This is a genomic window from Paenibacillus sp. NRS-1781 (assembly GCF_050467745.1).
GTDB classification, from domain to species: domain Bacteria; phylum Bacillota; class Bacilli; order Paenibacillales; family Paenibacillaceae; genus Paenibacillus; species Paenibacillus terrae_A.
On record NZ_JBITPI010000043.1, the window covers coordinates 1 to 57,671 of the forward strand.

Genomic DNA, 57,671 nt, shown 5'->3' on the forward strand with positions numbered 1-57,671 from the left:
TTAATCAACAGACGTGATATAAAGCTTATTAATTGGTTGATATATCTTCCTAGGCCAGTTTTCTCAAACTACAACGTGAACCCTAAGAAACAACGTAAAAAAGCTCCAGACCTTAGGCCCAGAGCTTTCTTTGTTTAGGTCAGTTATTATTTTGCGTCCGAAGGCAATGAACTGGCTGCGCCCCAAATTTCCACATTAACTTTGTTTGTACCACCCCGGAACTGAATTGTATATCGTCCAGAACGCAAACCGTCCGAAAATCCCGCATCAGTACTTCTCCAAACTGTTTCACTGTTTTTGCTGATTGTCTTGCTGTCAACATACACTTTACCAGAATCGTTGTGCTGTACAGTAAAATCAACCGGGGCATTAGCATAATTTCTAATGCGCAATTTAACATGCCCAAAACCCTTAGGAACCTCGAAGCTACCCGGTGCAGTTGCACTTCCCCCTACAGTAAAGTTAAAAGAATTCCCCACGCTCTGAGGAGTTATGACATGGTCACCAGTAGTTGTTGTACCAGTATCTCGGGTCGCCTTAGTGGATGTGTTCGCCGAAATCTTATCAGGATGAGGTACTGCTGCATCATTTTGTGCTGCATAAATGTTAGGTGTACCTACAACAAAAAGCAGTAAAGCAGCAATAATAACCGCTATTTTTTTCATAATATTTCCTCCTGGTCATATATTTACATTATAATGATAACATTCACATCTGTTTTACAGGCGTTTTATCACACTCATAAAGGAGAGAGAACATGTATTCCCTGAGTGGCACCATTGCTTTAATATCAAGCATGTCTATGTTTTGGCTTTTATACTATTTAAGAGTCACCCATTCCGCAGGATTTAATGATGCTTTTTACTTATTTCCACTGATCTTAATTGTTCTTTGTATTTATTTTTATTGGAAGGATCATGATGAAAAAAGTAGGTCATCCAGAGAAATAGAACAACGGGTATAGCTCAGATCTGAGCGTTTTTCACAGAAAAAAGGAAGAACCCTAAAGGATTCTTCCTTATAAGACTAATACTTTTTCAGGAGAGCAGATGAAGGTTGGGGCTTTCTTTGCTTCGTTACAGTAGCCGTTAAGCTATCTGATATCCGCAGGCCGTGAACCGGCAATTCCATTGAATTCCGCATTAACGTTATAATCGCCACCACGCCATTGAAGAGTGTAGCTTCCTGAACGCAAACCGTCTGTGTAACCTTCATCAGTACTTCTCCAAGTAATTGAACTGCCAGGCGAGATTCTTGTTCCAGAGATGTACTCTTTACCTGAATCATTGTGCAATAAACTTACTCTAACTGGATAACTAGAGTTATTTTTCAGAGTAAGTTTAACATGGCCATATCCTCTAGGAACATCAAAGGAACTTTGGACCGTTGCACCTCCTTGTACTCTACTGCCGAAAGTATTTCCGACGTTTTGAGGAGTTACTACATGGTCACCCGTAGTTGTTGCACCAGCATCTTGGGTCGCTGTAGTGGATGTATTCGCAGAATCAGTTGCTTCTGAATCTGCAAAAATTGCACTTGATATGGCAGCAGCCCCTAGTAAACTAACAGATAAGGCTGATGCAATCAATAATTTGTTCTTCTTCATAGATTATTTCTCCTTATATTAGATAAAACGAAGCAACCTTCGCTTGTCGCGTTTTACTTAAAAATAAATCTTTGTATTACGCTACTACCAAATTTTTCGTATTAGCTAATATCTTTCGGGTATTGACCTGACACACCCCATGTTGAGACACGCACAACGTCGCCGCCAGCTCTCCATTGTATTTCATAATTTCCTGAGCGTAGCCCTTGTGAAAAAGAATCTAAGCTTTTCCAGGACAATTCACCGCCAGCGCCCACTCTCTTAGTAATGTATTGTTTTCGACTATCCGTATGCACTGGCTAAAAGTAATGGTTGAATTACCTTTGTTTTTCAAATAAATTTTAAGATGCCCGTATCCACGATCTAATACAAAACGTGATACCGGGTCCTTTCTGTCAAACGTGTCATTAAAAACATCTCTTCCTTTTTGAGGAGTTATGACATGGTCACCAGTAGTTGTTGTACCAGTATCTCGGGTCGCCTTAGTGGATGTATTCGCCGAAATCTTATCAGGATGAGGTACTGCTGCAACAAAAAGCAGTAAAGCAGCAATAATAATCGCTATTTTTTTCATGATATTCCCTTCTGGTCATATATTTACATTATAATGATAACATTCACATCTGTTTTACAGGCGTTTTATCACATTTCATAAAGGAGAGAGATACATGTATTCCCTAAGCGGTACCATTGCTTTAATATCAAGCATGTCTATGTTTTGGCTTTTATACTATTTAAGAGTCACCCATTCCGCAGGATTTAATGATGCTTTTTACTTATTTCCACTGATCTTAATTGTTCTTTGTATTTATTTTTATTGGAAGGATCATGATGAAAAAAGTAGGTCGTCCAGAGAAATAGAACAACGGGTATAGCTCAGATCTGAGCGTTTAGATTTTCACAGAAGAAGGGAAGAGTCGTCACGTGAGCATGGTTTCACTAAAAGTTTGCAACACGGCTTCTTTTTTACCAGCTTTGGTCTCCCGTGTTGGCCAAAATATTAAGTCATGACTTAATGTATCTTTCAGGTATATGAGATCAATCAATAGCAAGGTTCCATCTTTTTTCTTGCAGATGATCCTCTCTTGCGTTTCCTCATCTGTTGACTGACCATAAACTACTTCATTTTGACTGAAGTTTTTTTTACAAACAATCCATCCTTCGTTTTGATTCTGTCAGGATGACTGGGAGGGGTAAGAGAAGTGATGAATATTGATAATCTCCAAAAGTTGATGTGCGCAACCTTTTGGATTATAATAATCATGTTTATATTTTTTGGATTTATTACATAAAATTATAAAGGGTGATGACAATGAATAGGGCCGCGATAGGAACAATATTTTGTTTTATATCTGCTATATTGTATTCTTCTTACTTTCTTAGTGCATCAATTATAGGAGCCGGAACGTTAAATCCTAATTATAATGTAACGTTTGATTCTCTAAAAGTTTTTGCCGTAATAGCTTTGATTATTGGAGTAGCTTACTTAGCTGTAAGTGAATATGAATATTTTAATAAAAAGAAGAAGGACTAGTCCTTCTTCTTTTACATTATCAATTAATTACTATAGCTTAGTTTCTACTACAGTGATTACACCTTGTACTTTACCACCCGCAAGTTTAACAGGGGTTTTGATTGTAACATTACGAATGCGCTCTAATACCGTATCCACATAATTATAACCAACTAGGTCTCCTGTAACTACTTTATAAAAAGGGGTAAATTGTAGTTTCGCTTGATATCCAGGCTTAACAGTTAGAGAACTAGTATAAGTATAGGAGTCAGTAGTTGACCATCCACCTCCTAGAACTGAAGTTACTGCGTCATTCCATTTAGTGGAAACGGTCATATTCGCACTCCACGTATAACTTTTTGACCAACCTACCGTTTGGGTTACTGTGGTAGTTTTGCTTTTATTTTTAATATAGTCAGTTACATCGCTTTTCATAGCTACTTGTAATTGTTGAGGATAATATACGGACTGGATTAATTTACGCTTAGAAACAAAGTCAAGGCCAGTATCAGCCATTGGACTAATCCTATTTCCGCCATCATAAACTTGAGCTGTGACTGTCTGTGGCTGTTCTTGAGAAAGAAGTTTTTGATACTCATTTAACGAAATTTCTTCCAAACCACTATCTGTAGTTAAGTAGGCTTTAACTACTTCGGGCTGTGAAGTAGCTGACTCACTAACAGCAATATTAGAATTAGTTACCTCAGCATTTGCAACAGATACAACTGGAACAGAAAATAGAGCTACCGATAGAGCAATCAACGCAAAACTTTTCTTTTTCAAAGAAATCCCTCCAAATAATATTATTTTATAGAAACTTTTTTTGCATAGAAACTCACAAAAAAAGTGACTAACAATGCTAATAAACATGTGAGTATGTAATCTTATGTAATCGAGCAAAAAATAGAGTGAAGAAAATTGCATGTGAAAAAAATTTCAAACATATTGCATTATTATTATATTCTTTTATCAATGGTAATTATTTCACACGATTTCTGTTTTTCTACGCAAATGTTCAATAATCCCCTATAAATGAATCCCCTCTCCTAGATAGCTAACCTCACAAAGCTTTTAACAAGCTTGCATTGCCATTTCCTTTAGGTCAAAGGATAGGTTTTATTGGTCATTGGTTGGTTTTTGAAATTAATATATGCATTAACTCTTACCTTATCACCCCAAAATTTATTACATTTTATGACATGTTATTGTATTTTTCTTTTAAAAAAGCCATTATATAGAATGATTATACTAGTTAGATGAGAGGAGGAATAGTTTTGCATAAACGGCATCTGTTTTATTTACTTGAACGAAACCAGGCGTCATGCTAAGGCAAGAAAAACAATGTAGCTGATGTGGCTTTGAAAGCATGAGGATGTTTGGTTATATCGGTTGGGTCAGCTTCTTGGTCTGAAACATACGGTTGTACTGATTAATCAGTTCATCCAACAACATAGACTGTTCAAGCACACAGGCATGTCCGAAACCATACTGTTTGTACAGATCATGCAATCGTTGCCGGGCATCTTCCAACTGTTGATTTAACGTTTCATCTGTATTCATATCGCATTCCCTCCTAATGTATCTCATTTTAGGATGGAATGTGGAAATATGAATTGCTATTTTACCAATCAAAAATCAGAAAAATATAGCGAAAAAAGACCAGCGGATAGGCTGGTCAATGGTAATGAAAAAGTGCTTGGATCAAGCTCCACCAACGTGTTCCTGCGGTTTGAATATGCCCAAGGTAGGGTCTTTAGCCTGAACTGGTAGTACGAGTACCAGTACAAAGCTAATTGCTGCCAAGAGCAAAGCCATCTTTTTGATCATTTTCTTTCCACACCTCCTGGTAAGTAGAATGATACTGAGCCAATATTTCAGGAGCGGCATATGCCCTGAAGCAGTCAAATAAACCTGCACAATTGGCAATAAGTAGTACATGATTAATTGTACCAGCTTTTTCTAATGCGTTTATTAAACATTTGAAACCATATGAATATCTACCTTTATTTAGGCTGTATTTAGCCATCTTGTACCAAAAACGTGCATACTGCTGCGGTAAGAATTGTTGTGTGTACATATCCGTAGATGAAACTTCCTGATATGCAGTAATTTGGGGTTCAAAGCGTCGAAGGATATGATCCACATCAATATGATAACGATTGGCTGCTTCAATGACGTTTAAGAGTTCGTTGAAAATATATTTTTCGCCTGCCATATACTCTACATAATTCGGCAGGACACTCACATCTCCTGACATCAGCTTGTTCACATACGTATTAATTTTCGCCCATCGCTGAAACTGACCCAACCAATGGAGTGTATCAGGATCACTTTCCTTAACCCAGCTTAGATCAGCATAACCTTGAAGGTGTACTAATGCCTGCTCATGATCTCCCTTGGCATCACAGGCATTAGCACACATCAATTCGGCGTAGGCTATGTATACAAAAAGCGGCCTACTTAGCTTCTTTTGTGGTTCTTTTTCCTTGCGCCCAGAGTTATGAACCAAATCATATTGAACCTGTCCTAATTGTCCCATCTGCTTTGCATACTTATACACCTTGTCCCACTGGCTCAATGCTCTGTACACATTCGCTAAATCTTTCAGCGCATCCAGTTGGTCGGCTTCATGCAAACGATGGACAAACGATTCAAATTTGGCGGCGGCGTCCATATTGCGATTCTGATCCTTTCCGATCGCAAGGGTGAACAGGCGATATTGGCAGATCGCAAGTCGTTCCGAATGCTGCTGTTTTTCGCCCTCAGCGACATTCTCGTATAGGTAAGCCGCTGCTTCCCGATAATCTTGTTTAAAACAATCCTCTGCTAATGCAAAAAGATAAGGAAGATAGCCCAGATTATCCAGCAGCACACTTACTACTTTTTGCAAACAGTCTACGCGCTGAAACTGCACACATCGGTACAAGAACGGGCTAATTCTTTTCCAGTTCAGCGGTGCATCTATCACACTTTCTTCAATATATCTTTCATAGAAATGGTCTGCTGGTAAATTCATTCCTAACGTAATGCGATCCAGCTGGTGCACCGAAATGGTACGATTACCCGTTATAATACCGCTCACCGTACCCGGATTCATGCCAGCAATATGTCCAAACCCGGTCATGCTCAAGCCTGCTTGTTTGAGGTATCTTTCTAATTCTGCTTTAATCTTGGGTGTGATTTCCATGAATAACCACCCTTTCAGCGTGAACTTTAATATGATACACATTTTTTTAAAAAATATATTCTGGAAACTTATAATATGATAAAATTTTTCACTACTCCTGATGGTACCACATTTTGGAATAACAATAAATACTTCTATTTTATTGCTTTTTATCTTGGTAATAGGAGGTCTTTTGGCAATGCCTCATGTAAAAATGACAAGAATCTTAGACCCTACAGGGCGCTTGGTCATTCCCAAGGCAATCCTGTATACATGCGATATTTTTCACGGTCATTCTATTGAATTTTTTGCAGATGAAAAGACGGGTACGCTATTACTACAAAGATACTACGGGCAGTCTTGTCATTTTTGTCTCTCTACCAAAGAATTAAGTCACTTCAAAGGCTTTCTCATATGTAAAAATTGCAGCTATATGCTCAAGACTGTATCTATGCGTGTACAAGTCTTTCAACCCAAAGAGATCATGGCCCATCTTCTCTTAGATCTATATGAAAGCCATCCATATGCTACACAACAGCAATATGCTGGCATGTTGGGTATCTCAGAAGCTCGCATAAGCCAGCTCATACAACAAGTGTTCGATCAGGCAAGTGCCCAACTGGAGGAATGAGCTTGGCCAAGACAGATGAAGAAGGAGGGGATCATGATGAAGAACACAGGTATGACTCGATCTTTAGATCAATTAGGCCGAATTGTTATTCCTAAAGAAATGCGGATGTCTATGGGTATCCATATTGGCGATCCTTTAGAATTTTATATGGATATTGAAACTGGTTTTTTAAGTATACGAAAGTATACCGGGGTTGCCTGTAACCTATGTAATGCTGATGAAGATCTGACCTATTTTAGAAACTCACTTTTATGTAAAAACTGTATACAAGAGCTAAAAGGAAATATAGGCGTTAGTCGCACTCCTGCTCCAATGGTTAAGAAACCTGCGTACAAAGGAAAGCGAGTCAACCAATCATCACAGCAATTAGCTGAGCGTCTAAGAAAAATGGTACATGAACATCCCCATGCCAAGCAGGGAGAATATGCACAATGGCTTGGCGTGTCACAAGGCCGTATATCACAGCTTAAAAAACTGTTGTAGCTTGATTAACCCACCAAAAATCCGTATACTAACAAAAAAGCAAACGACATTACGCCCGTGAAGAGCATCCAACTCGGAGGCGTTTACGCCAAGGAACATACATGAGTGTACGATATGAACATGTATTCCTAAGTAAACCGGACACCCGCCCGTTATAGCGGAGCAAAGTGGATTGGAGAGTCATGACATCTGTCATGCTGTCCGGTCAATTTGGGTGGCACCGCGAGATTAGAGCGCTCCTCGTCCCATGTGGATGAGGGCGCTTTTTGTATTTTTATCCGAAAAGGAGTGCGGTGTCATGTTGGATATCAAGTGGATCAGAGAACATCAGGAACAGGTTCAGGCAGCAGCAAATGGAAAAGGAATACAGGTTTCGGTTGCAGAGCTGCTCACCCTGGATAACCGGAGAAAGCAGTTGCTTCAGGAAGTGGAGCAGCTCCGCCAGGCACGGAATCAGTGTAGTCAGGATATTGGCGCACTCATTCATGCCGGGAAGAGCGATCAGGCGGAAGAAGCCAAGCGGCGGGTCAAAGAAATTAACAAACAGTTAGACCGTCTGGAAGCACCACAGCGGGAAGTGGAGGAGCAGTTTCAACAGCTCATGCTTCTGGTTCCTAATATCGTTTCACCCGATACACCACTGGGTAGATCGGATGAGGATAATGTAGAACTAGAGCGGATCGGTACGGTCCCCGATTGGGGATTTGAGCCACGCGATCATATGGCGCTCGGTCAGCTTCACAGCCTGATCGACGTTACCCGTGGCGTCAAAACAGCTGGAACCCGTAACTACTACCTGACTGGAGCCGGAGTCTCGTTGCACCGGGCAGTACAGCAGCTTGCTGTGGATCTGCTGACCGAACGGGGCTTCCAGCTGCTGGATGTTCCGCTGATGGTACGCACCGAGGCGATGCACAGCACCGGCTTCTTCCCGCTCGGGGTGGATCAGACATACCGTATCGCAGGAGAGGATCAATGGCTCGTCGGTACCTCGGAGGTTCCGCTTGTCTCGTATTACAGCGGTGAAATCGTGGACGTTACGGACCCCATCCGGTTGGCAGCCGTGTCGGTATGCTTCCGTAATGAGGTCGGCTCGGCTGGTAGAGATGTACACGGACTGTATCGTGTTCACCAGTTCGCCAAGGTCGAGCAGGTGGTGATCTGCGAAGCCAGTCTGGACGCTTCGGAGCAGATGTTTCTGGAGATTACGCACAATGCGGAAGACCTGCTTCAACTGCTGGAGCTGCCTTATCGCAAAATGGCCGTCTGTACAGGCGACATGGCGCAAAAAACGTACAAGCAGGTGGATATTGAGACATGGATGCCCAGCCGACAGGCTTACGGCGAGACGCATTCGTCGTCCCAATTGCTTGATTTTCAGGCGCGGCGTTCCAACATTCGCTACCGGGATGCGAGCGGCAAGCTGCAATATGCCTACACGCTCAACAATACGGCAGTTGCCTCGCCCCGGATTTTGATCCCGCTGCTGGAGAATCATCAGCAGGAAGACGGTTCGATCCGTATTCCAGAGGCTTTACGCCGATACATGCCGCAGCAAGCAGCGTTTCTGCGACCTTCCGGTCAGGACCGAACAATCTGACGATTACCGACATTTATGTAACACGAAATAACTGAATAAGGATAATCAAAACAGGGCGAAGGAATCCAACCTTCGCCCTGTTGCTGTGAACATTCATAAATATTAAATATATCAAATGGTCTTCTCTGCATTGGATCAAACCACAATGGAGTAAGATACAGTGAACTTACACTGCTAAAAACCCTACAACGAGATATAGAAAATAGATTATTGGGTAGAAACATTCCGTCTCTCTCATAATCGTATAATAACTATATTTTTACTTTTTACAATTAAATAACCTTTTATATATGAGTGATGCTAAAAAACCATTTAATACGAACACTGGTGTCAGGCCAAGCCAGAACAAATCACAATACATAAATAATTCGATGGAAATATCATTTAATGTATTGATCGAATTTCGTTGACTATAAACCATGTATAATCTATAATTTACATATTCGATGTACAATTAAATATTTGAGGTGTGTGAATTTATGAAGGCAATCCTTAGCATGATCCCCCAGTTGATACGTGCATCTTTTGAAAATGACATGCGAACAGTTGAAGCCGCTGCCCTCACTTTAATCCGAAAATTAAAAAAAGAAGAGCCCGCAGCTGCCGAAGAAATAGCAAAGGCACTTTCCTATTATGGGGTAGGCGCTTCCGTATCACGATCAGTTGGTATTGATCCACCTCCAACTGATCGTGATACTTTTATGTCTTTGGCTCGAGTGGAAGAACCCATTGCAAATGAACCTAAAGTCGTTTTGAGCGAAGAAAACTCCCGGCATATCGATGCTTTTATCCGAGAGCGATCCTTAGCTAACAAATTGCTGGCGGCTGGTATTAAGCCCCCAACTAGTCTTTTGCTCTATGGCCCTCCTGGAGTAGGAAAGACTTATCTAACTTCTTTGCTCTCTCACAAATTGAATCTCCCGCTAATTACCTTAGACTTGGCATCTTCAATATCAAGTTACTTAGGAAAAACTGGGCAAAATCTAAAAAAAGTGATTGAATACGCCCAAAGTTCTCCCTCTATTCTATTTCTTGATGAGTTTGACGCTGTAGCTAAACGCAGAGACGATCCCGGAGATTTAGGCGAGTTAAAAAGAATAGTTAACGTTCTTCTAAAAGAGTTGGAAGACTGGCCAAGTCATTCAATTGTTGTAGCCGCTACAAACCATGCAGATTTGTTGGATAAGGCCATTTGGAGAAGATTTGATGCGGCCTTGGAAATAGGACTACCTGACCTGAAGGCAAGAAAAACGCTTTGGTTACATTACTTAGGAAATTATATGGAAACGCTTGATGAGAAGTTCTCTTATGTTCTTGCAGAAGTGACATATGGAAGAAGTGCAGCAGATATTTCCCAATTATCAGAAAGAATCATCAGACAAATTATTGTTGATGACAGTGAACCCATAGTCGCGATTATCAATCATTTAAAAACAGTTAGCGAAGATAGCAAGTTTAATAGCTTATTTGCAAAAGCCGCTAAGGAATCACTCGGAAAAAAAGTTACTCAAAAAACCATTGCCTCTTGGCTTGGTATCAGCCCTTCAACATTAAGTCATCACTTAAAAGTCAATAAGGAGGAATAAGACATGCCTGATGAAGATCAACGCTTTTTACCCATAATTGGTTATGGTGAGAACCTTATAGAACCGGTAAAACCTGCAAATGGATATGGTGAAACTAGTTTTCCTAGGACTTATTCTGAAGCTCGCCAACGAGCTAAAGAACAAATTTTAAATTTGAGGAAAAATATTGATAACATCCCTTCAGAAAAACGGGTAGAAGAAATTGTTGTTACATTTAGATTGAATCATAAATTTCTCGCTAAATCATACACTCCCAACACTTTATTTAAAGATATAGATGTTGAGAACATTGGTTCTAGAAGATGGTTTTATTCTGAAGAGGATAACGCAGATGAATCCAATTATAGCAAGATGCATTTTGTACGTGCCACCCCTGCTAATCTTGACAGACTAGAAGAGATTTTAGATCAAAATGAGGCTGTAACAAAAGAGGCGTTTAGAAAGGATTTACAGAAAATCGAAGATATTTCTTTACTCTCCCCAGAAGAAGTGATTGTTGGGTTTGAAGAAAATTGGGAACACGGTAAAGTTGAAATGGTCCTGCATCCATTTGAAAGCGAGACTGATGTTGCCATAGAAAAATTCAAAAGAATTCTTGCAGAGCATGGCGTCCCCCCGGAATCATTAAGAATAAAAAATTATACTAACGGCCCTACATTTATAAGTGGGAATCTTAATAAAAAAGCATTAGATGCGATTAATGATTTTAATCCCTTAAGAACAGCGCATCCTATACGGATAAGTTCTTTTCCTGAGATGCGAACAATAAGTGTTGAGCCGTATGCACCTGAGCCTGCGAGGGGTAACACAAGATCGTCTATAAAGGTTGGGATATTCGATGGTGGTGTAGACCCAACTAACCCATTACTAGTAGATCATGTTCACGATAATAATGTCTTGGATACCGAGCCAATAAATGAGGGGATAGCACACGGTACAGCAGTAGCTGGATGTATCCTCTATGGACCTTTGAATCCATATGGACGGGGTTCTCAAGTACCTCAGCCACTCGTGTCAGTTGAAAGCTTTCGTGTGCTACCATTAAATGATCCTAATGATTACGAACTGTATGAGGCAATCGATATAATCGAAAGCATCGTGCCTGCCAGGCATGATATAGATGTCTATAATCTATCTTTTGGGCCTCACGGACCTATCTTGGACGATGACATTTCCAGATTCACCTATGTACTTGATGACTTAGCCTGGAATTATAGAAAACTTTTTGTTGTCGCAGTTGGTAATGGCGGGGACCTAGAGAAGCCTTTTAACCGCATTCAAGCTCCTTCCGATATAGTGAACGGGCTTGGAGTGGGAGCATTCTCATATGATTTTTCTAGCGGAGAGATTATCAGAGCTTCTTACAGCTCGATCGGACAAGGACGAGAAGGTTGTAAGGTTAAACCAGACATCTCTAGTTTTGGCGGAGATGAGAACAGGCCAATTCATCTAGTTTCTAGTATTCACGGTCAAAAACATCTCAGTATGGGGACAAGCTTTTCAGCTCCAATCATTTCTGGAATGGCAGGAGAAATTTTAGGGCGCTGTGATAGATTCGATCCGTTAGTTGCACGAGCGCTACTAATTCATTCTGCTAACAACCCTAATGGGATATGCAATGAATTTGGCTACGGATTTATCGATCAATCTGTGGAACAGATTATGAACTGTTCTGATAAACTTGTCACCCTTGTCTACAGTAGTTCAATCCTCCCAGCGAATTTTGCAAAACTTCCGATTCCTTATCCTATAAACGCCAGAGATGCGGGAATGGTTGATGTTAAATACACAATTGCTGTCTTAGCTAAGGCAAACCCACTACATGTCGAAGATTATACTGAATCAGCAATAGAAGATACATTTTATCCTCATGATAAAAAATACCGTTTTACTTTAAACAAGAAGCCTTTGACCAGGCACATACACGAAGATGAAGATGAAATACAACGTCTTTTAGAACAAGGGTATCAAAAAAGCCTGCTTCCTGTATCCAGAAGTCCTCATAGTTATCAAACTGAGCAAGCAAGACGCGGGGAACTGAAATGGGACACTGTCGTTCAACGCTGGGATAGAATGAGGGCAACTTCATTAGAAAATCCATTTTTGGTCCTTCACGGAATGGGGCGTAACAGCGGGAATGATAGAATGGATTATGCTGTTATTGCAACAATATCTGCCCCCAAATATGTAGGAAGTTTGTATGAAGACATCCTTAATGAGTACAAGCAGTTACAACCTGTGCAATTGCGTGCAGCTAATGAAATATTAGTCCCTATAAGATAAATCACCTATGAAAAAGGACCCATTAAAGCTTACGGGTCCTTTTTCCAATCATTGTACATGGTGAATAGATCTTTCAGTTCTCAGATTCAATTTTCTTCCAAGTATTTCAAATGGTCACCCCTCCTAATCATTTCAAACGGCTACGGCTTACCTAGGCAAGGAGTTTGCCTGTTATGAAGCCTGGAAGCCATTCATGGCATACAGGTGTACTTCGCTGATCCGTATTCCTCCTGGCAACGAGGCTCCTATACGGCATTGGTAACGCCGCAGTAACAAAAGACTTCAATTTATTCCACTTGTAAACGCTTCCAATTAAGATAAAATTTAAGGTGAGGTGCCGGACAATCCATACTGGCCCATTCTATCCGTATTAAGGGAGGCAGATGATATCGTGAAGTGGATCAACAACAGCAAATGGCTGGGCGCATGGATATGCATCATACTTGCAATGGTCGGTACAGGGCTTCAACCGAATGCAGCGCATGCCGATACGACAAGTGTGACCCATGCAACCTATGGAGTCGAAGCGCTGAATGGTTGGGATACCATTCATGCTGATGCAGCACGATCGCTGAACGCAGCAGCAAGCACAGCTATTACAAACGGAACGGATTGGAAGGATACCGCAGGTAATCCGATTCAGGCCAACAGCGGCAATATTCTAAAGGTAGGCTCCACTTATTACTGGTACGGCGAGCATGCCGAGAACTGGAAATTTGAAAAAGTGAACGTATATACCTCAACCGACCTGAAAAATTGGTCCTTCCGCAGCACTATTCTCAGCAAGGATTCCGCCCCTGAGCTGAATTCCAGCAAAATCGAGCGTCCCAAGGTCATTTATAACCAAGCAACTGGAAAATACGTGCTATGGGCGCATTATGAAAATGGTACCGATTATTCGCTGGGCCGCGTAGCTGTTGCTACCAGCGATACACCGGACGGAGCTTTTGTCTACCAAGGCAGCTTCCGTCCACTGAATTATGAGTCCCGCGATATGACCGTATTCACGGATACGGACGGCAGCGGCTACCTCGTTACCGCTTCCCGCAAAAATGGCGGCGCCAACGATACGATGGCGATCTTCAAGCTGACCGACGATTATACGGGCGTGCAATCGTTCGTCGGTTGGATTTTCGAGAATGGCTACCGTGAAGCCCCTGCTGTTGTGAAAAAGAACAACACCTACTATCTGTTTACCTCGCAGGCATCCGGCTGGTATCCGAATCAGGGTGCTTATGCAACCGCCAGCTCCATGACTGGAAGCTGGTCTGCTCTTTCGCCCTTCGGTGACCCGGCAGCCTATGGTTCGCAAATCCACTCCATCGCCACGATTACAGGCAGCGCAGGAACCAGCTACATCTATATGGGCGACCGTTGGAATCCGCTCCATCTGAGCGACCACAAATTTATATGGCTACCACTGACCCTGAATGACTCCAGCACAACGGCAACGCTGAACTGGTACAGCAGTTGGGATTTGGATGCCGCGACAGGCAACGTGATTCTGCCTTCGCTTGTGAATCACGCGCAAGGCAAAACAGCGACTGCTAACTCAGCCGCATCCGGCTCTCCGGCTTCACTGGCGAATGACGGCAACGCCCAAACCTCGTGGAAGGCTGCATCTGCATCCTGGCCCGCTTGGTGGCAGGTTGATCTCGGCAGTACGAAGACGATCAGCGAAGTGGATATTTCATGGTTTATGTACAAAGGGTCTGAGGCGTATTATAAATATAAAATCGAATACAGCACCGATGGAGCTAACTATTCCACCATTGACCGCACGACCAATACCGCGTATGGCTTTACCAGTGACAAAGTCAATTTTCAGGCACGCTACGTACGAATCAATCTTGTAAATGCAGTGTTATTTAATAACCCGAACAACTGGTATACCCCGACCGTGCATGAAGTCAGATTGCTTGACAATTAATTCGCTTCATTAAAAAGAACATGGCAGGAAAGCACCCACATAAAGGAGGCCTCTACTGCCATGTTTGTTTTTTTTCACACTACTACTCGCTCCCCACATACTTATCAACGCATCCGGTTCACTGTGGTGAACACAAATTTATCGTACCGATGCCGCGAGAATGAGTATTCGAACGGAATACCCGTATCCAGATATCCCACCTGTTCAATTTCCAAGATTGGATCATCCGCTGCACAGTCCAAATGCTCCCGATCCAGCTCTGTCGACTTGGACGCGCGAATGGTACGATGTGAACCGACAATATTAAGGCCCAGCTCATCCTTAATATGTTTGTACACTGAGCCATACAGCACCTGCTCGGTAATACCGCTAATCAGCTTCGTGGGCATGTACGTGCGCTCGATAACATAGGGCTCACCCTCCACAACACGCAGACGGATCACATGATACACAGGAGAATTGGCATCAATAAATAGATGAGCCGCTACTTCCTCGGATGGAAATTGAACGTCAAAGGCTACGATTTTATTTTTGATTTCTTTCCCGCGCAGCAGATTGGTTAACCCCAGCATTTCATTCACGACGACATTAACAGGACCATTGTGAACCGACTTGACGATAAAGGTCCCGTGCCCTCTTTTACGATTCAACAGCCCTTCCATCACCAACGTATCCAATGCCCTCTTAATCGTCATCCGACTCACCTGAAACTCATTTGCCAGCGAGATTTCATCGGGAATCGGATCATCACCGCTATAGGTTTTATCCATAATCCGCTGTTTGACTTCTTGCGCAATCCGCTCGTATTTATTCATCAGTCTACCACCTGTACTAAAAATTGTTTTATGTCAGCATTTTACCAAAACATCGGTATCGCTGGTTCATTTTATTCTGCAGGCGGGACGTTAAGGTGTTACGGTATGAAGTAAGTATACCGAACATTATACTTTCTCACCAGCGGCATACAACATAGTCCATTTTCGGTGATGAAGAAAAAAAGGCGGTCCAGAGGACCACCTTAAAATCCGTTATTTTCGATCACCTGCTTGAACCAGTGCCCACTTTGTTTAACGGATCGTTTACCTCCGTCCTGCAGGTCGACAGATACAAAGCCATAGCGGTTTTTATAGGCGTTCGACCAGGACCAGTTGTCCATAAACGTCCACAGGTGATAGCCTTTCACATTGGAGCCCTCCGAGATCGCCCGTTGAACCCATTTTAGATGCTCACGGATAAAATCAATGCGATAGTCATCGCGGATCATGCCCTGTTCATCCCTGAATTTTTCCTCACCCTGAACGCCCATCCCATTTTCCGAGATAAAGCATTCAATATTTCCGTAATTCTGTCTGACATTGGTCAGGATATCGTAAATGCCCTTCTCATAGATCTCCCAGCCCCGCATCTCATTCATCTTGCGACCTGGCATCACATAATAATCAAAGTAACGTTCCGGTACAAAAGGCGCATCCGGGTTCGGCAGACTTTCGCGGGCCTTGACTCTGCGCGGCTGATAATAGTTAATGCCCAGCAGGTCCACAGTGCCCTGACGTATAATCTCCCGATCCCCTTCTTCCGTGATGGGTAAAAATTCCTCTTGGCGCAGCAGGTCCACGAGCAAAGGATTAAATTCTCCCGTCACAGATGGGTCTAAAAAGGAACGGTTAAAGAACGCATCGCATATCTCAGCGGCCTGCACGTCTGCCGGATGCTGACTACGCGGATAGGTTGGCGTCAGGTTCAAAATAATGCCGATTTTGCCCTTGTAGCCTCCCTTTCTGTATGCCTGAATGGCACTGGCGCTCGATAACAGGGTATGATACCCCACCTGTACAGCTTTACGGAAATCCACTTCATTCGGATAGTGGAAATCGTATAGATAGCCGCCTTCCACCGGGACAATTGGCTCGTTATGCGTAAACCATTTGGCTACACGATCCCCGAACAGCTCGAAGCAGATATTGGCATAATCCACATATGCTTCGACCGTATCCCGGTTCACCCAGCCTCCCTTTTCCTGTAAAGCCATCGGCAAATCAAAATGATACAGATTCACGAACGGCTCTATATCGGCCTGCCGTAATTCTTCAATGACGGCATTATAAAATTGAACCGCCTGCTGATTTATGGCACCTCTTCCCGCCGGAAACAAACGCGACCAGGAAATGGAGAACCGGAAAGAGTTGTGACCAAGCTCTTTCATGAGTGCAATATCTTCTTTGTAACGGGTATAGAAACGGGACGTTTCCGCAGGACCGACCCCGTCATAGAAACGGTTCGGCTCCTGCTCAAACCAATAATCCCATATGTTCGGTCCTTTGCCGTCTCCCTCCACGGTTCCTTCTGTCTGGGTAGCCGAAGCTGAGGAACCCCACCAGAAGTCGGATGGAAAAAGGTATGAAACGGTTTGCTTCTCTGTATCTTTCATTTCGGTATGATTCACAGCTCTACTCCTCTCTCTTTTCCAATGAACAAGCTGCTAATCCAGCAGCTCATTCACGTTACATTCCAATAGTTTGATCCTTACCTGCAATGGCTGCTTGGCCAAGCTCCTCTTCCTGCTCTTTACGAACGTTTACCCGGTCAATAATTTTCAGGAACGGGAACCAGATGATAAAGACGACAGCCATATTAAACAGTTGCAGCAAGCCACCCATCAGAGAGCCCGTACCCATCATTCCACTAAAGAACAATGGCATCGTCCAAGGAACCTGTATCCCGTTTGGTGGCGGTACAATCCCGGTGGACATGGCAAAGTACGTAATCAGTGTAACGATCATTGGAGAAATGACCCATGGGACAAAAATCAGCGGGTTCATCACAATCGGAAGACCGAATATGACGGGTTCGTTAACATTGAACAAGCCCGGTCCAAGGGCCAGCTTACTGACCTGCTTCATTTGCTTGCTCTTAAGGAAGAACAGAATCGAAAGCACCACGGCCAGGGTCATACCTGTACCACCGATACCTACTGTATAAATATCCACAAACTGCTTAGTGATAATATGCGGCAGCTCCAAGCCTTTGGAGTACGCTTCATAGTTTTCCAGTGCCAGCGTATTCCAGATCGGGTCCATGACCGAGTTGATAATAATCTGACCATGTAGCCCGAAGAACCATAAGAGCTGGACAAAGAAAACAGCAATCAAGGTAGGAATAATGCCACTGCCCAAATGCACCAGCGGTGCCTGAACGGCATGATAAATCAAGTCATGCAGATTATTGTGAAGCGTCAAAGTGACCACTACGTTGATGATCAAAAATATGCCCAGTGTAATACACGCAGGAAGCAACGCGGCAAAAGACTTGGCAACCGCTGGCGGAACCCCTGGTGGCATTTTAATAACAATCTTTTTCTGCGTTACCTTTCGATAAATCTCAGCTGCGATAAAGGCGACAATCATACCCAGGAACATGCCCTTGGCCCCGATCCGATCCATCGGAATGACACCAGCAATCGTGGCACCGCTTTCTTGAGTCAGCACGAACGGAGTCAGCATCAGGAAGCTGGCCAAAGCGATCATGCCGCCAAATATCGGTTCGACCTTATAACTTCGGGATAGATAATATCCGATCCCCACGACCACGAATAGGGTCATGATGTTCAGTGTTGCATTAGGCGCAATATTCAGCAGATTCTGTAAAGTCGTCAGATTGCCCTCGCCCATCCACCCTTTCAGAAACGGCAGATTAATAATAACGACGATAATGGAACCGAAAACCGTTAATGGAAATGACAACATAAATGCATCACGCAGTACAGTAAGATAGCGGTTGTTGTTCAGTTTACCGGCAATAGGTATTAAAATTTGGCTTAATTTTTCAAACAAAGCCTATTCCTCCCCGCGAAGTAACTTGCATCAGGTTTGTTGTGAAATTTTCATGTCCCTAATTTCACAAACTCTTGTGTACAGATTATAAATTTCTGGATTTGAAAAGCTCTAGCAGCTCTTGAACCAGATCCTTCATAGTGACCGTGGACATGAGATGATCTTCCGCATGCATCAGAAGGAGCGACAAAGGAGTTGGGGTTCCTCCGGCTTCATTCTTCACCATTTGAAAATGAATATCATGCGCAGCCCGCAAATCCTGCTTCGCCTGCTTAATGAGATCGTCTGCACCTTCCGTGTTCTCATTCCGATATTCGCTCAGTGCTTGAATCACTTTACTGCGAGCGCTTCCACTATGAAGAATAAGTTGGAAACTAATTTGCTCTTCCGTCAGATCGGCTATGTTGACTTTATCCATTTTTACGCTCCACCAGCTTCAAAGCCTGTTCATAGACTTTTTTGCCGTCCACCAGTCCGTACGCCATCATGTCGATCACTTCTACATGGATACCGTATTGGGCAGCTTCCTTTTGCAGCTGTCCTTTAAGAAAACTCATTTGCGGGCCAATCAATACCGCGTCAGCATTAGCCATGTCCTCTGTCGCCTGATCTTGACCTACTGCCCAAATTTCAGCCTCGTCTCCAATAGATTTGGCATAATCCTGCATTTTGGTAACCAGCAAACTTGTAGACATACCTGAGCTACACGCCAGTAAAATTTTCTTCATGATTGTTCCTTCCCTTCAAGGTCTGATTGAATGCTAACTACTAGAAAACGTTTACAAGGTAATTATAAATCCGCTTTTTAAATTTGTCTATACATTTAATTTATATGTATAGACTTTTTTTAAAATGACAATTTGTCCTGCTTTATTTTCAAAATGAATGCGTCGAACTCTTTTAGACGAAGAATGAAAGCGATTGTATTACATTGGATTTTTCAGACGAATGGGTGAAGCATATTGTGGAGTACGCCATCTGGTGGGACTACGAAATCGGTCACCTCTACGAGTTGGAGCATGTGTGGGTCTATGTCGGGCATGATGGCGAGGTCGTAGACTGCAAAGCCAGCTTCCATGGCAGGGTGCTCAAAGGGCTGCTCAAGGACCGCAGTAATCTACTAAACGATACGCATGTGCGTCTGTACTCTCAACCGGGAAAGCACGCCTTCTCACCGATCACGGACATTTTCGAATTATTGCCTGACCTGTACACCAATGCGAACGAACGCGCCGGCGTGGGCGGGCTGCTGACGAACGAGCTGTTCCACGGCCTGATTGCCACGAACGATGAGATTGATGGACTTGTACGGCGCCATCTCCAATCGTTGTCCTTCGTACCCGCTATGGAATTTGAGAAATATTACTTTGCACCGGAGCTGTTCATACCTTGGTCTTCACTATTTCGCATCATACCGGAACGAATGGAAGCTCGTGTACAGGAGCTGAAACGTCAATATTTGTAGGTGTTAGTAGGACAGGCAGGTATTCTTCGAAGAAAGAGAGAACTGTATATCATCAAGTTTGGAAAAAAATAAAGATACTGGAAGCTCATGAGCATCACCACCAGCAGCGATGTCAGGCAAGGGCATCCTGTAACACGTGTGCAAGCCGCATCAGGAAAGGAGTCGTAGACGTAAACACCTTTTTTACATGTATTCGCGGGGAAGAATCTCCATTGGAATTAAAAATCTCAAGAAACGAAGGAGTGTGTTTATCATGTGGACAAAAGGAAGTAAAGCATTAGCAGCGGTTATCATTCTGGGGGCGACCCTGATCGCACCCGCTGTGGCTCCATCCAAGGCAGCAGCAGCGGGTCTGAGCGCCTCCGAGCAATCCAGACTTGCGGAATACTGGTCGCCTGTGCTGTATCAGGATGTAGGTAACAACCCTGAAGGGGATATTCCGATTCCCGTAAACTTTGACGGCGACTGGTCAGGGCTAAACAACTGGGATAATATCGGCAAGTATGCCAAAGGCAGCAGCTTACCCTTGAAGCCAAGCGTGTATTGGTCGGTCGTGGAATCAGATACCCACTATTTCATTGGCTACGATCTGTTCTACGCTACACATGATCCACGAGGGACGCTGGGCGATCATGAAAATGATATGGAAGGCATGATGTTCACGATCCGCAAGCCAGGCACAGCCAAAAAAGACGGCACCAAGGTGACCCATCCGAACGGCGAGCTGGAATTGGCTTTGATGCCGAGACACGCCAAGCTGGGCATGTATGGCCCTGCCAACAAGGCGGTTCAATATGATCCGGGCATGAGCTCCGTTTACTATGACAGCAACTTTACCACCGAAACGAACGCCTTCGGCACCCATCCCTTGGTATACAGTGCGCAAAATGACGAGTCCTTCCTCGAATCGGACGGTGATTTTGGACACGCGCTCAAGCCTTACAACGGTAAAGGGGCCAAAGGCAAATCCGGCTACGTCTTTCAGGCCGGAGCTCCGGTGAATCTCAACGCCTCCGGTGGACAGCTATGGGACTCCAAAATCGGTAATTTTGACGATAGCAAGCGTATGGGGTACGAGTTGATCCCGCTGGAAACCTCGCTGTGGCCGCTGCGGAACGATTTTACGTTGGACCTGTGGAGCAGCTACGGCACGTTCAAGGGCGACAATGGCCGCGCCAACGCCGCCGATGCGCCGTGGGGCTGGAGCTTCGAGAACTATCGGGATTTGGGATCTGGTCGGATGCTGTATGACCCTGCCTACCTGGTGGATAAGCTCTTTGACGGGTTGGGTGAATTTTCGTTGACCTACCGCACCAATCCGTACAGCGGACAATAAATGAATATGTCATTCTAAAAATTAGAAAAATTTAGAATTGTAAGAAACATTCTTACATATGATTCGTCTATATTATGGTAAATCAACTTGCAAAGGAGCTTATGCATGTTAAAAAAGTTTGGATTAGCGATATTGATTCTATGTACCAGCGTTACCTTTTCCGGGATAGGTTCGGCTGCTCCCAGTAGTGCAACAGCCATTGAAGTTTCTAAAACATCGCTGGATTACAACGTTGCTCGGCCCGAAAGCGATGGTGCTTTTCATGATGGCTTATTAGCCGCTGAAACATCCGCTGGAAATCTTGTGTTTTACAATACCAAAGGGGAAAAAGCGTTCTCTCTCCCCGCCGAGCTTAAACCCATTGGTGATTTTCATGAGCAACGAGCCGTTGTGAAAAATACAAAAACCAATCTCTATGGGTACATGAATACCAAAGGAACAGTGGTCATTCCTTGCCAATATACCGAAGCTAATTCATTTAGCGAAGGAAAGGCCAAGGTCACCCTAGCCTCTACCAAAGAAAATGTCATTATTGATCGTACAGGAACAATCCTTACTCCATTGAAAGAAAATGTTCAATCAGAATATCTATTATCGGACGGTCTAGCGCTTGCTTACGCACCCAACACAGGCAAAATCGGTTTTGTTAATGCTTCCGGTCAATTAGCGATCCCCTATAAATACAAATATAGTCGCAGTTTCTCGGATGGCTTGGCTATTGTGCAGGATAGCAAAGGACTGTACGGATATATAAATACCACAGGAAAGGAGGTTATTCCTCTCCAATACAAATCGGGAGGAGACTTCTCGGAAGGGCTGGCTCCTGTACAAAATGCCAAGGGAAAATGGGGCTACATGAATAAACAGAGGAAAGTCGTGATTCCCTTTACATTTTCCGATGCCCAGGATTTCAGTGAAGGCTTGGCGAGTGTAAAAAATGCGAAAAACGAGGTCGGATTTATTGATAAAAGCGGAGCATTGGTCATTCAATATCAACAAAAATATGATGTCACATTCCCGTTCAAGGAAGGTATTGCTTTAGTGGGTAAACAAGCAAATTCATCTGTCTCAGACGGAAAATTCGGTTACATCAATCGTCAAGGCCAGTTGCTGACCAAGCTTGAGTACAGGGTGGAATCCTCCTCCTTCTCCAATGGCTATGCTGTTGCTTTTATCAAGCCAGGCAAAGCGTTCATTATATCCAAACGTTCCGTTTCAAAATAAAAAAGGCGGCCCCGGAAGCAGAGAGAGTACATCTGCTTCCGGAGCCAATACGTTTACCGAGATTTTGAAGATATCAATCGTGCGTGTAAAATTTCACTCCAGGCAGATCTGCTGCCACCCACGAGTAGTTAATAGTATTACTGTTGTAATTTTTGGTCCCCGCCTGAGCAACTTGTACCTCTTTCAAGATCGTGATTGATGAACCCTTCGGTCTGACAACGACGACATGACCATGCCCGTCCGCCTTTTTGATCCCGATGGTAGGGTAGCCGAGGTTGGCTCTTTTTTGAGCATCCAGAAAGGTTACGGAGTACCATCCTGGCGTATTGTTACCGGACAAAGCATCAGCCATCTGATTGGCCAAGCCACTTGGTAAGGAAGCCGACATAGCTGACATCACATCTTGCGCAAAAATATTACACTTCGTTCCACCTACCGGCGAATACTTTTTGTTCGTTTCTACCTTCAAACCGTCAATTACAGATGCATAGGTGCTTGCACTTCTAGCCATTTGAATTTCCCCCTGTATATAAGTTGTAGAAGAAACGATGGAGTCGCCTGAACATCTGAATGGCTCCACATTCAAAGGATGTTGGCCTCAATTCCCTCTCAACATTTTAGGTGAATTCCGGCTTTCTTTAACAACGTAATACACGAAAAATAGTTAAGTTAAAATTAAGCTGCTGTTTTCTCTTGGATAAGATTGAGCATTTATAATGAGGGGAATACAAGGAGAGTAGCTGTTGAGTTAAAGGAGGATGCGAAAAGTGAAAAAATGGCTTAAAAGATTAGGGAAGACGGTTATGTTCGGGGTGCTGGCTATTTTGGTTCTTCTGGCATCAGGTGTGATATATGAACAGGTAAGCACCCGGCAGGATCTGAAATCTTATACCCCCAGCGGAAAGCTATACCCTGTGAATGGGCATAATATGCATTTATATACCGGAGGACAAGGGAAAGTAACGGTTGTATTCGCTTCCGGGTGGGGCACGGCCAATCCGTATGTCGATTTTTCCCCACTGTACGATAAGCTTGCACCACATGTTAAATTTGCAGTTTATGACCGGTTTGGCTATGGGTATAGTGATACGACGGACAAGAAGCGTGACATTGATACAATAACGAATGAAATACACGAATTGCTTCAGGTGTCCGGTCAAAAGCCACCTTACCTGTTTGTAGCACATTCGCTAGGCTCCCTCGAAACGCTCCGGTTTGCACAGAAATACCCGGACGAGGTACAAGGCATCGTGATGCTGGATAGCGGAAGCCCGGAATATTACTATACTGATGCTGAGGAGCCCGTACGCGGCGGCTTGATCAATCAGTTGCTCATTAAAACAGGCGTAATTCGGATGCTTTTTCACTCTGACAGTTTTATCGAAGCCTCACGGGCAGCTCGCAACGGCTTGAAGTTCGTGCCGGATAAGCTGAAGAAGATTGATATGACAGCCTCATTGCTTAAGCTTGAAAATGCCAATATAGAGGACGAGCTGCGTCAATCGCGGACGAATGCAAAGGTCGTATTGGATGACAAACAGCCCTTCCTTTTCCCGCTTACTGTGCTGACCTCCGATTACTTAGGGGTTCCCGATGACGTCTGGAACAAGTACGAAAAGGAATTTACTTCCTGGTCCGTGCAATCGAAGCAATTGGTGGTTAAGGATACCGAGCATTATATTCATCAATATCGCCCTGATCTCGTTGCAGATGAGATATTGGCCTTGACCAAGCGGTAGTTTGAAAAAATTTTCACAAAGAAAAACCCTGCATGTCTTGGTATTCTCAAGATATACAGGGTTGTTTGTGCTTTGAGCTTCGATATCTCTCCAGCTTTATATATCCATAATTCACAAAAAGTAATTACTTGAAAAGTATATATAATACATCCATAAGGGGTTGTTACATTTGGAACCTACAACCACGATACGCACAGAACTGGGAAACTTCATGAAACAGAATGGGTTAAACATTACCCAATTCGGCCTAGTGGCAGACATCAATCCAGGCACAATAAGCGGGATCGTCACAGGCAACCGCGCACTCTCGGTTCATCAGTTAGACCGCATTACAGCTACGTTAGGCCACTCCAAAGGGCATTTTTACAAGAATTATATTGAGGACTTTTTGAGTGCAACAACTCCTAACATCCGTAGAGTCAGACCCCTTTTGTACCATTGCGCGGAGTTGGACATGCTGGATTGTATTGAGCAGGTCGTCAGCTTGCTCATGGAAAAGCTGGCATACGGCGATGCCCTGTTTACCATAGCTGAGGGCTTTTTCCAACAAGGGAAGTTTGCAGCGTCTATCATCCTGTATGAAAGCATTGCCGTCGGTGAGAAAAAGCAGCACTCTGAGCGACTAGCCCTTTGTCAGTACCGCATTTTTATGGCGAAGCAAGGGGACGACCAGGAAATAAATTACCAGGCTGCGATCCATTTCGAGGATTACGTTGAACGGCTTGATGATGCCGACCAGCTCGACGCGTTAAAGGATTTAGTGAATACATATCGCTCATTACGAAAATGGGGTAAGGTAAACATATTCGCTAAGATCATGGGAGACAAGGCTGCCATTCAGTGCGGGATCAATCAACAGGTTAAGTTGAAAAGACGGAAAAAGAAGAATCCAGTCAATCCCCCATTCGTGTATTGGGCCTACTCCTATTTACTTCATGCAGGTGTCTGTGAGGCCCAGAAAGACTACAATCAGGCATTGAAGTATACGTACACTTACGCTGATTTAAGTTGGGTAAAGGAAACGGATGAACAGACCTTGCTATGGAAGGGGCGGTTTACAGAATGGGCGCAGGCTAATACGTACGTGAATAAGCTGTTGGCTGGAGATATAAGTGTCCTTCCAGACTATTTAACTTACGTTACTTCCAAGAAAAACGAGGTTCTCACCGCACTGGTTAACATAATTGAAGCGGCTAACCAATATGATTTTAATGTAGATGATGTACTCAAGCGGTTTGAAACAGAGATCCAGTCTCTAGTTAAACAACAAAAAAGTGTAGGCGTGTACACCCAACAATTCATGTCAGAGCGCATCGCTCATTTTTTACAGGAATTAGCTAATTACAACTTACGTAGAGGTAAAAATCAAGAGGGATTTAAACATTTAATTAACAGCTTGGAATTATCCTCTGCAACTAATAATAGACCCTATATAATTGAGTGCGTGAAATTAGTCGAGCATTATAGAAAAAATGCATCTTCCAATATAATAACATCCTACCAAACTTTAATTAATGAGGTGCGTGATGAAGAATAAGTTAAGACTGATCCTTTTGGTGACTATTCTCCTGTTAGTAGCAATAGTGATCATTCCAATACAGCATCTAGAAAAAGGATCTACCTACAAACCATTTGAACAACATGGTGGGGTTTGATGATTTTTGCTAAAGCATTTTATACCGTGGAGCCAGCTCTTCGAGCTGGTTTATTCTTTTGAAGATTTGCAAAGTAAGGGAATATACATCTTTAGATTAAAAGCAGTCTAAACCCCTTATAGTAGAGGTTTAGACTGCTTTAAAAAAATCTATATCAAAAATTGGTATTCAGAGCTTCGCAGTAGAATGCTCATATTTAAGAAGCTTCATATTTGGAAGTAGACCTTTCTCGATCTTTAACAATCTCGTTTTTATAGGCATCTTGATACGTTTTATATTCCTCTGTTTTGGTTAGTTCATTAGTAATGCTCTCTTCACTAAGTTTCTGGATACTGTTTTTCGAAAAAACATCTGTTTTTACCTCTATGTTAGAATTAGGTCCTGATACGAGTAAAGAACCATCCTGCTCTGCGGTCGCAGTGAACACATATACCTTTCCTTTTTGTGGTAGGGAATCATCTTCAAATAAGAAATATGTGCTCTTATCATCATTCAGTCCACCAAATTTTTGAATAGGAATGGAAACATCCTTCTTTAAATTACCTTTTATATTACTAAGCACTTTAACGGAGTAATTTGTATAGGGACTTGTCAATACTTTGGGTCCATCTTCCGTTTCTTTCGTTACAGGAAATTTATAGTCGGTTCCCGTCATTTCTTCTACGAGGCCTACAAACGCATAGTCAGCATAACCTACAACCTCTTTGGGGTTATTTATATCTATAACAAATGATGCTTGTAAATAACTGGTCGGAATCTCACCAGACTTCGTTATATTCTTGTCTATTTTAGGATTTGAACAACCAGAAGCCAGTATTGCAACCGTAGTGAAAATGGACAAGAACATAAATGCTTTCTTCATGTTAGTTCTCATTGGTCGTACCTCCTTAATTAGTATCTTTTATAAGCAAGATCGTATGAAGCTTTATCATTAGCGCTGAGCCTTGTTATCGACGTAACATACGAAAAATTAAAAAAAGTCGAATGCCTTCAAGCAATCGACTGTGCGAAAATAGATTAATCAGCATGAACAAGGCGTTAAGGACTATTTTTTATCTTTTTCACTTAATCTCATCTTTTGTTTTTATCGTTCTACCAGCAACTAATACATATTGAAGAGGATCTTTTATAGTGGGAAATGAAATGCTTCGAGAAACCGAGCTTCCCTTTTCAATCTTTGGACGCTTTCTATCGGGAATATCTACGGAAGCCTGATCAGCATCCATGTTAAGCGTTTGATTAAAGACAAATATATTGTTTCTACCCCAATCCAATTCGGTGACATGTTGAAGAACCTTACTTTGGTTAAAAGATTCATTTTGCAAAACAACCTTATTATTTTTATATTCAAATGGAATATCCATAGCTCTTAGTAATACACCAAGTGGAATGATAAAAGAATTCTGCTTCACTTCAGGATAGGTATCCATTTGAACAGTCTCACCATTGAACTCATACATATCCTTACCTTTGTAAAACACAATCTTGTCTTTTTTCCAGTTGATAATAGCTTCCTGTGACTTCAAATTGTATTCAACTTTAGCACCAAGAAGTTCAGACACAGAACGAAGGGGAGCCATTAAACGATTTTCTTTATTTGTATATGGGCCTACGGGAGCGCTGTACAGGATATCGTAATCGTTTACTTTAAATAAGGATGTTCCGCTAAAGTTCAAAGAATGATCAGTTTGAGCTGCATTAACTACAGGAGATGCACTGAACAGAGCAAATGCAAGTAAAGTGAAGGATAGCTGAGTTGTCCTAAATATACACATAAATAGAGGGTTCAAGTTTAACCTCCTTCTTTTAATCGCTGCTACCAATTGACTAATGATACGATATAAAAATCAAATGAGTTCTTCCTTTAGTAAGTTACCGTATAATTCATTCTTGAACTTTAGATTAAAAGCAGTCTAAATCCCTTATAGTAGAGGTTTAGACTGCTTCACAAAAATTTATATCAGAAATTGGTATTTAGAGTTTCGCAGCAGAATGCTCATATTAAGGAGCTTCATACTTGGAAATAAATCTTTCTCGATCTTTAACAATCTCATTTTTATAGGCATCTTGATACGTTTTATACTCCTCTGTCTTGGTTAGTTCATTAGCAATGCTCTCTTCACTAAGCGCCTGGATACTGTTTTTCGAAAAAACATCTGTTTTTACCTCTATGTTAGAATTAGGGCCTGATACTAACATAGAACCATCGGGCCGTGCGTTAGCAGTGAATACATAAATTTTTCCTTCCTGTGGAAGAAGATCGTCTTCATTTAAGAAATATTCGCTCTTATCATCACTCAGACCTCCGTTTTTTTGAATTGGAATGGAAACATCCTTCTTTAAATTACCTTTTATATTATCAAGCACTCTAACCGAATAATTCGTATAGGGCATCGTCAATACTTTGGGGCCATCCTCCGTTTCTTTCGTGACAGGAAATTTATAATCCGTTCCCGTCATTTCTTCTACGAGGCCTACAAATGCATAGTCAGCATAACCTACAACCTCTTTGGGGTTATTTATATCTATAACAAATGATGCTTGTATATAGCTAGTTGGAATTTCGCCAGATTTCGTTATATTCTTGTCTATCTTAGGATTTGAACAGCCAGAAGCCAGTATTGCAACCGTAGTGAAAATGGACAAGATCATAAATGCTTTCTTCATGCTAGTTTTCATTGGTTGTACCTCCTTAATTAGTATCTTTTATAAGCAAGATCGTATGAAGCTTTATCATTAGCGCTGAGCCTTGTTATAGACGTAACATACGCATACATTAAATCATTACTTGTATTATGTTCCAACCCAAGAGCATGACCAAGCTCATGAGTGGCAACATTTTGTTTCTCAGCAGAACTCAACTGGTTCATTCGATATTGATTGAATGTCATCCTACCTGATGGATAGGTTAGAGCAGCATAGTTATCTATATCGTAATAATCGGACAAAGTAACATCTTCAATAGTTGATGCATAGTCCGGTCTAATAATGCCAAATTTATAATTTTCCCAGGTATTTACCCCGGCATTAAATGAAGTTTGATAAGCTGTACTTCCTCCCCATTCTAGGTGCTTAGTAGAATCAACTAAATCCCACGACAATAAGGATGTGGTACCAGCAGAGGCTTGCAAAGAAAAAAACAATGAACTGTGTAATGATAAAATAGTAAGTGCAGCAATTGCAACGATTTTTTTAGTCATAACTTTATGGATATTCCCCTTCTTCATTCTATATCCTCCCTAAATTTTAATATAATGTATAAAAAATATGATACAATGTACATTATCTGCTTTTTTTTCACAAAATGATTTCATAGATTAAATTTGAACTGTATATTTTTAAAGAATGTTGAGGTTTATAGCTAGACCCCATGCCTCTAATTTTCTATAAAAGAACACCTCCTTTTATGATGTGCTCCCCATTAAGATGCATGACGTTTGCACACAGCCCTTTGAGTCCCTCTATTCATTAGACACTCACTATTGCAGTTCTAAGGTGAGAGGAGAACTAAATCGCCCCATATCCCAAACTATAACAACAAACCCTCTTTGTGTCATTGACTATAAAACTATGAAAATTCCAAAATTTATGATATTTTAGACACTCTTTTTTAAGCTCTATCATCTGTCTCCACGAATTCAGGTATCTCCATCCAAGCTTGATGCAACAGGCATTTATAATAATTTAAATTTGAAGCAGTATTCAGATTTTGGGCAATAGTCAGTAATCTTTAAAAATATTAATCCAAAAAAATCTGAATGTTTCTTTAGTGATTCGTGGGATTGGTAGCCCAAATCATCGGTTCCAACTAGATATTTTCATGATTAAATAGGATAAACCTCCAGTATATTCAACGCCGAGTATATTAAACAGCAACCAAAAAGCGTATATGCCCCACAAAATATATCTGATCAAATGTTCGGGGTTGTTTGAGCAATTCAAGAATTTTGCAAGCGACCAAACAGGTTCAGAATACTACAATTTAATTAACGAAGTGAGAAAAGAGAGATTATTCTATCTCTAATTCTAATAGCCTTTTTAGAGAGCAACTGCACTCCCTACCAATTCCATAGGACTATTTACAAGCCAAATAGTCGCTATCGAGATCGAGCTATAACCACTTGTAGATATTAATTTCACTTACAGCCAGCTTTTTGAGCTGGTTTTTTCTTTTAAAGGATGAGGCATCATGCACTTTCACTTTTCCCAAAAATACACATGGCACCCTAAAATAAGTACCATCTAAGGAGGGATGTATGATGGAAAGTGAGGTAACATTGCAACAGCGACTAGAGAACAATCGACAACGGCTCTATGATTTGCAAGCGAAATACGGACTAGGTCACATGTATGTACTCCGGCAATCTATGGTTTTGGACGAGCTGATTAATCAATATCATCGGATGTACTATACAAAATTAAAAAAGCCGATCGCTTGACAGCAATCGACTGGGCGAGAAACTTGTGGTGGGTCACTCGCCCTTTTATTGTAACATACATGCCAAATCATCTGATTACCCGCTCTATCATTTATTTTTCAGTTCATTCATACAGAAGATACATATCCAAGCATTTTTAAAATATGTAAGATGTTGAAGCTCGCCACATAAAATACATGCCTCCCCCACGCATCGTCGCATAATCAAGCCACTCTCCGTCATCCAAAATTCCATGGCTGTATACTTGTCAATCCCAAGACGCCTCCTTATATCTACGGGGATGACAATCCGACCTAAGCTATCCAAGTCCCTGACCATTCCTACGCGATCCAAGAAAAAACCTCCTTATTCATAAGACTCAATACACCCAAAATAGGCATACATGCTTTGGATAAGGAAATATTTATCATCACATGGCGTGAATTGGAAAAGAAACGGTACCTGCTGAAGAAGTTACATCGGTAGTAGTATGGGCTTCATAATAATCAGATAATGTAATCTCTTCAACAGGAGATACACGGTTTGGTCTAATCATACCAATTTATAATTTCACTCAGTTCGCCATTTGTAATGTAAATTGAAAAACCTCGAAAATAAACGGCGTACCCGTAATTACAAGAGCTTCTTCCAATTCAACAGTCAATGTGCTCCTACTTATCTGGTACAACCTGCTTTCCTGCAGTACCCCATTAATATACAAATCTGTGTAGCTGTTCGCACCCAATTCTGGAAGCTGACTTGCCAACTGTCCATCATCATTCGTAAACTGGGAAATAGAGATTTGAATCGTACCCGTTAGATCTGAATCGGCAAAATAGAAATATCGCTGTACCTCAGGCACAACCGTGATCCCATCCAAATTAAGCGGTGGTCCCTGGTCTCCCTGTGGCCCAACCTCTCCTTGCAAGCCTTGAATCCCTGGAACCCCCTGAAGCCCCCGCTCACCTTGGGGGCCCATGGCGCCCGCCTGGCCCTGGGGCCCGGCACTACCCGGAATGCCCTGGGTCCCTGCCAGACCCTGTATACCTTGATGTCCAGCATGACCATCGGCCCCCCTTAATCCCTGCACCCCTTGAATGGCTTCTCCTGAATTTCCTTGAGGTTTCTGTTCGACTCGCAGTCTTCGTTGGCCTTTAAATTTCATAAAGCAGATTTTTTTATTTGATAAACCTGAGGGCACCCGCTCAGCGTGCAAATGATGTCTATAAGCGCATATTCTCCTTCTTCTTCTACCCTGTCTATAAATACGTTTCTTTCCCTTTTTGTTACGCATGCAGCTCGTTTCTGTACGATAAATGGGCATACAACGCAATGATCCCATCTTTCGTTCTCTTTCTTTCTTTGTTCTCCTTGTCACCTTGGTCAAGCGATATCTTTTACGCAACAATAAATTTCCCAATACTAACACCTCCATAATTAAGTACAGTTTCATTATCTTATGGAATCTAAACCAACCTGATTGGACAGATGACCTCCTTAAATTCTTTTTTCAAAAAACATCAATTTTAATTAATCTATTAATACTTACTACCACTTCGCCGTTACATTATTTTCATTTCTGAATTTACTGAAAGTAGGACTGAATCCCCTGCTTTTTTCAGAAAAATAAATTTCCCAATTTTAGAATGGAGGCACCAACATGCCCGTTATTAAACCTGTTTATACCGCCGTTGCAACTGCACCGGTCGCAAGCGGAGGCGTAGTCACCACTACTGTAAGCCCAGCTATTACAAATTTTTTCTCAGCTGTAACTGCTGGTGATATTGCCGGAGGTGTTACAACACTTCTCGCCGCAAGCTTTGTTGATGATGCTGATGCTCCAGTCGTCGCTTTACCTGTCCTTAGCGCAGACGATTATTACAATGTATTTGTGAATGGTGTTTTGCAGCAGGCTACTTTATCCACTTTGACACCCGCCAGTCTAGTTTTGGCGACCACTGATATTTCCGTAGGTGTTCCTATCACCCTGGCTATAGCCAGCTTTGGGAATACAGTCTCAACCATTACGACTCAACCAGCCATTTCAGCACCAACGGTTACGATCAGCACTTAATTATTTTTTTAAAATAAAGTGGATTCAGGACCCTTTTCTCAAATGATATACGTTAGCTTGGAGATTCGCAGTCTCGTAAACTGTGAATCTCCAGGTTTCAATAACTGGAGGTGAGATATACTTATGCCAATCATTCCTCCGTATCAGGGATCAAAAAAATTTGTCTCCAACATTTTAGAAGGCACAGGAACAGGAGCCTCCTTTTCAATTGCAGCTATAAACTTTATTGATGATGCAGGATTGACAGTAACTTCATTTCCAACAACGTTTAACTACTATCTTCTCTATATTAACGGTGTACTCCAATTGGATAATTCATCCTCCGTTTCAGCAACTGCGATTAACTTTCCAGATGGAGACACACTTGATCCGTCTGTACCGATCATGGTTGAATTCATCATCAGGTAAATTTCAATGTTTATAGAAGGGAGTGGTACATCCATGAGTCCAACAATTCAACCGATATACAACTTATCAGGCGTTTCACCAACACTGAACTCAATGACTGACAAGTTACAAACGGCTGAAGCAAGTCCTCAGTTCAACTACGCTTCCAATTATGGTATTTCTCAGTTGAGGGATATTATCACCACAAACGGCGGAGGAAATGTGCAAAATTCGGCAGAAACGTATCAACTGAGTACATCAGCAGCCTCCAATGATCGTGCAGAGCTCCAAACAGCCGAACGCGGACAATTTCTTAACGGGGCGGCATTTGAATCCGGTATTAATGTACAAGTCCCTATCCCCCCCACAGGAACTCAGCGGGCTGAATGGGGATATAGCGACAACACGAATGGGGCTTATTTTGGACAAGATAGCAGCGGCGTATATGTGGCTCTGCTACAAAATGGAGTAGAGACGTTGAAGGTGTATCAATCCTCATGGAATATTGATGCGATGGATGGAACCGGTTCTAGTCGGGTGACCCTGGACACAACTGACGGCTATCTTTATCAGGTTCGCTACAACTATACCTACGGACAAGTAGAATTCCGTATCATTGCAATTAATCCTCAGCTGTTTCAGCAAGCCGTTACAGTGCATCGCTTCACTCCGTCAAGCGCTGCACTACTGAAGGACGCTAACCAGAATATCAGGGCAACCGTCCTCAACGGTGCATCCGGGGGAGCCTTCAGCATCAATGTAGGAGGAAGGTATTTTACCAACCTGGGTTCCATCTTTAAGACCTCTCGAATCACAACAGAAACCCGGATCAATGCCACGATATCAAGTACTGCCTTCACTCCTACAGTGAGCTTCCGAAGAAAATCCTTTTTTCCAGACAACAGTACCCAGGTAAACTCTATAAATTTGGGGACTGCCAGCTTTGATATATTGGCTTCGGCCGATCTCCAATGGGAAGTCCGGATTAATTCAGTCCTCACTGGCGCATCCTTCGGAGCAGTGAGCGGGACTCCCTCTTCCGAAAGCTCCTTGCAGTCGGATATCTTGGCAACGGCTATGAATACGTCTCAAGGCGTTCGGGTGTTGGGGGGCCTGTCAGTTGCAGGAACGATAGAGGGTGTCACCAATGTACAAGTTCCTTTTACACTTCCCGGAAACGGTAATTTAACTCTGGCCTTGCGAACATTGAACAATGTCAACGGTAATGCGAGCGTATCCTTACGCTTGGAAGAGTTTTGGTAAGCAGACGGATCTGTTAGATAACTACAATTTGCATCATGTATAGGAGGATAGCCCATATAAGAGGTGTTATATTGCACTTTTACGGGCTTGACTGGCAAATACACTTCGACATCTATGTCAAAGCGTACTTGTCGGTTAATTCCGGCTTCAAAAAAGTCAGATATACGATTCTTTTTAATCATAGTTACCTCTCATTCTTCACTCCGCCCGTTCAGCCACTTGAACCAGTGGAGCACATGACTGAATCGGTATTCATGCTGCGAAGCGTAGGTCCACACCTCTGGCTCCTCAGCGGGCTCCTTCCAGACCAGCATGGAAAAGTGGCCTTCCTCCTCATTGGCGACCGACAGCAGCGAAAGACGATCATCCCCAAATCGGTATGGGGCCGATTCGACCCAATAATTCCGCATATCGCTGATCCAACTGCGAAACCGCTCTGTGCTTGAGATCCGTAGCACGTCATCCGGCAAGAGCATATGCTCTCCCATGTCCTGCCAGTACCCGGCATAACGGTAGCGTGCTTCCAGCATCGGACTGAGCGGCCGGGTTTTGCCGGGAGCCAGCATGGGCATACACGTGACGGGAACGATCGGACCGATGCTCTGGATAGCATAAGAGCGGGCCTCCCCCTCACTCAAACCGAGATACATAGCCTCCGCGAGAAAAGCGTTCCGTCTTGCAACAAACTGATGCTGATACTGTGACATTTCATTTTGTAGCTCCAACACCATACCCTGTACTGCATCTGTTCCGATCATTCCCAAGCACCTCTCATTCCAAAATATAGTCGTGCAGCTTGCGCTGTGCCCGATATTCGGCCCAATTGAACGCAGGCCATGCCGTTTCTTCCCTCGTCATGCTCATCAGACGACCTTGTAGAAACTCATCCATCGCTCCGTGTTCCTTACGGCTAAATTCAATCAGCAGCGGAATAGCATCCGCCGATAGCCCACTCAAATATTCCTTATCGATCACCGAGGTCGTGCGATACCGTTCGAGATTATTTTCAGCAATCCGTACATCAATACCCACATAATTCACGACGAGATACGCCACCAAAGCGAGTACAACATAATATTTCGCCAGCGGAAGCTGACGGACATGAATGCGCACCGCTGCAATGAGCAGCAGCAAGCCCAGAAAAATCATAAATGCGTGTACCAGATAACGGGTGTATGTATATCCGTACGCCTGTTCATACATGACCAGCCGGGTATAACCCGAATACAGCATCACACCCGAGCAGCCCACGAGTACATACAGCAGGCTGTTGTTCATTTTTTGCAATATATTTGAGCCGAATTCGGTCCACTTTAGCACACTGATCATCAGGACAAAGTTGATACCTGTCACCATAACCAGCTCCCCGAAGCCCCTTCTCGCATATTCTGCATATGAGGTTCCTTCCGGCAAGGCACCTTCCCATGCACCAAACAGATATCCGAACTGCAATACGACGAATACAACATACACCAGATTCATAACCATCAGCACCGTAGCTGTAATCACAGGATCAAACCTGATCGCTACCAGCTCGTGATAAGGTATCCTTGGTCTGTCGATGATCATCGAGGAATGACCATCATACTCGGTGGTTTGACCCTTCGCCCCCTCGCTTAACCCGTGCCACGACTGCGCCTCTTGCTCTGGATCACGCAAAGCAGGCTGTACGAATCCCCACAAATAGCAGAAAAAACAGAAGGTAAAGAAGCAGGTCCAGATCAGCCGCAGCATTCCGCTACCAAATGACAGCGTGCCGATCCATGAAGGTATACACGATAACAACTCCTCGAACATCCCATCCGCTGATGCCAGCAAAGATATGATAATGAACAGCAGCGGCAGGGCGATCAGCAAACCGACTATCACTTTCCCCAATACACGTTTGCGCTCATTCTTTACATTCCGAAAGGCTGCTGTTTTGAACATCCGAAACGGAGTCACGACATGCCGCAGATTTTGATAAAACAAATGGCTTAACGCTTGCCCGATGATACCGGGTTCGGACCAGCTATGCCTCTTCTCCCCGAACAGCATCACCATATGTACACTAATCAGAGCAGGTATAGCCAATGCATTTAGCACATATAGAACCGGATTATCGAACAGCGCATACGTCAGCGACAGCAGCACAATTACGATAAACAGCAGTCGCCCCATCCACGAGTCAAGCCGGATACGATCCCGGTTATAGACATACATATAGGTGTAGAACAGAATGACAAAAATCGGCAGAGACACGCCCAGCGCATGCCCGTAAAACAGATATTGATGAACCAGCGCCAACACAATCGCCGCAGTAAAGGCGGACAGGAACGACGGTTTCGGCAAAGACGTTCCACTCATCTTGTCATGCATGGTAAATACCTCCACAACTATGCTTTATAACCCTTATTGTAGATGATAAAATAAGAAGATAAAGAGAAATTAATCGACGTAAAATTTCCTATTTTATATAAACGACTGCACTTTAATCATCCATAGGGGAAACGGAGCAACCATTTTATGAAACTTCATGCCCAATTTTTACGGCTTCACTCGCACACCGCTGACGACAGGGATGAGAACCATACGATAGAGATTACGCTGGATGAGCTGGCCGCTATTTTTGACTGCACCCACCGCAATGCCTTGATGATCATTCAGAAAATGGAAAAGCATGACTGGATACAGTGGACTCCCCGCCGAGGCAGGGGCCGCCGCTCCAGCCTGCACTTCCTGATTCAGCCGGAGGACATTGCGGTGCAGTCCATGATGCAGGCCATCGACCGCCACGACATCAAACGCGCACTGGATGAAATCCGGACCCATTCGCGTTCATCCACGATGCAGGAGCATTTGCAAGGCTGGCTGCTGAACTACTTCGGGCATCACGCAGAGGTTCGCAGCGATCAGCAGCAGATTGATACGCTACGTCTGCCCATTCGCCAACAGCTATACACGCTGGACCCACTGTATATGAACTGGCTCGCGGAGTCCTTCGTATCCAGCCATGTCTTTGACGGACTGGCCCGCCGGGCGAACGAGAGCGGTGAGATTTTGCCGGGACTGGCGCACGCTTGGGAGGTGGACGCCACCCGTACGCAATGGACCTTTTTCTTACGTAAGGAAGTACTGTTCCATAACGGTAAAATACTGACCGCCGAGGATGTGGTTTATACCTTTGAGCGGCTGAGCCGTGCGCCGGGACGGCGGCTGTACCATTTTATCGTTCGGCAAATCGAGCATGTACAGGCGCTAAATCCAACGATGGTACGCTTCGAGCTAAAGGAGCCGAATGAGCTGTTTCTGTCCTTCCTATGTACCAGTCGTGCCGCCATCGTGCCTCGTGAGCTGAATCAGGCGGGTGAAGCAGTCTTTGGCCTCCGCCCTGTGGGCACAGGGGCTTTCAAGGTCACGGAGATGAACGAGAGCTTATGCATTCTGGAGGCATTCGCTCCTTATTTTCAAGGCCGCGCCCATCTGGACCGGGTGGAAATTGTTCAGCTCCCGTGGGCGGCCAAGCCGGAATCGGCGGCAGATACCGCAGATACCGTAGATACAGCTTCGCCCTTTCATATCATCCACAATCCCGTATTGGCCGGGAACACGGATACGGCATGGAGTCAGATTCACTCGGCAGCTTCGGTGCGTAAATTTATTACATGCAATACACACAAGGACGGGCCGTTACGTAACCCGGAGGTACGTGCCCGTATTGTGGCGTGTCTGGATCATCGCAGCCTCCCTCCGATGGTGAATGCATCCGACGATTCGTATGAACCCCCGGCAACGTTGCAAATTGCGACCATTCCCGAGTATAGAGCCGATGCGGACCGGGTCGCGGCCCAACTGGAATCGTGCGGATATACTTGTAATATCGTGGCTGCATCCATGGATGAATTCAAAAGCTCCTCCATCCGTATGGAATCGGACCTGATCATCTTTTCTCTGTTTCGTGACCGTGATGAGCAATTGCGCCTGTTCGATCTGTATCTCAATGTATCCGGGCATGTCGAGCCGCATAGCCGCGTTGATATCGAAAGACTGCTGCGCGATATTACACGGGAAGCGGATCATACGATCAGGGCGCGTCAATTCGAGCATATCGAGGCCCGGCTTATTCATGAGCACCAGCTCCATATTTTATATGAAAAGCCCGTCCAGACAGCATATCTCCCTTCTGTGCGCGGCGTTTCCTTCAACAGCCAGGGTTGGGTGGATCTTCGTCATGTCTGGTTCCCGCCGGCTCAACCGCAAATATCCAAGCTTTAATGAAAACTAAAAAAGGTATCCTCTTTTATAAGAGAATACCTTTCATGTGCTACCCAGCCTAATTTAAGCAGAAGTATCCCTGGATGAAAATGACCAGCCACCCAGCCCATGACTGTGAGCTCCGCTAGGGTCCTCTACAGGGGGAGCAATGGGTGAAGAATTAAGTATGATAAAAAAATTAAACGCGAGCAGAATAAAAATAATCTTTTTTAACATTAAAGTGATCTACCTCTCTAAGTAAATTTTTATATTCCTCCGTCTCCTCAGGGGAGGCAGTATGCCGGAATTTCTCAAATAAACCTACACATTTAATCGTTACAGGATTACCATTCAGCACCACGGAATAGGACAGGCTTTCCAACAGAAATTTCATACCTTTCGCATAGCGCTTATTATCGAGATCGTAGCAAGCCAGCTCTGCCAGGAATCGTGCATAGAGATCCGTTGACACTTGCTCCGTATAGGTGCCTACCTTGGTATGGTGATCCGCAAATGCGGCAATCTGTTTCTCGAAACGTTGCAATACATCGTCCACATTAAATTCATAACGGTTTGCGGCCAGCACAATTTTGAACAATCCCATCAGAATCTCGCCTTCGTTTCTTTCCAGATAGGCGACATACTGTGGAATGACGTCCAGTTTACCGGACATAAGCTGATACAGATATCCGTTAGCCTCAGCCCAGTTGCTACACTGTTCCTTCAAGCGGCGTGCTTCTTCCGTATCCTCCTGCACCCAGCTTAAATCAGCGTACAGAGAGACATATTCCAAAGCCTTTTCGTATTCTCCTCGTTCGTCACAAATACCGGCACGCAGCACGTATGAGTATACAATATACATAAACAAAGGACCCTTTGTTTGCTTGTCCCGCTCTTTTTTTCTTTTTTTCCCATATCTTTGCTCATACTGCACTTTAGCCCTGCGACACATTTTATCAGCTAATGCTTCCACTTTATCCCAACGCCGCAGCGAAACATAAGTATTGGCCAAATCTTTTAATGCATCCAGTTGATCCGCTTCACCCAAGCGATCTACAAAGCTTTCAAAGTGTGTGGCGGCCCACAAATTTTCATCCTGATCATCACCAACAGCGATTGTAAATAACCGATACTGGCAGAGAGCCAGACGCTCGGAATGCTGATACTTCTCACTTTCCGAGACATTTTTATAGATGATAGCTGCTGCCGCAAACTTACCTTTTCTGAACAATTCTTCTGCCGTCTCAAACAAGGCTGGAGCGTAAATTAGATAGTCCATCATAAATTCCACGACTTGTTCAATACAGTCCAGCTTATTCAGCTCTGCACAACGGTACAAAAATGGACGAACCCGCCGCCAATTTGGTGCTGAATTCCGTATAAATTCTTCAATGTACAGCTCATAGAAGATTCCCTCTTCAAGCTCCATGCCTGCCGCAATCCGATCCAATAGCAACATCGCAATCGGCCGATTACCGTTGATAATGGCACTGATTGTGCCCGCATTAATACCCGTGTTCTCCCCAAACTTACTAATCGTGATTCCTTCACGTCTGATATACTGCTCCAGCTCTGCACGAATCGTGGTTGTTTCCTTCAAATCAGGCACCCCCAGGGATTACTTGTATGTTTTCAATTCAAAAAAAGAAAATTCCCGTGAATATTCCCTTAATTATACAAAATAAAACCCACTTCGCCAACTATATAAATTTATTTACTCGAAATATATCTGGACAGAGTCAACCGTTTCTTGAAATCACTCAAAACCAATCTCCCAATAGGGGCTACTTACTACCAACAGATTTGGTAATTTCCTAGATTGCGTATACTATATAAAGAGTGAATTGAAAGGAACGAAGGAAAGGATATGACAAATGGACAAAACAGACAGTACCCCTACAACAGAACAGCAAATTGCAGCATGGATGGTCGCGCAAATTCGTGAAGTGGGAACCTTGAAACAAGAGGACGCGATTGCATATGTACGCTCTGAGTACGGAGAGCAGTATGTGTTTATAAGTGAGCATGGTCATGTATCTCTCGAAAAGGAAATCAAAAAAGCGTTTCGCAAGCTTCATAGCGGTAAAATCGCCTGGGATCGCGACGGATTCCTGTGGGCCTGGACGTAACAAGCAAAAGCATCTGCCATAGGCAGGTGTTTTTGGGATGCGGCTTCCTTCCTGTGTGGAAACCAGCCCCCTTCCTTACAGGGGGGCTGTATCCGTAGGCAAGGAAACCTCGTCCGCATAGTTTGTGGCCATAATTTTTGCTACTCCCGCAGGGTCAGTGGTCTGACCCAACGCCCACATCATTTTAGTCACAAGTGCCTCCGTCGTCATGTCATAACCCGGAATAACACCCTTTTCCAGCACCTTCTGCCCCACCTCGTAAATCGTCAGATCGCCGCCCTCATAAGGACATTGGGTGGTCACGACGATACTCATGCCATCCTTCATTAACTCCTCAATTTTGCTGATCAGGCTTCTTTCCTTGAAGGGCACGCCACCCATGCCAAAGCCCTCAATCACGATCCCTTTATAGCCCAAGCCCTGAATGGCATCGAAAATCGCCGGATTCGTACCCGGAATCAGTCTGAGCAGAAATACCTCCGAAGCATACTCGTCATTGTACGGATGGCGAACTGTACCGCGATTCGCAAATACGCCCTCTGTATAGACCACCTTCCCGTCTTCCACGAGGCCGATATACGGATAGTTAATACTCTCAAAAGCGTTATAGCTGCGCGTTCTGATTTTGGAGCTGCGGCTGCCGTTGATGATTTTGCCGTTAAATACGACAAATACTCCCGCTACCTCGCCACATGCGGTCAGGAACGAGTCGATTACATTTTTTTTGGAATCACTGTGCTCAGCCAGAATGGACACCTGCGAACCCGTCACCACGACCGGCTTGTCTACGGTTCCCAGCATGAAGCTCAAAGCCGAAGCCGTATAAGCCATCGTATCCGTGCCATGGGCAATGACGATGCCGTCGTACTGATCAAGGGAACGATGTACCATTCGGGCGATGGAGGCCCAATCCTCCGGTTGTGTGTTTGTGCTATCAATGCTCATCAGATTATGGGCATCAATTTCACAGATTTCCTTCAACTCCGGAATTTCCGCCAAAATATTTTCAGCCGATTGGGTTGGCGTCAGGCCATTTTCCTGATAGGAGGAAGAGATCGTCCCTCCGGTATTAATGAATAAAACCTTTTTCATGTACCCTTGTTCCTTCCCGATTACATCTTCACTTTATTGTTCTTAGAATTTATCATGAATAAGTGTGAGAAGCTACTTTTGATCCGAAAAGGGGAGATAGATTATAGGGCTATATTTTGACTAACCTTTTTCGATAAAAAAACAAAAGAGCCAAGTGCAAAATACACTTGTCCCTTTTATTCGTAGTAACGGTATTAGTTAAGTGAATCCAACAGCGTCTTCAATTGCGGATTGAGATTCAGCGCATTCAGGATGATTTGCAGAGCTTCTGCACGTGTGGAGCTACTCTTGGGATCAAACTTGCCATCTGCTCTGCCGCTGATGATACCTGCTTGTGCTTCAGCTTTGATCTCGTTAGCTGCATAAGAACCCTTCACGTCATCAAAATTGCCTTTGGTGGTGTCCTTCGATACGTTGTTCAGGTTTAAGATGCGGGATAAAAGAACAACCATTTCCTCCCGGGTGATCGTGTTATCCGGCTTGAACATACCATCCTCATATCCGCTGATGACCCCTGCCTCTACAAGTTTCTTGATTGGGTCTTTTGCCCAGTGGCTGCCGACGTCCTTCAATGAGACACTTGTATTGTTGCCACCTTTGATATCGAACACGCTACTCAGAATCACTGCAAATTCAGCGCGTGTGATCTTGCCATCCGGCTTGAACTTACCATCGTTGTACCCTTTAATCACATGCAGCTTTACAAAAGTATCAATAGTCTTTTCAGCCCAGTGTCCTTTAGTGTCCGAAAGAGCTGCTGTAACCGGAGTTTTTTTAGCTTCCTGAATCCGAGTCTCAATGTTCTTAATAACATTGAGGTCACCCTTCACTACATCTGACTTGAACACATCCTTTGCAGGATCAGGTGCAGGAGCTGGTACAGGAGTCGGTACAGGTACAGGAGTCAGATTAGTGTTAGTTGTGGTGGAACTACCACCACGGCTCGAAGAACGTTTGTCGATCGTAATAACTTTCGTTCCCACAACACCTGATCCATCATGAGCAACTGCCTGAATTGTAATAGTACCAGTTTGAGTTGCAACGAGTACACCATCAGCATTGATCGTTGCTTCCCCTGTACCAGCAATTACCGACCAGCTAAAGGTTTTATCCGTTGCATTGTCAGGAGTTACATTTGCCTTAAATTGAAGAGAGTCTCCAACGGACATTGTTCCACTATCGCCCGACACTGTGATAGCAGTCACCAACCGGGGAGCCCGTGTGACATTGACCGTATAGCTTTTCGTCGTTCCATCCTGTGCAGTCACTACAAAGCTAATAATATTTGACCCCACATTTAGACTAATCGGATTGTTGACCGGAGTCCCATTGAGCTGTAAAGCAGCCGTCGCGCGGCTATCCGTAGTTGTATACGTAGCTGTCGTAACAGAAATATCGTTAGGCACAGTTGCGGTGTAGGCGTACACACTTTCACTTACCGTTTGATCGAGCGTAATGCCGCTTAAATTCAGCGAGCTTAAGGCAACACTATTTGAACCAGCTCGTGTGACATTGACCGTATAGCTTTTCGTCGTTCCATCCTGTGCAGTCACTACAAAGCTAATGATATTTGACCCCACACTTAGATTAATCGGATTGTTAACTGGAGCCCCATTAAGCTGTAAAGCCGCTGTCGCGCGGCTATCCGTAGTTGTATACGTAGCTGTCGTAACAGAAATATCGTTAGGCACAGTTGCGGTGTAGGCGTACACACTTCCAGTTACCGTTTGATCGAGCGTAATGCCGCTTAAATTCAGCGAGCTTAGTGTGGCATCTGAAGAAACAGGAGGGTTCTGGCCAGCAGCCACAGCCGTAGAAACCATGAAGGTACCGACCATGAAGGGACCACTGCTTAAAGCTATAGTCTGAATTACCTTATTATCTGATGTCCTGATTACGCTCATGTTGCTGCTGCCATAATTGACCGTAAAGGCTTTGCTGCCATCAGCCGAGATACCGACCACATAGGGATAAGAACCAACCGCTACGGTGCTTTCCACTGTATTACTAGCGGTATTGATTACTGAAACAGTTCCAGAGCCACTATTAGCCACGTAAACCCTGCTCCCGTCGGGAGACACCTCAGTAGCCGACGGGGAGTTGTCCACAGTTACAGTTGCTTCCACCGTGTTGTCCACAACGTTGATGACAGAAACTGTTTTGTTCCCTTGATTTGCTACATAAATCTTGGTACCCGCAGGATTAACCGAAAGACCATACGGGCTGGTTCCCACCGTAATTTGACTGGTAATCGTATCGTTGGTAAAATCCACGACTGCTACTTTGTTAGCGCCAGACTGAGTCAGATAAAGCTTCTGGGCTGCCGCTACCATGGCTACAGGACGTGATAATACACTTACTGTACCCGTAACTGTAAGCGTTGCTGTATTGATTACAGACAGTGTGCTGCTGCTCATATTAGCTACATAAGCTTTGCTGCCATCCGAATTAAAGGCTACTCCGTGAGGTTGTGAGCCCACTGTTATTGTGCCGACCACTGTATCAGTAGCCGGATTAATCACCGAAACAGTTCCACTCGCTCTGTTGGTCACAAAAACCTGGGTACCGTTCGGGTTGAACGCTGCGCTATTAGGCTCACTCCCGACCGTAATTTTGCCCAATTCCACCGTACCGCTTTCCAAATCCACCACATCAACCTTGCCAGTATTGAAGCTTGTAATATAGGCTTTCTTTAATATGTCAGTAGTAGCCGCAGAAGCGGCATTAAAATTACCTAACAAAGTTGAAATTATACATAGAATAACTACCACTGCCGTAAGCTTCATTTTTTCTTTTCTAAACATTTTGTTCCCCCCTGATCGTTTTGCGGAATGGGATGCCCCCGCTTTCCATATTTAATGTTTTCCATAATATGCTATATATTTCCCGTGCTAATTACCGTCGCAACTTCGTGTTTCTGCTCGTCCTGATTATAAATCGGCATTGAAACGCTCAATTTGCCAGAACTCCCAACAGTATCGCTTGATTCACTCGCCCCTTATTGCCTCCCCCCATTGCAATACATACTATCAAACTGTTCTCACAAAATTCTCACAAAACCACGAATAATGTCGAAAAAAAAACAAAAAGAGACTATCCCCTAATAGATTGTTCAATCGGGAATAATCACTTTCTTATTCATCCAGTATTCAGTTTCGGTAAAAAAGGTCGGACAAGAAAAACTTTGCCGACCTACTCCAAATATGACGCCTTCTGGCTTCTCAGCTTCTGCGGTGGCTCCAGCCCCAGCTCCTTGCGATAGGAAGCCTCGAACTGCGCGTAATGCCTGACGATTTTCTCCTTGTCCCCACTGCTTGCATAGATGCTCAACAAAGTCTGATTCATCTCCTCGTGCAGGGGGTATACAGTCAAATACGAATCAATCTTCTGCTCCGCCCTTTTCCAATCCTCCCTGGCAAGATTCTGTTGGATCAAGCTGCGTACAAGCGATGTGTACCGTTTGCAGAATACTTCCTCCAGCGGAGCTTTCCAGAAGTAATCTTTTCTATCCAGCAGCGGACCTTTGTAGAGCGAGCATACATGTTCCGCTTGCGCCTCATCCTGAAGTCCTCCCGCAAGAGAAAAGTCATACCGTTCATATTCCAGCACATCGTACGTTCGATTCGATGGTTCCAGCATGTATCCTTCGTTCGTTTTCTGAATCTCCATGCCGATCTCTTGCTCTTTCAACAGTTTCTTTAAACGATACATCGTGTTGTGCAAATTATGCGACGCGCGGTCCTCGCTCATATCCGGCCACAGCAATTCCGCCAATCGCCACTTGTTGAGATTCTGACCCGGATGGCAGAGGAAATAAGCGAATAACTCCTCCGTCTTGCGTGTCGGAAAGCGGATTAGCGACCCTTCCCGACTTCGGACCTCGAATCCTCCAAAGCACCGAATCGAGGCAAGCCCCACCTGCTGTTCAGCATCGCCGACAGGTCGATGCAGCTTGAACAGCCGGTTTGCGACCCGCTCGATCGCCGCGGGTGTCACGGGCTTCAAAATATAGTCGAAGGCATAAACCTTGAATGCATCCAGCGCATAATGCTTGTAAGCCGTCGTGAAGATGATTTTCGTCTGCTCCGACGCTTCGTTGATATTTTCCGCGAGTTCCAGCCCGTTCATCTTTGGCATTTCCACATCGAGGAAAGCGACATCCGGCCGAAGCTCAGACAGGCTGGCCAGCGCCTCAAGCGAGCTTGTAAAAGCACCTATGATCGTAAAGTACGGGTTTTGCCCGATGACATATTTCATTAAATTCAAAATCGGTATTTCGTCCTCCACAATGACCACATTAAACAATCTCGCTCCTCCTCCGTTTACCCGAACCGATCTTTTCGTTATTCCTTACAGGCAAATACATCGTTATTTTAGTTCCTCTTCCCCTATCGGAGCTGATGTTTAGCGTTGCCCCTGGCAGAGAGTCCAGACGCTTGCGGATATTATGGATGCCGATGCCGCAATCATGCATATCTCCTTTGGACATGCGATCCAACAGATCATCCGGTATGCCGACGCCATCGTCTTCGACTACCACCCGGATATAACCATCTTCCTCGTCGATCCTGAGCGTCACCTTGCCGTAACCTTCCTTCTCGAACAAACCGTGCCGAATCGCATTCTCGACAAAAGGCTGGATGCATAAGGAAGGAATTCCCAAATGATCTATACGGTTATCGTAGTGAAAGTCGTAGTCGAACCTCTCTCCGAAACGGGCTTTTTCAATCTCAACATAAGCCTGGATCAACTCCATTTCCTGGTAGAGAGGGACGAACAGTGTGGAAGAATCCATGTCCAGGATGTAGCGCAAGTACTGACTGAGCATCGATAACAAGTACGCAGCTTTTTCCCCGTCCGTATAGCAGAATGAAATAACGCTGCTCAAGGCGTTGTAGAGAAAATGCGGTTTGATCTGCGCTTGATGGAACGCCAGCTCATTGCGAATCGCTTCTTGGAGCGATGTTTTCACAGCGATCAGGGTCTGGATTCTGGCAATGAGCGTTTCCGCCTCAAACGGCTTAGTCAAATAATCGTTTGCCCCGGCCCTGAAGCCGAGCGCGATGTCTTGCGGCGTATCCTTAACCGTTGCGAACAAAATGGGCAGGTCGAGAATAGAGTAGCTGCTTCGTAGTCTCTGACACAGCTCAATGCCCGAGATCCCCGGCATCATCACATCGAGAATGACAAGATCGACTTGCGGGTACTCTTCTATTTTCTCCAATGCTTCTTTTGCTGAGAAAGCGGTGACGACATTGTAGCGATGCCGTTTCAAAATATTCAACAAGGTGTGGATATTAGAGGCTTCATCGTCAACAATCATGACTGTATGCTCGTGTCCATCCCAAATATTCAGCTCCTGATCCTTATCGGTATATCGCTGCTGCTCTTGCAACGCATATGCCGTTTCACGATTAGCCGGTACTTGGACTGCGCTTGGCAATGTAAACGTCATGCGCGTGCCTTGACCGACCTCCGACCAATCCACCCGAATTTCTCCACTCATCCGTTCGACCAACTTGCGGCTAATGTACAAACCAACGCCCATTCCTGTATATCCATCCTTCGGCAGCGGCCCGTCAAGCTGCTCAAAATATTCGAAAATCACAGCATGCTTATCCTTAGGAATCCCTGTTCCAGTATCCTCGACAGAAATCGTAACAGTTCCCTTGGTAACGCTCGACACCACCTTGATCGACCCTTTGTCTGTATGCTTAACGGCATTGCTGACCAGATTGTACATAATTTGACGCAGACGATTTTCGTCCGCTTGCACCCAGACGTCGGGACCGACTTGATTATCCAGTCGCACAGCTTTTCCCAAAAGTTCAAATTGCAGCACGTCGAATACAATCTGCGTTACCATTCTGGCATCCACAGCGGTCGGATGCAGACGCAGTTCCCCGTGCCTCAAACGGGTAACATCGACCAAATCGTGAATGAGCATGGACAGCTTGATAGATGTATCCTTGATCAGCGAAAGATTCCGTTTTTGCTTCGGCGACAGATTTTTTTCCTCATCATCCAGCAAATAAGACGTCATATTCAGGATTCCATGCAGTGGAGTCTTGAGCTCGTGGGATGTGTTCATCAAAAACTCGTCCTTGAGCTGATTGGAGACCGTCAATTGATATGAAAGGATTTCCGTCTTCTCATAAGCATTGGAGAATCGAACCACGAGCAGAATATTCATAATGATAATGAAACAAATCACCCCGAGTTTTCCCACCAGATCGGTCGAAACCATATTTTCCGAATAGAGGCTTCCGTCCACCAAAAAGACCATCATCGAAACGCTCCCGCCAATAAAAAGCATTAATTCCTTCCGATCGGATGAGCCGCCTTGGCTTTGAATATACAGATACGCCATTCTGCCAATAATATATAGGAAAACGATGATTAAGTAAAAAAAGAAAACGTATTTTCCCTGGATATGCACACGATAAGGCAACACGACAACCGCCGTAATATATAGGCCTAACGGAGCCAGTATCAGCTTCATCATCCGAGACGATATGAGGCGGGCTTCAACTGAACTGAAAAACAGGATGAGTACCACAGCTCCGACAAATTCGCTTAAATCCAGCAGCTTGTAAGTAATATCAAAAGGGAGGCCAGGCAGTACTCTCTGTAAAATTTTTTCGCCAAAAAGTGCTTTTTCCAATAAAAGCAGCAGCAAATATAGCCCGCTGAGCCAATATGTTTTCTCTCTTCGCCCTAGCAGGCAGAAGCTGAGATGATACACGCCAAACATGCCAAGAATCAATATAATTCCGATATCGGTGCCGACCTGTATACCATTTAGCTTCGTCACATCTTCAGCCAATCCGAATGGGATCGAGCCAGCAATACCACCGGTGACAAATACGTAGTTAGACACTTGAATTACAATGTCAATTTCTTTGGCATCCGTGTGAAAAAACGCACTGTAGGGCGTATTTCCAGGCTGATGCTCCTTGATATCGACTGCTGGGCGCCCACTTTCGCCTTCTAACTTGCCGTTAATGAACAATCGATGGGAAAGGCGAATACTCCTTATTTTTAAACCTAAAACTTCATCCGTATCTTTAACCAGCACTTTCAACCGGTACGTGCCATACCCTCTTCGGTTCATACCGCCATTCGCTGATTTCCCTCTCCACGTGCCAGGTACGGATAAATACGAGACCTCTGTACGCGTCCCTTCGTGAAAATCGACAGGCTCCAGTAATTCACCTTCATAAAATTCCCACTCTCCATCCAGGTTGACCCATCCCTGCTTGTGGAAATCCCAATTCGACAAATCCAGCACTCCCCGCTTCACAGGCGGCATGTCCTGATTCGGTATCGTTTGGGAATAAATAGCGACGAACAACACAATGGAGAGCGAAAAGATCAAGCCAATTCCGATGGCCTCACGATATTGCCCCCTTTTGATACATAGCTCCCCCTCGGAATTCATTTCAACACTTTTTATTCTATACATTACGTACTTCACAAAAAATCACAAGACTGATTTAAGTGAAATTGGAAATAAGCGTGGGTGAGTACACAATTTATTTTACAGACTCTACAACTAGAAACGAAGCTGATAGAGGCTCAGCATGTAAAAGAAAAAGCAACCATCACAGAGGAAAGTCTGCGACAACTGCTTTCTGGCTTTCAGGACCACATCTCCAGCTATGTAGAAAAGCTGATCGTGATCCACTAGATTTACGAAAAGAGAATCTAGCTGTAGGAACAAAAGAGATCTAAATTCGATATAGAAATACCAGCCAATTGATCAATCCGCCTTCAGACGGAACGCTATGCTCATCCAGCTTAGCCCGTTCCACGTATTTTACGACCGTTCTTCGCATTGTACTGCTCCAGCAATTGAGTACGAAAGCAGATTTCCTCATATTAGGATATCCCTTTTTAATCCAAGTGATTTACTGTGATTTTATATTATAACGGGTTATTTAAATAATACAACAAGTAAATTTGATTTCAATTACTTATCCATATGTTGCACAAAAAAAGGACCCTTGCGGGTCAACTCTCATTCATGAAGTGAAAGACGGACTGCTGGATGTTCCGGTAAAATGGACGAAATCAGCCGCTGCACCGCAGGATGAGCCGATTCAAAAATCCGGTCCTTCTCGTCACAGCGCTCGATCAATATTCGACAAAGAAAGCTTATATTTATTTTAAATTTGTAGAATATGAGAGGTATGGCTCATTCCGCCAACGTTTGAAACAGAGTACGCGTGTATTCATGCTGTAACAGGTCTTTATCCCACTCCTGAAATATCTCCACAATCTCCCCCTGATACATGACGACAATCCGATCACAAAACGGACGGGTAGATTGAAGATCATGGGTGATAAAAAGATAGGATAGCTGGCGCTCCTCCTGTGCTTTCTTGAGCATGTCCAGTACGGAAGCCTGCGTTTCCGTATCGAGATTGGCGACAGACTCGTCGAACAAGATGATTTCCGGCTCCACCGCCAGCGCACGGGCGATGCATACCCGCTGCTTTTGTCCGCCACTTAGCTGCGATGGGTATTTCTCCAGACATTCCGCGTCCAGCCCCACCGATTCCAGTAAAGACAGGCAGATCTCCAGTGCTTGCGCTTTTCGTTCGGGAAAATAGTTGCGTATCGGCTCCTCCAAAATATCTCGTATGATCATGCGAGGATGGAGCGAGGAAGACGAATCCTGTGCGACCAGCTGGATTCGTTTGTACAGATGGATATCCTTCATCCTTCCGGTGTGAATGGGCTGATGATCCAGCCAAATCTCCCCCGAGGTCAACGATTCCAGCCTTAGGATACATTGTGCCAGCGTACTTTTGCCGCTTCCGCTTTCGCCAACCAGTCCGAGGCATTCTCCCCGTTGCAGCTCCAGACTCACCTGCTTCACGGCGGCCTGCCCGCTATCTTGCTTGTTGGACCAGCCTTTTCTCCGTCTGCGGACAGGATAGGCTTTGGTCACTTGCTTTAGTTCCAGTATCATTCGCGCATCCTTCCTTCCGGGCTCATCTCCAGTACACGATCCGCTACACGACTCACACCCTGACGATCATGAGAAATCAACAAAATAGTGAGATCCAAATCCTCTCTCAACTGTTGGAATAACGCCAGAACCTTGTCCCGGTTGATAACATCCAGCGCCGTGGTAGGCTCATCGGCAATAAAAAGGCGCGGACCGGAGCTTAGCATCGCAGCCAGCAGTACCCTTTGACACATCCCTCCGCTTAATTCAAAAGGGTACGAGGACAAAATATGCTCAGGGTCTGCAAACCCGACCTTGCTCAATAAAGAGCACAGATAAGCCTCCTGCGCTTGAGTAGCGCAGCCCCCAGCCAGCTGTGCAATCCCGCTCAGCATCTGCCACATCCGGGGCAGCACGACCTGTGGGGGGGCTTGATGCTGTACAGGGCGGGGGAGGTTGCCCAGCCCCCTCTGGTCGGGCGGCATCCAGCGCCGCCCGTGCAGTCTAAGCGTGTCCGTCAGCTGTGCGCGGACGGTACGGATCGGATTCAACCCGCTCAGCGATTGTTGAATGAGCAGGGCAATGTCCTCGCGGCGCAGCCTTTGCCAGCGCCGTTCATCGAACGGGACGATGTCCTCCCCGTTGTAGTACATATGCCCCTGCGTAACGCCGATCCCCGGCTCCAGCATGCCCGAGATTGCGTGCGCGGTCAGACTCTTGCCGCATCCGCTCGGCCCGGTCAAGGCCACAATTTCCCCCGGATACACGGAAAAGCTGACATCCCTGAGCAACGGTTGATGTCCGCTTATCCGCATTGTTTTCCCATTCGCACCCGGCTTCCTACCTGCGTCCGTACCTGCTGCTGCGTCAATGCGTGTACCCGCTCCTGTGCCTATGCGACATATCTCCAAATGTTCCACGTGTAACAGTGGCTTGCGCCCTGCCATATTTCCATTCATCTGTCCTGTCCCATCCTTCATTCTGCCGCCCCCTTTTCCGAGAATCGGTCTCCCAGAAGCTGGCAGGCAAGCACAAATAGCATAATCGCCAAGCCCGGAAAAATCATGACATGCGGCGCCACCTGAAAATACGACGTCGCATCATGCAGCATCACGCCCCATTCCGGCTTAGGCGGCTGTACACCCAGCCCCAGAAAGGAAAGTCCGGCAACCATAAGCACCACTCGCCCGATGTCCCAAACCGCATACACAAGCAGCTGTGGCAGCGCCTGCGGCAATACATAGCTTCTGAGTACGCGCACATGTGAATTACCGGATAAACGGGCGTATCGGACATAGTCCTCCTGACAGGCTTTTTGAACAAGGGTGCGAATATACCGAACATACCCGGCCCACCGTACCGCAATAATGGCTAAGGTCATGTTTACAAAGCCTGGACCCAAGATACCCACAATCGCCACCGTCAAAATAATATCGGGAAAAGCAAGCACTCCGTCAATCACCCGCATGACTAGCTGATCCACACGCCCGCGCACATAGCCAATGAGCAAGCCTATCGGCAAACTGATACACAAGGTGGTCACTGTAATCGCACAAGCAATCAGTACGCTGGTCCGAATCCCGTAAATCAGCCGTGACAGCACATCCCTCCCCAAATGGTCCGTACCGAAGGGATATTCCCGGCTGGGCGGCTCCAGGCGCTTCAGGAGATTGACATTGAGAGGATCATGAGGGGCAACCCATGGAGCCAGCAATCCGAGCAGTACGATCAGGCCCAGCATTACGCCTCCTGTCAGTAAGCTTCCTTTGAAGGACAGCCGCATGTTTTTCATTTTCAACTTCCTCCCCTAACGCAAACGCAGCCTCGGATCTATAGCCGTTTGGACCAAATCCACCAAACACTGAACACCTACAATTAAAAATGCAGCAAAAATAACATACCCCTGAATCACCGGATAATCCCGCTGCGTAATCGCGTCTATAAAATACTTGCCCAAACCCGGCCATGAAAAAATCGTCTCTACGATGACATTGCCCGCCAGCATAAATGACAAATTCGTGCCTAACAACGTGATGATCGGCAAAATCGCATGCTTGAATATCTCAAAAAACAAAACATACGTACGGGAAAAGCCTCTGGCCTTCGCCGCCTTCACAAAATTCCGGTCACCCAGCTCCAACATTTGGGCACGCAGTACACGGGCTTGCACAGCCCCCAAACCTGCCCCAAGGGTCAGCGCTGGCAGTACCAAATGAGTCCAATCTTCCCGACCCATGGACGGGAGCCAGCCCAAACGGACGGAGAACAGGTAAATCAGCAGAAAGCCAAGCCAAAAAGAGGGGATGGACGATCCGAGCAGTGCAAACAGCCTTCCCAGACGATCCAGCCAACCGCTGGATTTTACCGAGGCAGCCAGCCCCATCCCAAGAGTCAGCAACGTCATGACGGCAAAGCCCGCCGAGGCCAGCTCCACGGTAGCAGGCAGTCTGTTCCACAGTTCGGTTAGCACCGACTCCTTGGATACATAGGAGGTGCCCCAATGCCCTGTGAACACATCACGCAGCCAGTTTACATACTGAATATGAAGCGGCTCGCTCAAGCCCAGCTCCTTCCGCAGCGCCGTCAACGCCTCCTCAGAGGCAGGCACATTATGCGCGGTGAGCAGAATGGTAGCAGGGTCGCCGGGAGCCAGCCTCATCAGCACAAATGTCAGCGTGGATACAACGAACACAATAATGACCAGTTGCGCCACACGTTCCAGAATAAAACGAATCATAGGGTATCCAGTCCGTTATTCCGCAATATCGGATTGCGCCGTAATGTAGTAATACTCAATCGGATGCGGTGTAAAGCCCTCTACCCCTTTTTTCACCCCAAATACATTATCAGGGTGAACAATAAACGACTGCGGCAAATCGGTATTAATGATATCCAGCGCTTGCAATGTCACGGCATTACGCTGTGCTGTATCCTTCGCCAGCTTCAAGCTGCCAAGAAGGTTCTCCAGCGGTTTGGAACCATAACGGCTTACATTGGCCTCGCTTTTAGAGGAATAAAACATGTCCATAAAATATTGCGGCTCCCCCGTATGGGCAGTCAGCATACTGTACATGGCAAAATCCCAATCGTTTTTGGTTAGCGCCTCGTCGATATTTTCCACCTTGCGGATCTTCACCTGGATGCCCTCTTTCAGCAGTTGGCTCTGAATCACCTCAGCCATGACCGAAAGCTCTGGACGCTGAGGGAAGGTCAGCAACGTAACCTCGAACGGCTTGCCCTGCTTGGTCCATGTACCTTGGGCATCCTTTTGCCAGCCGTCCTTCGTCAACAACTGCCCTGCCGTTCCGTCCAGCACTTTACGTTCCACCTTGCCGAAGGGGAGAATGCTCGGGAATGGGCTGCTTGCCTCCGTACCATAGCCTCTCATGATCGCACTCACAATGGATGCACGTGGTATCAGGCTGTCCACTACTTTGCGGTTCGCGGCATCCTTGAACACAGGCGACTCCATGTTATACACGATCATATGAGTGCGCAAAGAGGGAGCCGACAGCACTTGCAGCTTATCGTTCTTTTTTAATACCTCCGCGTTATCCACCGGAATATCAGTCGCTACATCTACTTCGCCAGATTGCAGCGCCAACAGGCGTGAATTGCCGTCCGTAATGAACTTCATCGTTGCTTCAGCCAGCCGGGCCTTCTCGCCCCAATATCCGTCATAACGCTCTACGACCAAGGACTGATCCTTGTTGAACGCTTTAATTTTAAAAGCACCTGTCATCGCAGGGTAGCTCTGCTCATCCTTCATAGACGCTACATCCAGCACAATCGTCGATGGATCAGCCAGATTGGACACCAGCGCTGAATTGGGCTGGTTAGTCGTGATTTTCAACGCCAGCGGCCCAGTTACATCAATCGACTTTACGTCTAGCAAATCCTTTGCCAAATGGCTTTTCTCGATGGAGCGCAGCAGGGAAGCTTTCACACTTTCCGCGTCCATACTCTTTCCGTCATGAAAAGTGACCTTATCCTGCAAGCCGAACGTCCAAACTGTGGGACTGTCCTGCTTCCATTCCTTGGCCAGCCAAGCCACTGGCTCCAGCTTTTCATTCAAACGGACAAGTGTCTCACCTGCGCCGGACCGCATGACATCCCAGCTATTGTCTCCGTGCGGGTCAACGCCCGACGGTTTCCACGTATACGCCATCACCAGTTTCTTATCTGCTGTAGCCTGTTGTGTGGATGTGTTCTCGCCCTTGCTGGGGCTATCCGCCGTCTTACTAGTTGTCGAGCATCCCCCCAGAGCCATAACTGCCAGCAGCAGCATCACCCCTGTACATATAAACCATGAACGCTTTTTACGATTGCTTATCATCTTATTTATCCCCCTCTGTCTTGTCATTCACAAATACCTAGCGCGAAAAAAGCATCCCCGACCGCTTGATCAGCAGTCAGAAATGCTTTCATGATCAAATGCCTAAGCTCACCCTCTTCACCCTCTAAAAACAAGGGGATCGGATCGGTTTCAGACATTCTGTATGCAGCACGCCTAACCACCTCCCCAGCATCCCGTGGGTCTGACAGTGATGTTAAAACAGGCAGGTCTCCTGACTTCAGGCTTATCTCTCAGGCCTTCCCGGTTCCTCACAGTTCCAGTGGCTGTTCTGAAAGCTACAGCAATTCCCTGCTGATGCCTGTATACAGTGGCGGGTCCGTGTCGGAATCTACCGAACTTCCCTTTTAAGTGAACACGCACAACAGCCATCTACATGATTTCAGCGAAACCCTGTAAGTGGAAAGTCCGGTTCACACCTGTTTTCTTCCTTTATTCCTCTATATTACGAATTAGGACTATCTTATTTTGTTGTTACAGGCTTGTCAACAAATGCTGCGCAATATTTTAAATTTAAACGATACGGCAAGGATCAAGGCTATGACTTTGCGTTGCATGCACGCAATGGACGTGATAAAATTAGGTATAGAGATAACCACCGTGTCCGTATACTAAAAAGAGCCTTCGCCGCTACCAACGGCAAAGACTCTTAGGACTTGAAAGGCTGTGGATCATCACGGCGCGCTAAATGCGTAGCTAAACCCACCGTTAGGCGCCTAACCTAATTACACGGTGGGTTTTCGCTTGTTCCGAAATTTCCGACGTAGCCAGCGATAAAGTTTACGAATACTAAACACCAGGCTTAGTAACGTAACCATCCAACGCAACACATCGTAGCACGACACAAGGTTGACCATCGGCTTCACCCCCTTTCGGGAAGCTGCGCCGTGGTCTGAAAACATCCACCACTATTCAAAATCCATAAGGTAGATTATACCATGACCTCGCCTATCACTCTAGCAAATTCTTCTAATAGAATCTCAAACCCCGATCTTCATACAGGAAGGGGGTTTTATCAATAACTCTATGCCAAAAAGCCGGAAAAATAGGCTTACGTCCTCTCTCCCGCGGTCTTTATCTAATCCTAATCGTTAAACCTTCTGCGGAACCTCTGACACCTTCCCGCCTTTGACCCATTCGCCCTGTTTTTTCGTTAAAACGATATTCAAGACAATCGCCGTAATCGAGCCGGATACGATACCGTTTTGCAGCAGCATTTTGGCAAAGCTCGGCAGTTGGTCAAACATTTGGGGCAGCACGACAGAGCCGAGGCCCACCGCAATGCTACATGCCGCGATCAGCAGATTGCTTTCCTTCTGCAAATCCACCTCTAACAAAATAGACATGCGCAATATTTTAAATTTAAACGATACGGCGAGAATCAAGAAAATGGATTTTCAATGCAAGGCTGTCAATAAATGTAGTTCATATCCGACTAATGGACTCTTGCAGACACAAAATATAGATAAATATATTCATATATTCCATTAAAAGGTTGACATAGTTTGTAAGCTCACTTATGCTATCTATGGATTTACAAATATTTCAAGGAGGCGGTTTGTTATGAAGGTAAAGTTTCTTCCTCAAGCAATTCTGGCTACAACGTTATTCATCTCGTGGGGAATCGTTAGTCCAGCAATCTCCCATGCTGAGAAAGGAGAAAAAATCCCTGACCAAATGTTAGCGGGTACAATCATCCAATATGATGAGAACAATAACATGGTTGTAGTAGAAAAAGGAACTCCTGTACCTGAACCACAAAAATCTCTAGCTGCTATTGCCCCACTCACTGCTGAACAACAAATTGAGCTAGAAAAAGAAGAAGCAATGATTAAGGAAATCAAAGAAGAAGCCAAATCACTGCCGGTATATCATATTGATAACCCTGACCCTCAGCCTGGTCTAAAAGTAATTTATGATGGTGAAGGTTATATCAAAGATATTATCTTGCCTGATCAAAAGGAAAATGCGATTACTACTAATAATGTTTCACTTCAGGCATTACCACGTGGAACACGCAAAGCACCAGGGACTTATACATACGGAGCACATAATAATGAAATCGTCATTACCGGAAAATCGAGCGGCAAGGTTCAAGGCACAGGTAGAGGGACAAACTTTACGGACTCAACTGGTGAAAATTCCAATTCACTAAAAAGAGGCGACTGTGCAACAAAAGGGGCTATTGATAATCCAGAGTTTGGAACAAGAATTGCCGTAAGAAATACAGATAATGATATCGCTGCTAACTTTATTAAAGCTGATAACGGAAGCCTTCCGGATGCCGTTATTGATATTTGGAAAACTGGTGTACAGGATTTGGGATTGACATGGAGTTCGTCTCTCTCATTTTCAGGAAAATATTTTTATGCGTTCTAATCTCTTCATGTGAAACAAGGATAGGGCCTACACCCTGTCCTTTTCCCTTTTTTTAATTTATCATAATGGATTTAGTAAATCCCTCATCTTAGAAAGGATGTTTCCTTTTGAAAACAAGCAGCTTTCGCTTAATTATACTTTCCTTACTCGTTCCAGCTCTGTTATCTGCCTGTTCTCCATCTTCTACTCCAGCAGCAGAATCAATTCCATCGAAACAGATCCAATCAGGCGAAAAGACAGCTCCAGTCGAACAAGACCAATATCTATCCATGACCTATACAGAATATGTGAATGGGAAAAATACAGATAAAGGTATGGTTATGCGGGTCATGACGTATG

Annotated in this window: 49 protein-coding genes, 3 pseudogenes and 1 riboswitch (1 of these 53 running past the window's edge); of the genes and pseudogenes, 21 read left to right on the top strand and 31 right to left on the bottom strand. The window is 44.7% G+C overall.

Annotated features, from left to right (window positions below; translation table 11 throughout):
* Window positions 1-146: 146 nt before the first annotated feature.
* From ACIFO6_RS15330 to ACIFO6_RS15355, 6 genes are all read right to left on the bottom strand, one after another.
* A complete protein-coding gene (locus ACIFO6_RS15330) occupies window positions 147-665 on the bottom strand; it encodes a hypothetical protein (RefSeq protein WP_430041618.1) in 519 nt (172 codons plus the stop codon).
* A gap of 428 nt (window positions 666-1,093) precedes the next feature.
* Complete coding sequence (locus tag ACIFO6_RS15335; RefSeq protein ID WP_430041620.1) at window positions 1,094-1,606, bottom strand: hypothetical protein; 513 nt, start codon at window positions 1,604-1,606, stop codon at window positions 1,094-1,096.
* Between the two features lie 220 nt (window positions 1,607-1,826).
* On the bottom strand, window positions 1,827-2,180 hold the full coding sequence (locus tag ACIFO6_RS15340) for a hypothetical protein (RefSeq protein ID WP_430041622.1): 354 nt from the start codon (window positions 2,178-2,180) through the stop codon (window positions 1,827-1,829).
* 990 nt (window positions 2,181-3,170) lie between these two features.
* Complete coding sequence (locus tag ACIFO6_RS15345; RefSeq protein ID WP_430041624.1) at window positions 3,171-3,902, bottom strand: hypothetical protein; 732 nt, start codon at window positions 3,900-3,902, stop codon at window positions 3,171-3,173.
* A 597-nt stretch (window positions 3,903-4,499) separates the two neighbouring features.
* Window positions 4,500-4,679 (bottom strand): Spo0E family sporulation regulatory protein-aspartic acid phosphatase, encoded by a 180-nt coding sequence (locus ACIFO6_RS15350; RefSeq protein WP_430041626.1) that lies wholly within the window; start codon window positions 4,677-4,679, stop codon window positions 4,500-4,502.
* 229 nt (window positions 4,680-4,908) lie between these two features.
* Entirely contained in the window at window positions 4,909-6,306 is a 1,398-nt protein-coding gene (locus ACIFO6_RS15355; RefSeq protein WP_430041628.1) for a helix-turn-helix domain-containing protein, read from the bottom strand.
* A 178-nt stretch (window positions 6,307-6,484) separates the two neighbouring features.
* On the opposite strand from ACIFO6_RS15355, the gene ACIFO6_RS15360 reads away from it, so the two are divergent.
* From ACIFO6_RS15360 to ACIFO6_RS15390, 7 genes and pseudogenes are all read left to right on the top strand, one after another.
* Window positions 6,485-6,916: a hypothetical protein gene (locus tag ACIFO6_RS15360; protein WP_430041631.1), complete on the top strand. Its 432-nt coding sequence runs from the start codon at window positions 6,485-6,487 to the stop codon at window positions 6,914-6,916.
* 36 nt (window positions 6,917-6,952) lie between these two features.
* Window positions 6,953-7,399 (top strand): AbrB/MazE/SpoVT family DNA-binding domain-containing protein, encoded by a 447-nt coding sequence (locus ACIFO6_RS15365; protein WP_430041713.1) that lies wholly within the window; start codon window positions 6,953-6,955, stop codon window positions 7,397-7,399.
* Window positions 7,400-7,697: 298 nt separating this feature from the next.
* Window positions 7,698-8,999 (top strand): serine--tRNA ligase, encoded by a 1,302-nt coding sequence (serS, locus tag ACIFO6_RS15370; protein ID WP_430041634.1) that lies wholly within the window; start codon window positions 7,698-7,700, stop codon window positions 8,997-8,999.
* Window positions 9,000-9,478: 479 nt separating this feature from the next.
* Window positions 9,479-10,585, top strand: coding sequence for an AAA family ATPase (locus ACIFO6_RS15375; RefSeq protein ID WP_430041636.1), 1,107 nt, complete (start codon window positions 9,479-9,481; stop codon window positions 10,583-10,585).
* 3 nt (window positions 10,586-10,588) lie between these two features.
* A complete protein-coding gene (locus ACIFO6_RS15380) occupies window positions 10,589-12,868 on the top strand; it encodes a S8 family peptidase (protein ID WP_430041639.1) in 2,280 nt (759 codons plus the stop codon).
* A gap of 127 nt (window positions 12,869-12,995) precedes the next feature.
* Window positions 12,996-13,114: pseudogene (locus ACIFO6_RS15385) on the top strand (IS30 family transposase); the annotation flags it as partial.
* Between the two features lie 145 nt (window positions 13,115-13,259).
* Window positions 13,260-14,798 (top strand): family 43 glycosylhydrolase, encoded by a 1,539-nt coding sequence (locus ACIFO6_RS15390; RefSeq protein ID WP_430041641.1) that lies wholly within the window; start codon window positions 13,260-13,262, stop codon window positions 14,796-14,798.
* Window positions 14,799-14,902: 104 nt separating this feature from the next.
* On the opposite strand, the gene ACIFO6_RS15395 is transcribed toward ACIFO6_RS15390, so the two are convergent.
* The 5 genes from ACIFO6_RS15395 to ACIFO6_RS15415 form a co-directional block, all read right to left on the bottom strand.
* Window positions 14,903-15,613 (bottom strand): GntR family transcriptional regulator, encoded by a 711-nt coding sequence (locus ACIFO6_RS15395; RefSeq protein ID WP_430041643.1) that lies wholly within the window; start codon window positions 15,611-15,613, stop codon window positions 14,903-14,905.
* 203 nt (window positions 15,614-15,816) lie between these two features.
* Complete coding sequence (locus ACIFO6_RS15400; RefSeq protein WP_430041714.1) at window positions 15,817-17,226, bottom strand: glycoside hydrolase family 1 protein; 1,410 nt, start codon at window positions 17,224-17,226, stop codon at window positions 15,817-15,819.
* Between the two features lie 73 nt (window positions 17,227-17,299).
* Complete coding sequence (celB, locus tag ACIFO6_RS15405) at window positions 17,300-18,628, bottom strand: PTS cellobiose transporter subunit IIC (RefSeq protein WP_430041644.1); 1,329 nt, start codon at window positions 18,626-18,628, stop codon at window positions 17,300-17,302.
* A gap of 85 nt (window positions 18,629-18,713) precedes the next feature.
* Window positions 18,714-19,046, bottom strand: a complete 333-nt coding sequence (locus ACIFO6_RS15410; protein ID WP_025684654.1) for a PTS lactose/cellobiose transporter subunit IIA — start codon at window positions 19,044-19,046, stop codon at window positions 18,714-18,716.
* Window positions 19,039-19,356: a PTS sugar transporter subunit IIB gene (locus ACIFO6_RS15415; RefSeq protein ID WP_044644206.1), complete on the bottom strand. Its 318-nt coding sequence runs from the start codon at window positions 19,354-19,356 to the stop codon at window positions 19,039-19,041. Before ACIFO6_RS15415 ends, ACIFO6_RS15410 begins: the two co-directional genes overlap by 8 nt.
* A gap of 224 nt (window positions 19,357-19,580) precedes the next feature.
* Here ACIFO6_RS15415 and ACIFO6_RS15420 point away from each other — a divergent pair, with 224 nt between their 5' ends.
* From ACIFO6_RS15420 to ACIFO6_RS15430, 3 genes are all read left to right on the top strand, one after another.
* Window positions 19,581-20,093: a hypothetical protein gene (locus ACIFO6_RS15420; protein ID WP_430041647.1), complete on the top strand. Its 513-nt coding sequence runs from the start codon at window positions 19,581-19,583 to the stop codon at window positions 20,091-20,093.
* Window positions 20,094-20,346: 253 nt separating this feature from the next.
* Complete coding sequence (locus ACIFO6_RS15425; protein ID WP_430041649.1) at window positions 20,347-21,429, top strand: hypothetical protein; 1,083 nt, start codon at window positions 20,347-20,349, stop codon at window positions 21,427-21,429.
* A 105-nt stretch (window positions 21,430-21,534) separates the two neighbouring features.
* Window positions 21,535-22,653, top strand: a complete 1,119-nt coding sequence (locus ACIFO6_RS15430) for a WG repeat-containing protein (protein WP_430041650.1) — start codon at window positions 21,535-21,537, stop codon at window positions 22,651-22,653.
* A 73-nt stretch (window positions 22,654-22,726) separates the two neighbouring features.
* Here ACIFO6_RS15430 and ACIFO6_RS15435 read toward each other — a convergent pair whose 3' ends face one another.
* Window positions 22,727-23,164: a hypothetical protein gene (locus ACIFO6_RS15435; protein WP_430041652.1), complete on the bottom strand. Its 438-nt coding sequence runs from the start codon at window positions 23,162-23,164 to the stop codon at window positions 22,727-22,729.
* A 247-nt stretch (window positions 23,165-23,411) separates the two neighbouring features.
* On the opposite strand from ACIFO6_RS15435, the gene ACIFO6_RS15440 reads away from it, so the two are divergent.
* Both ACIFO6_RS15440 and ACIFO6_RS15445 read left to right on the top strand, forming a co-directional pair.
* Entirely contained in the window at window positions 23,412-24,392 is a 981-nt protein-coding gene (locus ACIFO6_RS15440) for an alpha/beta hydrolase (RefSeq protein ID WP_430041654.1), read from the top strand.
* A 169-nt stretch (window positions 24,393-24,561) separates the two neighbouring features.
* On the top strand, window positions 24,562-25,929 hold the full coding sequence (locus tag ACIFO6_RS15445) for a tetratricopeptide repeat protein (protein ID WP_430041657.1): 1,368 nt from the start codon (window positions 24,562-24,564) through the stop codon (window positions 25,927-25,929).
* A 314-nt stretch (window positions 25,930-26,243) separates the two neighbouring features.
* Here the strand turns inward: ACIFO6_RS15445 and ACIFO6_RS15450 are convergent, their stop codons facing one another.
* The 4 genes from ACIFO6_RS15450 to ACIFO6_RS15465 all read right to left on the bottom strand — a co-directional run bounded on the left by ACIFO6_RS15450 (window position 26,244) and on the right by ACIFO6_RS15465 (window position 29,274).
* Window positions 26,244-26,921 (bottom strand): cell surface protein, encoded by a 678-nt coding sequence (locus ACIFO6_RS15450; protein WP_430041660.1) that lies wholly within the window; start codon window positions 26,919-26,921, stop codon window positions 26,244-26,246.
* Between the two features lie 187 nt (window positions 26,922-27,108).
* Window positions 27,109-27,837, bottom strand: coding sequence for a copper amine oxidase N-terminal domain-containing protein (locus ACIFO6_RS15455; RefSeq protein WP_430041663.1), 729 nt, complete (start codon window positions 27,835-27,837; stop codon window positions 27,109-27,111).
* Between the two features lie 211 nt (window positions 27,838-28,048).
* Window positions 28,049-28,726 (bottom strand): cell surface protein, encoded by a 678-nt coding sequence (locus ACIFO6_RS15460; RefSeq protein WP_430041665.1) that lies wholly within the window; start codon window positions 28,724-28,726, stop codon window positions 28,049-28,051.
* A gap of 17 nt (window positions 28,727-28,743) precedes the next feature.
* Entirely contained in the window at window positions 28,744-29,274 is a 531-nt protein-coding gene (locus ACIFO6_RS15465; protein WP_430041666.1) for a matrixin family metalloprotease, read from the bottom strand.
* A gap of 1,032 nt (window positions 29,275-30,306) precedes the next feature.
* Between ACIFO6_RS15465 and ACIFO6_RS15470 the strand changes: the two genes are divergently transcribed.
* Window positions 30,307-30,486 carry an aspartyl-phosphate phosphatase Spo0E family protein gene (locus tag ACIFO6_RS15470; RefSeq protein WP_430041668.1) on the top strand — a complete coding sequence of 60 codons (180 nt, stop codon included), beginning with the start codon at window positions 30,307-30,309 and terminating at the stop codon, window positions 30,484-30,486.
* 553 nt (window positions 30,487-31,039) lie between these two features.
* Here ACIFO6_RS15470 and ACIFO6_RS15475 read toward each other — a convergent pair.
* Window positions 31,040-31,630, bottom strand: coding sequence for a DUF4183 domain-containing protein (locus ACIFO6_RS15475; RefSeq protein WP_430041670.1), 591 nt, complete (start codon window positions 31,628-31,630; stop codon window positions 31,040-31,042).
* Window positions 31,631-32,125: 495 nt separating this feature from the next.
* Here ACIFO6_RS15475 and ACIFO6_RS15480 point away from each other — a divergent pair, with 495 nt between their 5' ends.
* The 3 genes from ACIFO6_RS15480 to ACIFO6_RS15490 all read left to right on the top strand — a co-directional run bounded on the left by ACIFO6_RS15480 (window position 32,126) and on the right by ACIFO6_RS15490 (window position 34,189).
* Window positions 32,126-32,539 carry a DUF4183 domain-containing protein gene (locus tag ACIFO6_RS15480; RefSeq protein WP_430041672.1) on the top strand — a complete coding sequence of 138 codons (414 nt, stop codon included), beginning with the start codon at window positions 32,126-32,128 and terminating at the stop codon, window positions 32,537-32,539.
* A gap of 123 nt (window positions 32,540-32,662) precedes the next feature.
* Window positions 32,663-32,947, top strand: a complete 285-nt coding sequence (locus ACIFO6_RS15485) for a DUF4183 domain-containing protein (protein WP_430041673.1) — start codon at window positions 32,663-32,665, stop codon at window positions 32,945-32,947.
* Between the two features lie 33 nt (window positions 32,948-32,980).
* Window positions 32,981-34,189: a hypothetical protein gene (locus ACIFO6_RS15490; RefSeq protein ID WP_430041675.1), complete on the top strand. Its 1,209-nt coding sequence runs from the start codon at window positions 32,981-32,983 to the stop codon at window positions 34,187-34,189.
* Window positions 34,190-34,380: 191 nt separating this feature from the next.
* Here ACIFO6_RS15490 and ACIFO6_RS15495 read toward each other — a convergent pair whose 3' ends face one another.
* Both ACIFO6_RS15495 and ACIFO6_RS15500 read right to left on the bottom strand, forming a co-directional pair.
* The gene (locus tag ACIFO6_RS15495) at window positions 34,381-34,947 is read right to left on the bottom strand and encodes a hypothetical protein (protein WP_430041676.1); all 567 of its coding nucleotides are present in this window, start codon (window positions 34,945-34,947) and stop codon (window positions 34,381-34,383) included.
* 13 nt (window positions 34,948-34,960) lie between these two features.
* Window positions 34,961-36,547, bottom strand: a complete 1,587-nt coding sequence (locus ACIFO6_RS15500) for a DUF4153 domain-containing protein (RefSeq protein ID WP_430041678.1) — start codon at window positions 36,545-36,547, stop codon at window positions 34,961-34,963.
* A gap of 147 nt (window positions 36,548-36,694) precedes the next feature.
* On the opposite strand from ACIFO6_RS15500, the gene ACIFO6_RS15505 reads away from it, so the two are divergent.
* Window positions 36,695-38,443 (top strand): ABC transporter substrate-binding protein, encoded by a 1,749-nt coding sequence (locus tag ACIFO6_RS15505; protein ID WP_430041681.1) that lies wholly within the window; start codon window positions 36,695-36,697, stop codon window positions 38,441-38,443.
* A 178-nt stretch (window positions 38,444-38,621) separates the two neighbouring features.
* Here the strand turns inward: ACIFO6_RS15505 and ACIFO6_RS15510 are convergent, their stop codons facing one another.
* Window positions 38,622-40,022 carry a transcriptional regulator gene (locus ACIFO6_RS15510; protein WP_430041683.1) on the bottom strand — a complete coding sequence of 467 codons (1,401 nt, stop codon included), beginning with the start codon at window positions 40,020-40,022 and terminating at the stop codon, window positions 38,622-38,624.
* A 274-nt stretch (window positions 40,023-40,296) separates the two neighbouring features.
* Between ACIFO6_RS15510 and ACIFO6_RS15515 the strand changes: the two genes are divergently transcribed.
* A complete protein-coding gene (locus ACIFO6_RS15515) occupies window positions 40,297-40,551 on the top strand; it encodes a DUF6953 family protein (protein ID WP_430041685.1) in 255 nt (84 codons plus the stop codon).
* A gap of 75 nt (window positions 40,552-40,626) precedes the next feature.
* Here ACIFO6_RS15515 and ACIFO6_RS15520 read toward each other — a convergent pair whose 3' ends face one another.
* The 4 genes from ACIFO6_RS15520 to ACIFO6_RS15535 form a co-directional block, all read right to left on the bottom strand.
* A complete protein-coding gene (locus tag ACIFO6_RS15520; protein ID WP_430041686.1) occupies window positions 40,627-41,643 on the bottom strand; it encodes an asparaginase in 1,017 nt (338 codons plus the stop codon).
* Window positions 41,644-41,837: 194 nt separating this feature from the next.
* Window positions 41,838-44,447 (bottom strand): S-layer homology domain-containing protein, encoded by a 2,610-nt coding sequence (locus tag ACIFO6_RS15525; RefSeq protein WP_430041688.1) that lies wholly within the window; start codon window positions 44,445-44,447, stop codon window positions 41,838-41,840.
* 388 nt (window positions 44,448-44,835) lie between these two features.
* The gene (locus ACIFO6_RS15530; protein ID WP_430041715.1) at window positions 44,836-45,939 is read right to left on the bottom strand and encodes a response regulator; all 1,104 of its coding nucleotides are present in this window, start codon (window positions 45,937-45,939) and stop codon (window positions 44,836-44,838) included.
* Window position 45,940: 1 nt separating this feature from the next.
* On the bottom strand, window positions 45,941-49,084 hold the full coding sequence (locus ACIFO6_RS15535) for an ATP-binding protein (RefSeq protein WP_430041690.1): 3,144 nt from the start codon (window positions 49,082-49,084) through the stop codon (window positions 45,941-45,943).
* 81 nt (window positions 49,085-49,165) lie between these two features.
* Here ACIFO6_RS15535 and ACIFO6_RS15540 point away from each other — a divergent pair, with 81 nt between their 5' ends.
* Complete coding sequence (locus ACIFO6_RS15540) at window positions 49,166-49,333, top strand: hypothetical protein (protein WP_430041692.1); 168 nt, start codon at window positions 49,166-49,168, stop codon at window positions 49,331-49,333.
* A gap of 330 nt (window positions 49,334-49,663) precedes the next feature.
* On the opposite strand, the pseudogene ACIFO6_RS15545 reads toward ACIFO6_RS15540, so the two are convergent.
* From ACIFO6_RS15545 to ACIFO6_RS15575, 7 genes and pseudogenes are all read right to left on the bottom strand, one after another.
* Window positions 49,664-49,783: pseudogene (locus ACIFO6_RS15545) on the bottom strand (nickel import ATP-binding protein NikE); the annotation flags it as partial.
* A 57-nt stretch (window positions 49,784-49,840) separates the two neighbouring features.
* The gene (locus tag ACIFO6_RS15550; RefSeq protein ID WP_430041694.1) at window positions 49,841-50,620 is read right to left on the bottom strand and encodes an ABC transporter ATP-binding protein; all 780 of its coding nucleotides are present in this window, start codon (window positions 50,618-50,620) and stop codon (window positions 49,841-49,843) included.
* A complete protein-coding gene (locus ACIFO6_RS15555) occupies window positions 50,617-51,579 on the bottom strand; it encodes an ATP-binding cassette domain-containing protein (RefSeq protein WP_430041696.1) in 963 nt (320 codons plus the stop codon). The genes ACIFO6_RS15550 and ACIFO6_RS15555 overlap by 4 nt, the downstream gene beginning before the upstream one ends.
* Window positions 51,576-52,391, bottom strand: a complete 816-nt coding sequence (gene nikC / locus ACIFO6_RS15560) for a nickel transporter permease (protein ID WP_430041698.1) — start codon at window positions 52,389-52,391, stop codon at window positions 51,576-51,578. Before nikC ends, ACIFO6_RS15555 begins: the two co-directional genes overlap by 4 nt.
* Before the next feature lie 15 nt (window positions 52,392-52,406).
* Entirely contained in the window at window positions 52,407-53,336 is a 930-nt protein-coding gene (nikB, locus tag ACIFO6_RS15565) for a nickel ABC transporter permease (RefSeq protein ID WP_430041701.1), read from the bottom strand.
* A 15-nt stretch (window positions 53,337-53,351) separates the two neighbouring features.
* Window positions 53,352-54,935 carry an ABC transporter substrate-binding protein gene (locus ACIFO6_RS15570; RefSeq protein WP_430041703.1) on the bottom strand — a complete coding sequence of 528 codons (1,584 nt, stop codon included), beginning with the start codon at window positions 54,933-54,935 and terminating at the stop codon, window positions 53,352-53,354.
* Window positions 54,936-55,140: 205 nt separating this feature from the next.
* Window positions 55,141-55,338, bottom strand: a riboswitch (cobalamin riboswitch).
* Between the two features lie 706 nt (window positions 55,339-56,044).
* Window positions 56,045-56,299 (bottom strand): annotated as a pseudogene (locus ACIFO6_RS15575) (purine permease); the annotation flags it as partial.
* A gap of 217 nt (window positions 56,300-56,516) precedes the next feature.
* Between ACIFO6_RS15575 and ACIFO6_RS15580 the strand changes: the two are divergent.
* Together ACIFO6_RS15580 and ACIFO6_RS15585 are read left to right on the top strand one after the other, a co-directional pair.
* On the top strand, window positions 56,517-57,332 hold the full coding sequence (locus ACIFO6_RS15580) for a hypothetical protein (RefSeq protein ID WP_430041704.1): 816 nt from the start codon (window positions 56,517-56,519) through the stop codon (window positions 57,330-57,332).
* Window positions 57,333-57,439: 107 nt separating this feature from the next.
* On the top strand, window positions 57,440-57,671 hold the 5' end (the start) of the coding sequence (locus ACIFO6_RS15585) for a hypothetical protein (RefSeq protein WP_430041705.1). The gene runs 839 nt beyond the window's last position; 232 of the gene's 1,071 nt are visible here — the first part of the coding sequence; the start codon lies at window positions 57,440-57,442; its stop codon lies beyond the right edge, outside the window.

What these genes read in the sequence shown, in the direction of transcription:
- ACIFO6_RS15330 (WP_430041618.1), bottom strand. Translation starts at nt 665, where the DNA reads ATGAAAAAAATAGCGGTTATTATTGCTGCTTTACTGCTTTTTGTTGTA.
- ACIFO6_RS15335 (WP_430041620.1), bottom strand. Translation starts at nt 1,606, where the DNA reads ATGAAGAAGAACAAATTATTGATTGCATCAGCCTTATCTGTTAGTTTA.
- ACIFO6_RS15340 (WP_430041622.1), bottom strand. Translation starts at nt 2,180, where the DNA reads ATGAAAAAAATAGCGATTATTATTGCTGCTTTACTGCTTTTTGTTGCA.
- ACIFO6_RS15350 (WP_430041626.1), bottom strand. Translation starts at nt 4,679, where the DNA reads ATGAATACAGATGAAACGTTAAATCAACAGTTGGAAGATGCCCGGCAA.
- ACIFO6_RS15355 (WP_430041628.1), bottom strand. Translation starts at nt 6,306, where the DNA reads ATGGAAATCACACCCAAGATTAAAGCAGAATTAGAAAGATACCTCAAA.
- ACIFO6_RS15360 (WP_430041631.1), top strand. Translation starts at nt 6,485, where the DNA reads ATGCCTCATGTAAAAATGACAAGAATCTTAGACCCTACAGGGCGCTTG.
- ACIFO6_RS15365 (WP_430041713.1), top strand. Translation starts at nt 6,953, where the DNA reads ATGAAGAACACAGGTATGACTCGATCTTTAGATCAATTAGGCCGAATT.
- serS (WP_430041634.1), top strand. Translation starts at nt 7,698, where the DNA reads ATGTTGGATATCAAGTGGATCAGAGAACATCAGGAACAGGTTCAGGCA.
- ACIFO6_RS15375 (WP_430041636.1), top strand. Translation starts at nt 9,479, where the DNA reads ATGAAGGCAATCCTTAGCATGATCCCCCAGTTGATACGTGCATCTTTT.
- ACIFO6_RS15380 (WP_430041639.1), top strand. Translation starts at nt 10,589, where the DNA reads ATGCCTGATGAAGATCAACGCTTTTTACCCATAATTGGTTATGGTGAG.
- ACIFO6_RS15395 (WP_430041643.1), bottom strand. Translation starts at nt 15,613, where the DNA reads ATGAATAAATACGAGCGGATTGCGCAAGAAGTCAAACAGCGGATTATG.
- ACIFO6_RS15400 (WP_430041714.1), bottom strand. Translation starts at nt 17,226, where the DNA reads ATGAAAGATACAGAGAAGCAAACCGTTTCATACCTTTTTCCATCCGAC.
- ACIFO6_RS15410 (WP_025684654.1), bottom strand. Translation starts at nt 19,046, where the DNA reads ATGGATAAAGTCAACATAGCCGATCTGACGGAAGAGCAAATTAGTTTC.
- ACIFO6_RS15415 (WP_044644206.1), bottom strand. Translation starts at nt 19,356, where the DNA reads ATGAAGAAAATTTTACTGGCGTGTAGCTCAGGTATGTCTACAAGTTTG.
- ACIFO6_RS15425 (WP_430041649.1), top strand. Translation starts at nt 20,347, where the DNA reads ATGTGGACAAAAGGAAGTAAAGCATTAGCAGCGGTTATCATTCTGGGG.
- ACIFO6_RS15430 (WP_430041650.1), top strand. Translation starts at nt 21,535, where the DNA reads ATGTTAAAAAAGTTTGGATTAGCGATATTGATTCTATGTACCAGCGTT.
- ACIFO6_RS15435 (WP_430041652.1), bottom strand. Translation starts at nt 23,164, where the DNA reads ATGGCTAGAAGTGCAAGCACCTATGCATCTGTAATTGACGGTTTGAAG.
- ACIFO6_RS15440 (WP_430041654.1), top strand. Translation starts at nt 23,412, where the DNA reads ATGCGAAAAGTGAAAAAATGGCTTAAAAGATTAGGGAAGACGGTTATG.
- ACIFO6_RS15450 (WP_430041660.1), bottom strand. Translation starts at nt 26,921, where the DNA reads ATGAGAACTAACATGAAGAAAGCATTTATGTTCTTGTCCATTTTCACT.
- ACIFO6_RS15460 (WP_430041665.1), bottom strand. Translation starts at nt 28,726, where the DNA reads ATGAAAACTAGCATGAAGAAAGCATTTATGATCTTGTCCATTTTCACT.
- ACIFO6_RS15465 (WP_430041666.1), bottom strand. Translation starts at nt 29,274, where the DNA reads ATGAAGAAGGGGAATATCCATAAAGTTATGACTAAAAAAATCGTTGCA.
- ACIFO6_RS15470 (WP_430041668.1), top strand. Translation starts at nt 30,307, where the DNA reads ATGGAAAGTGAGGTAACATTGCAACAGCGACTAGAGAACAATCGACAA.
- ACIFO6_RS15475 (WP_430041670.1), bottom strand. Translation starts at nt 31,630, where the DNA reads ATGAAATTTAAAGGCCAACGAAGACTGCGAGTCGAACAGAAACCTCAA.
- ACIFO6_RS15480 (WP_430041672.1), top strand. Translation starts at nt 32,126, where the DNA reads ATGCCCGTTATTAAACCTGTTTATACCGCCGTTGCAACTGCACCGGTC.
- ACIFO6_RS15485 (WP_430041673.1), top strand. Translation starts at nt 32,663, where the DNA reads ATGCCAATCATTCCTCCGTATCAGGGATCAAAAAAATTTGTCTCCAAC.
- ACIFO6_RS15490 (WP_430041675.1), top strand. Translation starts at nt 32,981, where the DNA reads ATGAGTCCAACAATTCAACCGATATACAACTTATCAGGCGTTTCACCA.
- ACIFO6_RS15495 (WP_430041676.1), bottom strand. Translation starts at nt 34,947, where the DNA reads ATGATCGGAACAGATGCAGTACAGGGTATGGTGTTGGAGCTACAAAAT.
- ACIFO6_RS15500 (WP_430041678.1), bottom strand. Translation starts at nt 36,547, where the DNA reads ATGCATGACAAGATGAGTGGAACGTCTTTGCCGAAACCGTCGTTCCTG.
- ACIFO6_RS15505 (WP_430041681.1), top strand. Translation starts at nt 36,695, where the DNA reads ATGAAACTTCATGCCCAATTTTTACGGCTTCACTCGCACACCGCTGAC.
- ACIFO6_RS15515 (WP_430041685.1), top strand. Translation starts at nt 40,297, where the DNA reads ATGGACAAAACAGACAGTACCCCTACAACAGAACAGCAAATTGCAGCA.
- ACIFO6_RS15520 (WP_430041686.1), bottom strand. Translation starts at nt 41,643, where the DNA reads ATGAAAAAGGTTTTATTCATTAATACCGGAGGGACGATCTCTTCCTCC.
- ACIFO6_RS15525 (WP_430041688.1), bottom strand. Translation starts at nt 44,447, where the DNA reads ATGTTTAGAAAAGAAAAAATGAAGCTTACGGCAGTGGTAGTTATTCTA.
- ACIFO6_RS15535 (WP_430041690.1), bottom strand. Translation starts at nt 49,084, where the DNA reads ATGAATTCCGAGGGGGAGCTATGTATCAAAAGGGGGCAATATCGTGAG.
- ACIFO6_RS15550 (WP_430041694.1), bottom strand. Translation starts at nt 50,620, where the DNA reads ATGATACTGGAACTAAAGCAAGTGACCAAAGCCTATCCTGTCCGCAGA.
- ACIFO6_RS15555 (WP_430041696.1), bottom strand. Translation starts at nt 51,579, where the DNA reads ATGAAGGATGGGACAGGACAGATGAATGGAAATATGGCAGGGCGCAAG.
- nikC (WP_430041698.1), bottom strand. Translation starts at nt 52,391, where the DNA reads ATGAAAAACATGCGGCTGTCCTTCAAAGGAAGCTTACTGACAGGAGGC.
- nikB (WP_430041701.1), bottom strand. Translation starts at nt 53,336, where the DNA reads ATGATTCGTTTTATTCTGGAACGTGTGGCGCAACTGGTCATTATTGTG.
- ACIFO6_RS15570 (WP_430041703.1), bottom strand. Translation starts at nt 54,935, where the DNA reads ATGATAAGCAATCGTAAAAAGCGTTCATGGTTTATATGTACAGGGGTG.
- ACIFO6_RS15580 (WP_430041704.1), top strand. Translation starts at nt 56,517, where the DNA reads ATGAAGGTAAAGTTTCTTCCTCAAGCAATTCTGGCTACAACGTTATTC.